We start from the raw sequence: 57671 nt of genomic DNA, 5'->3' as shown, positions 1-57671 counted from the left end.
GCTGGCGGCGGCGACACCCTGGCGGCTATCGATAAGTATGGCGTTGCCGACCAAATCTCCTACATTTCTACCGGTGGCGGCGCGTTCCTCGAATTCGTCGAAGGCAAAGTGCTGCCAGCCGTTGAAGTCCTGGAAAGCCGGGCCAAGGCCTGAGGGTCGCCCGTTTGACCCGGCAAGGGAGTGTTCACATGGTCAAGACGCTAGCGCTGTTGATCGTCGCGGGCTCACTGGCGGCTTGCGGGAGTAACCCGAAAGCCACGCCGGATCCTGCGCCGGTTGCACCCCAGAACGGCTGCTACCAGGCCGAGTGGCAGGCGGAGACCAATCCGGTGATCAACAAGCGTTCCGGGCCTGATGGCCTGGACAAGTACGAGACACAGACGCCCGCCAAGGAACGTGGTTGCCCTTGACGGGTCTGACTGATTACTCAGGGCTGGCGGCGTGTGCTGTCAGTCGAGGAGCACGGATGAAAGGTTTTATCGCCGTTGCGGCGTTGGCGTTGTTGGCTGGTTGCGCTCAGTTGAACCTGTTCCAGTCCTCCGCTCCTGTGGATAACTGGACCACCTGGACCTGCGACAGCCAGGCCAAAGTGCTTTGGCGCTACACCGACGACAGCCGCAAGGAAGTCGACGTGCGCCTGGGCGGTGCCGATCAGGTTTACCGCTTGAAGCAGGAGCCGGGCGCGTCGGGTTCGCTGTATAGCGACAACATGCTGGCGTTTCACATAAAAGGTGAGGAAGGCCTGGTTTACTGGGTCGCCACCAATGATTTGATTGGCCGTGGCTGTAAGGCGCAATAAACGGACTACGCCGTACCTGTAGGAGCGAGCCTGCTCGCGATGGTCGTTAACGATGACGCTGGGCGCCTGAATGCCCGCGTTGTCTGGGCCACCATCGCGAGCAAGCTCGCTCCCACAGAGGGCCGATGTTCTGGGATTGATGCAACACCGAATTCGCAGCCCGGGATTAACCCCCGATCTGCAATAACTTGAATAGCCGCCGCCGCTACGGCAGGCTGGCACGATTAACGACCCAATCCGGGAGAGACACACACAATGGCACTTATCAGCATGCGCCAGATGCTGGACCACGCAGCCGAGTTCGGCTACGGCGTTCCAGCCTTCAACGTCAACAACCTTGAGCAGATGCGCGCCATCATGGAAGCCGCTGACAAGACTGACTCCCCGGTGATCGTCCAGGCCTCGGCCGGTGCTCGCAAATACGCCGGCGCGCCGTTCCTGCGTCACCTGATCCTGGCGGCAATCGAAGAATTCCCGCACATCCCGGTGTGCATGCACCAGGACCACGGCACCAGCCCTGACGTCTGCCAGCGTTCCATCCAGCTGGGCTTCAGCTCGGTGATGATGGACGGTTCCCTGGGCGAAGACGGCAAGACCCCGACCGACTACGACTACAACGTCCGTGTGACCCAACAAACCGTAGCCATGGCTCACGCCTGCGGCGTTTCGGTAGAAGGCGAGCTGGGCTGCCTGGGTTCGCTGGAAACCGGCATGGCCGGTGAAGAAGACGGCATCGGCGCCGAAGGCGTTCTGGATCACAGCCAGATGCTGACCGACCCGGAAGAAGCCGCTGACTTCGTCAAGCGCACCCAGGTCGATGCCCTGGCCATCGCCATCGGCACCAGCCACGGCGCCTACAAGTTCACCAAGCCACCTACCGGCGACGTGCTGGCGATCGACCGTATCAAGGAAATCCACAAGCGCATCCCGAACACTCACCTGGTGATGCACGGTTCGTCTTCGGTACCGCAAGAGTGGCTGGCGATCATCAACCAGTACGGCGGCGACATTAAAGAAACCTACGGCGTACCGGTTGAAGAAATCGTCGAAGGCATCAAGCACGGCGTGCGCAAGGTCAACATCGACACCGACCTGCGTCTGGCATCCACTGGCGCAATGCGTCGCCTGATGGCCACCAACCCGAGCGAATTCGACCCGCGTAAATTCTTCGGCGCCACCGTGACGGCCATGCGCGACGTGTGCATCGCTCGCTACGAAGCCTTCGGCACCGCGGGCAACGCTTCGAAGATCAAGCCGATCTCTCTGGAAGCGATGTTCCAGCGTTACCTGAAAGGTGAGTTGAACGCCAAGGTCAACTAAGCCTTCAGCGTTTGAGTTGCATGAAAAACCCGCCTAAAGGCGGGTTTTTTTATGGGCAGGTTAAAAGTCAAAACTTGAATCTATTTATTTTATTAGTTGTAGGAAGAGTTACTCGATGAACAGGCATTTTTCCATTTGTTTTGGTTGCCTTTGACAGGGTGCAAGGGGTGAGCTAAATGAGTTTATCGATGGCTGGATCGCCATCGATTTTTTCATTCATGGAAGAGGAACTTGAGCATGTTTTCTGGAAAAAATATCAAGCAACCAGGTCTTTATGTTTTATCGATGTTGTTCCTGGGGGCCAGCTCGGCCAGCGCCCATGCAGCCGACCACTATTTTACGGCCTCTATTGATAGCAAGGGTACAGTGATAAGGCAGTCGCCCGAATGGATCAGTAGCGTGAAACATTATCCGCGGCCGGGGTATTTTTCTGAATATGAAATATCCCTCAAGGCTGGAGTATTTGAGCGAGCATCAGGGTTCTGCTCTGTATCTGTAACGGATGTTGAGTCATACGACGATTTGTTATTCGCTCAAGCCAAACTGGCCGGAACGCCGACGACACGTAAGTTGAAAGTGATCACCCAAGTATCAGGCAGTTCAGAAAAGGATGTGGGGACGTCCAAGAGTTTCATGCTGATGTGCGTTCGTTAGGATTCAGGACGAGCAAGTGATCCGGTGAGACTTCGGTCGCGCCGGATCACTCTTTGACAGCCCGTCAGGTGCTTCGGGACTTGAAAGAAAAATAGTTATTTATCGTGATCGATATCCAGCTTGCTGAACGTCACCATCCCGCCCTCGCTGGTGTATCCGGTGTTGTCCTGCACATACACCCCGGCCTTGAAGTACAACGGTTTGTTGCGCCACGTCGCGCTGATATTGCTATCCCACTGGTAACCCGCCGCGCTGATGCCCAGTGCGCCGCCGGGACTGAGGTGGATGAGGTAGGAGAACTGCTGATTGAGTTTCACCCCGGTGGCGATGGTGATCACCCGGCCTTCGTCGTCGTCAGGGTGCATGCGCACTTTGGCGACGATGTTGCCGCTCAAGGTCTTGGTCTTGTACTGGTACTCGACCTTCACCAAGGGTTTCTGGCTTTCATAGGCATGGATCTGGCCAATCACGATCTTGCCCGAACTGGGTACCTGGTTCACCGCCAGGGTGGCGCGCAGGGAGTTGTCAGCGTCCGGGTAGTACCAGTTTTTCAGCGTGCCATTGCTGTAGGTTTCCCGCAGCTCGGTGCGCGGGTAGATGGCGTTTTCAGTACGCGAGCCGGTCACCGGGGACCAGAAGAACAGTGTGCCGGTGTTGGAATGGAAGTATTGATCCTTGAAGCCGTTCACCAGTTTGGAGGTTTCTACGGTGTACGGCGGGCTGCCGACGGGAACGCTGAGGTTCCAGGTTGCGAGGTCGATCATAGTCAAAAGCTTCCACGAATTTTTACTGCACGCACGTACTAATCGCTCTAGCACGCCCATTCTGGGCGGCCTTTATAAGCGCAGAGGGCTTTTTTGTTAATGCCCGTCCGGCGCTTTGCTGGCGTCAACAACCTGTCGAAATGCCATCTATGCCGGTTTTAGCGGGCTGCAGCGCCGACCGTTAGTCGGTAAATGGACGCTTCAGTTAAATGATGGCGCTCTGATACCTTCTGGTTTCCCGGATCCGGGTCTAGAGTGAAGCTTCAGTATTTGTCCGGTTTTCACAAGAACCCGGCCTGACGTCCCGAATATAGAGAAGCAGCATGGAATGCGCCCACCTCAAGCCAGCCGAAGGCAGCTCAACCTTATTAATCGTCGACGATTACCCTGAAAACCTGATCAGCATGCGCGCGTTGTTGCAGCGCCAGGACTGGCAAGTCATCACAGCTGCATCGGGTTTCGAGGCCCTCGGCCTGTTGCTTGAACACGAAGTCGACCTGGTACTGCTGGATGTGCAGATGCCGGGCATGGATGGATTTGAAGTCGCGCGCCTGATGCGTGGCAGCCAACGAACCCGACTGACACCGATTATTTTTCTCACCGCCAACGAGCAGTCCCAGGATGCCGTGATCAAGGGCTATGCCAGTGGCGCGGTGGATTACCTGTTCAAGCCATTCGATCCGCAGATTCTCAAGCCCAAGGTTCAGGCGTTGCTGGAGCACCAGCGCAATCGCCGGGAGTTGCAGCGCCTGAGCCATGACCTGGAGGTCGCTCGCGCCTTCAATGCCTCGATACTGGATAACGCCGCCGAGGGCATTCTGGTGGTCGGCGACGACGGCCGGATCGGCTTTGCCAACCCGGCGATCTCGCGGCTGCTCAATGCACCGGTGCGAGAGCTGCAAGGCAGGGAGTTCCTGGATTTCCTGCAAAAACCGCATGTCCCGGTCTGGGCCGATTCGGATCTGTTGGCCGGGTACAAGCGCGGCGACACGGTACGCCTGCACGATGCGCTGTTGCGTACCGCGCCGGGACAGCAGGTGTCAGTGGCGCTGTCCTGTGCGCCGTTGCCCGCCGAACAGCGGGCGATGGTGGTGACGATTCAGGATATGTCGGTGGTGCGTCACCTGCATCAGCAACTGGAATCCCAGGCGGTCACCGACCCGTTGACCGGGCTGCTCAATCGGCGCGGTTTTTACCAGACCGTGGAAACCCTGCTGTTGCGCGGCGAACGCTCCGACAGTGCCTGGGTGCTGTTGTACCTGGACCTCGATGGCTTCAAGCGGGTCAACGATTTCCTCGGTCACGATGCCGGCGATCGGGTGCTGCGCTGGGTGTCCGAGCAACTGAAGGCCTGTCTGCGGCCCTTCGATATCCTGGCGCGCATGGGCGGCGACGAATTCACCGCCTTTCTGGACCTGGAGTTCCCGGAGCAAGCGGCCAAGATTGCGGAAAAACTGATTGAGCGGGTTTCGATTTGCCAGCAAATCGATGGCCTGGATATCGCCCTGGGCGCGAGCATCGGTATCGCGACGTTCCCGGATTGCGGCGCCAATCTCGACGGTTTGTTGCGGGCTTCCGACATCGCCATGTACGAAGCCAAGCGCGCCGGGCGTCAGCAGTATCGTTTTTACGATCATGAAATGAACGGCCGGGCACGCTCGCGGTTGATGCTCGAAGAAAGTGTGCGCACGGCCATCGAGAATCGCGATTTCAACCTGGTGTATCAACCCCAGGTGTCCATCGCCGACGGGCAGATTCGTGGCTTCGAGGCGTTGCTGCGCTGGCAGCACCCCAGCGTGGGCGATGTGCCGCCTGGACTGTTTTTGCCGTTGCTGGAAGAGGCGCGGTTGATCAGCCGCCTGGGCAGCTGGATTTACCATCGCGGTGCCGGGCAGCGTAAAGCCTGGGAAGCGCTGTTTGCCGAGGATCTGGTGCTGGGCGTCAGTTTGAGCAGCACGCAATTCGCCATGCCTAACCTGGTCACCGAGCTGCGCCAGGTGCTGGATCGTCATGGCTTGCAGGCGCGTCATCTGGAAGTCGAGGTGACGGAAGCGGCCTTGATGCATCATCCCGATGAGACCCGCAAACAGCTGCGGTTGCTGCGCAATCTTGGCGTCCGGGTCGCGCTGGATGATTTCGGTTCCGGCCCTTGTTCGCTGGCTCATTTGCGCGATCTGGAACTGGATACGCTCAAACTTGACCGCCATTTGATCGCGCGTCTACCGGACTCTTCGCGGGATGCGGCGCTGGTGCGCAGTGTCATCGAGCTGTGCAAGCAGTACGGGATGCTGGTGATTGCCGAAGGGGTGGAAACCATTGCGCAGTACAACTGGCTACAAGCCAATGGTTGCGAGTATGTGCAAGGTTTTCTGGTGTCGCGTCCGATGATGGCCGAAGACACCGGCCACTTTGTGCAGCCGTTTGACTGGAGCGCGCTGACTCATTGAATTCGCTACACTGGCGACCTTTTCGTCACTTGTGTTGCCGCACCGATGACCGCGTTGAAATACCTCCAGGCTTACCCCGCCACGCTGCAGGACCAGGTACGCCAGCTGATCGCTGACGGTCGACTGGGCGACTACCTGAGCCAGCGTTACCCGCAAAAGCATGACGTGCAGAGCGATAAGGCGCTGTACACCTACGCGCTCGACCTCAAGCAGGAATACCTGCGAAACGCCCCGGCCATCGACAAGGTGTTGTTCGACAACCGTCTGGACCTGACGCACCGCGCGCTCGGTCTGCACACCACGATTTCCCGGGTGCAGGGTGGCAAGCTCAAGGCCAAGAAAGAAATTCGCATCGCCTCGCTGTTCAAGGAAGCGCCTTCCGAATTTCTGAAAATGATCGTGGTGCATGAGTTGGCGCACTTCAAAGAGTCCGATCACAACAAGGCGTTCTACAAACTGTGCGAACACATGCTGCCGGGCTATCACCAGGTGGAGTTCGATGTGCGGGTCTACCTGACCTGGCGGGATATGCAATAAAAGAAAAGGATCGTCAGATGGATGTCAGCAAGACCAAAAGCAGCTTCTACCGTCGCCTGTTCGTGGCGTACTTGATCGACAGCGGGTTGGCCAGCAGCGTTCCTGCGTTGACCGAGGTGACCGGCATGCCTCGGCGTACGGCCCAGGACACCATCGCCGCATTGGCGGATCTGGATATCGTTTGCGAGTTCGAGCAGGAAGAAGGTGCACGCAACCACGCCGGGCGCTATCGGATTCGCGAGTGGGGAGCGATTGATCGGGGATGGATCGAGCGCAATTTGCGGCAGATCAAGGCAGTGCTGGAGTATCCCTGAGATATGTGACGCCGGTGATGACGCCATCGCGGGCAAGCCACGCTCCCACAAGGTTTGTGTCGTTTGCTAAAAACCTGTGGGAGCTGGCTTGCCAGCGATGGGGCCCTTACTGACGACGCATGCCGATATGTGGAATGCCATCCTCGACGTATTCCTCACCGGCCACCACAAACCCGTACCGCCCGTAATACCCCTGCAAATGCGCCTGGGCCGAGAGGTAGATCGGGACGTCGGGCCAGTACTTTTCGGCCTGTTTCAGCGCCTGGGCCATCAGCTCATGACCCAGCCCGGTGCCTCGTGCGGCGGGGGCAATGACCACTCGCCCGATCACCACGTCGCCGCCCTGTTGCTCGGGGTCCAGCAGTCGCAGATAGGCCACCAGGCGATCGCCGTCCCACGCCATCAAATGGCAGGTGTCACCTTCCAGGTCCTGGCCATCGATATCCTGATAGACGCATTTCTGTTCGACGACAAATACCTCGTCACGCAGTTGCAGAATGGCGTACAGCTGTTCCTTGCCCAGATCGCTGTGGTGTTTGCAGACCCAATCGATTGTCATGTCCTGATTCCCTGAAAACGTCCTCGGGATACTAAGCGTCCTGACGCTGGATGTCTTTATGGCGGAGAAAACTGTGATAAAGACCAAAATGCCATCATTCATTTTTCGCGCCACTGTCATCTTTGTGTAATCTGGGTTCAAGCGATGTGCAGTGGCTTCAATGAGCTAATGTTTAGTGCCTGGGTGTGCCGGTACGGGGCTTGGAGTTTGGCTGAAAAACACGTCGGGCGGCCCGCCCGCTAAGGATTTTCTAGCATGCCGCGATTGCATCGAGCCTTTGCCTTGATTGGATTGTTGTTGCTGATTCAAAGTGCAGCAGCCGAAAAGCTGCGCTTGGTGGCAGATGTCTGGCCACCGTTTACCGACGCCACGCTGGTTAATGGTGGGTTGGCTACCGATATTGTCAGCACCGCCCTGGCGCGTGCCGGGTATGCCAGTGATTTCGAGCAGGTGCCTTGGGCACGCGCACTGCTGGGCGTGGGCGAGGGCCGCTACGACGTGCTGGTCAACGCCTGGTACAACGACGAACGCACACGGGTCGGCCAGTTCTCCGCTGGGTACCTGATCAATCGCATACGCTTTCTCAAGCGCAAGGACGCGCCAATCGAATTCAACGATCTGCAGCAACTGCACAGTTATCCGATCGCGGTCGTGCGTGGCTACGCCTATTCGGCGGCGTTCGATGAAGACGAATCACTGCAGAAGATCCCGGTACACGGCTTTGCCATGGCCGTGCGCATGGTCGCCGCCGACAGGGTCAAGCTGACCCTGGAGGACGAGTACGTCGCCCGGTATTACCTGGCCCGTGAGTCGCCCAAGGTGCGCAACGCCGTGGAGTTTCTGCCCAAGTCCCTGAGCGAGAACAGCCTGCATATTCTGGTCAGCCTGAAGAACCCGCAACATGAACAGATCGTTGCCGGTTTCGACCGCGAGATCGCGGCGATGAAGGCGGATGGGAGTTATGAGCGGTTGATGAAGCAGCATGGGATGTAGATGGGGCTGATGGCCTCATCGCTGGCAAGCCAGCTCCCACAGTGTCCGGTGGGTTACACAGCATTTGTGTCCAACCCAATTCCCTGTGGGAGCAAGCCAGCGCCCACAGTGTCCGGTGGGCTACATAGCATTTGTGTCCAACCCGATTCCCAGTGGGAGCTGGCTTGCCAGCGATGACGCCCGTCAGGACACCGCAGCCCTCAATTCTCGCTCGTATCCTTGAGCAAATGGGCCGCCAGCGTCCGTAGTGGTCCCAGTTGCCGGCAGATCAATGCCAGTTGAGTCTGCACCAGCCGCTGACCTTCATCGATTTCATCGGGCATTTGCTCAAGCTCATTGGCCAGCGCTTCTTCCTCATCGCTCTGAATGGCAATCGCCGATTTACTGGCAAGGCCCTGGGCGATTTCGTCGATGCTGGAGGCCAGTTTCACGCCGGCCCCTTCGATCAAGTGCTCGCGCACATCTGCTGGCAACTGCGTTTCCCGGTGCGCCCCCAGGCCGGACAGGTAGCTGAGCAAGGTGTGCGACAGCACCAGAAAACGGAAACCCACATCCGCTTCCTTACGGAAATACCCCGGTTCCATCAGCATGTTCGCCAGCGTGGTCGACAGCGCAGCGTCGGCGTTGTGCGCGTTTCGCCGGGCCAGGCGATACGCCAGGTCGTCGCTTTTGCCGGCGGCGTATTGCTGCATGATCTGGCGCAGGTAAATGCTGTTACAGGACAGGGTGTTGGCCAGCACTTTGTTCAGGCGCCGACCCTGCCAGTCCGGGAGGAACAGGAACACCGCGAGGCCGGCGATCAGGCCGCCGAGCAAGGTGTCGAACAGCCGTGGCAAAAACAATCCATAGCCATCGCCCACCTGGTTGAAGCAGAACAGCACCATCAAGGTAATTGCCGCTGTCGCCAGGGTGTAGCGGGTGGTGCGGTTGATAAAGAACACCACTCCGGCGGCAATCGCGAAGCAGGACTGGATCAACGGATTGGGGAACAGGTCGAACAACGCCCAGGCCAAGGTCAGGCCGATGGCGGTGCCGATGATCCGTTGACCGAGTTTGCGCCGGGTTGCGCCGTAGCTCGGTTGGCAGACAAAGAGCGTCGTCAGGATGATCCAGTAGCCCTGGGACGGGTGAATCAAATGCACCATCGCGTAGCCGATGCTCAAGGCCAGAGGCAAGCGCAGGGCGTGGCGGAACAGCAGGGACGTTGGGGTCAACTGCGTGCGCAGGCGTACCCAGACATCCTTGAGGTTACGTGGCGAGCGGTCGAGCAGGCTGCTGTCGGTGGCGTCGGCCAGGGCGTCGGGGTTGCTCGCATCGCTGAGCAAGCGGTCGAGGGTGCCGAGGTTGGCTGCCAGTGCCCGCAACGAGCGCAACAAACCGCGCCAGGCCGGATTGCTCTGGATGCGCAGATGTTCGAGGGAGGCATGCAGGTCGCTCAGGGCTTCGGCGAAGCTCGCGTCATAGATGAACGGCTGGCGCATCTGGATCGACTCGGCCAGCGCCCGGCAGGCCTTGCCTTGCTGGCGCAGCAGGCGTTGGCAGCGGAACAGCACGTCGCTGTGGAAGAACGCCTCGGCCAGCGCGTTATACGGGTAGTGCGAGGAGCTGGCGCGTTCGTGGATGTCCTGGGCGAGAAAGTACAGCTTCAGGTAACGGCTGACTTTCGAGCCCGGCCGGCCGTTGCCGACCCGGTGCAGGATGATTTCCTTGGCGGTATTCAGCGCGGCGACTACGCGACCGTTCTGCTGGGCCAGTTCCAGTCGTCGTGCTTCCACATCCAACTGGCGGATCGGCTCGAACAACGACGATTTCAACTTCAGGTAAAAACCCAATTCCCGGAACAGCCGCGCCAGGCTTTGCTGCACCGGCTGGTTGGAAAACATCGCCTGCCACAACACCGACAGAAAACCGTACCAGGCCGCACCGGCCACCAGCAGCACGGGCTCGTGCCAGAAATCGGTCACCGCACCGCCGCGCTGGTCGACGCCGATCATGGTGTAGACCGACAGAATCAACGTCGCCGAAGCAATGGCGCCATAGCGTTCGCCGAGGGCGCCGAGCATGGTCAGGCAGAAGGCCGCCAGGGCGAAGGCGATGCTGAACAGGATGGGGTAGGGGAAGAGCAGTTCGACCGACAGCGCGGCGACCATGAAACACACCAGCGTCACCGCCAGCGCATTGAGACGGCCTTGCCAACTGTCGTCGGTCTCGGCCAGGGCGCTGGCGATAATCCCCAGGAACATCGGGATCAGCAGCCCCATTTCATCCTGATACCAACACAGCGCCATGGTGCCGGTCAGGGCGATGAACACCCGCACGCTGTAACTGAATTTATCCAGCGCCCAAAGGCGACGCAAAGACTGACGAAACGAGGTCGATGACATGAAGTGCGAGGGCCTTCCGAGGCGATGACGCTAAATTGAGCCAGTAATGACGCCGATGCAATGGCGGCGATCACATCTGATAGCAAAATCTGTTCCTTTGAGATCCTGTGCCGACCGCGATCTTTGAGATTGATATAGAACCCTGTGGGAGCTGGCTTGCCAGCGATAGCGACCTGACAGTCAACAACGATGTTGGATGTACCGGCCTAATCGCTGGCAAGCCAGCTCCCACAGGGATTGTATTGACATTGGTCAGACGTACTGCGCAGCCGCATAGCCCGACGCCCAGGCCCATTGGAAGTTGAAACCGCCCAGGTGCCCGGTCACATCGAGCACTTCGCCGATGAAGTACAGGCCAGGGCTTTTCAGCGATTCCATGGTCTTGGAGGACACCTCGTTGGTATCGACGCCACCCAGTGTCACTTCAGCGGTGCGATAGCCTTCGGTGCCGGCCGGCACGACTTTCCAGCTCGCCAGTTTCTCGGCGATGGCGGCAATTTCCCCGTGGGTGTACTGCTTCATCGGTTTGGAGACGAACCAATTGTCCGCCAACAGGTTGGCCATCTTCTTGGTGAAGATTTCACCTAGCAGCGTTTTCAGCTCGCTGTTGGGGCGTTCGGCTTGTTGCTGTTGCAGCCAGGACGGCACGTCATGGTCGGGCATCAGGTTGATCTCGACCGTGTCGCCGGATTCCCAGAACGAGGAAATCTGCAGAATCGCCGGGCCACTCAGGCCGCGGTGAGTGAACAGGATGTTCTCGCGGAAGCTCTGGTCATTGCAGCTCACCAGGCAATCGACCGAGGTGCCAGACAGCTCGGTGCACAATTCCTTGAGCTGATCGGTAATGGTGAACGGCACCAGCCCGGCGCGGGTCGGCAGCAGTTCGTGGCCGAACTGCCTGGCCACCTGATAGCCGAAACCGGTGGCACCCAGGGTCGGAATCGACAGGCCGCCGGTGGCGATTACCAGGGATTCGCACGTCACCTGGCCCAGCGTAGTGTCCAGCAGGTAGCCCTTTTCGAGCTTCTCGATGGTCTGGATCGAGGTGTCCAGGTGCGGGCTGACGCCGACCTGGTCGCACTCGTTGAGCAGCATTTCGAGGATGTCGCTGGATTTGTTATCGCAGAACAACTGGCCGAGCTTTTTCTCGTGGTACGGCACACCGTGCTTGGCGACCATGCCGATGAAATCCCACTGGGTGTAGCGGGCCAGGGCGGATTTACAGAAATGCGCGTTCTGCGAAAGGAAATTGCCGGGTTCTGTGTACATGTTGGTGAAATTACAGCGGCCACCGCCCGACATCAGGATTTTCTTGCCGGCCTTGTTCGCGTGGTCGAGCAACAACACCTTGCGCCCGCGCCCGGCGGCCGTCAGCGCGCACATCAACCCTGCGGCGCCAGCGCCAATGATCACGACTTCGGTAGAGCGCAAAACGGTGTCCTCACACAAATTTCAGAGCGGTTTCGGTCCCTGTAGGAGCGAGCCAGCTCGCGATGGACGTCAACGATAACGCTGGCAACCTGGCTCACCACGGTGAGCCCGGATTTTTCGCGAGCAGGCTCGCTCCTACAGTGGAAAGCGGTGTTCTTACAGGATGCGCACGCGCAGCGAACGGCCCTTGATCTTGCCGTCGTTCAGGCGCTGCAGGGCTTGCTTGGCGATGCCGCGTTCAACCGCTACATAGGCCTGGAAATCGAAGATTGCGATCTTGCCCACCTGAGCGCCGGGAATACCGGCATCGCCGGTCAGTGCACCGAGAATGTCGCCCGGACGGACCTTGTCCTTGCGGCCGGCGCCGATGCACAGCGTGCTCATCTGCGGCAGCAGCGGACCACCGCCCTGCGAAGTCAGGTTGTCCACCTGGTCCCAGGTCAACGGCGATTTCTGCAACTGCTCGATGGCTTGGGCGCGTTGCGCTTCGGACGGTGCAACCAGGCTGATCGCCAGACCTTTCTCACCAGCGCGACCGGTACGGCCAACGCGGTGGATGTGGATTTCCGAGTCACGGGCCAGCTCGACGTTGATCACCATGTCCAGCGAGTCGATGTCCAGGCCGCGCGCGGCGACATCGGTGGCGACCAGTACCGAAGTACTGCGGTTGGCGAACATCGCCAGAACCTGGTCGCGATCACGCTGTTCCAGATCGCCGTGCAGGCCGACGGCGGAAATGCCTTTGGCGGTCAGGTGATCGACGGTTTCCTGAACCTGCTGCTTGGTGAAGCAGAAGGCCACGCAGGATGCCGGCCGGAAGTGGCCCAGCACCTTGGTCACCGCGCTCATGCGCTCTTCCGGGGAGATTTCGTAGAAGCGCTGCTCGATCTGCGTGTCGTCGTGGAACGCCTCGGCCTTCACTTGCTGCGGGTTACGCATGAACTTGGAGGCCAACTGCTTGATGCCCACCGGATAGGTGGCGGAGAACAGCAGGGTCTGGCGACGTTCCGGGGCCTGCATGATGATTTCTTCGATGGAGTCGTAGAAACCCATGTCGAGCATGCGGTCGGCTTCGTCGAGGATCAGGGTGTTCAGGCCGTGGAGCACCAGCGAACCTTTGCGCAGGTGCTGCTGAATGCGCCCCGGGGTGCCGACGATGATGTGCGCGCCGTGTTCCAGCGAAGCGATCTGCGGGCCGAGGGACACGCCGCCGCACAGGGTCAGGACCTTGATGTTGTCTTCGGCACGGGCCAGGCGACGGATTTCCTTGGCGACCTGGTCAGCCAGCTCGCGAGTCGGGCACAGGATCAGTGCCTGGCAACCGAAGTAGCGCGGATTGATCGGGTTCAACAAGCCGATACCGAAGGCTGCGGTCTTGCCGCTGCCGGTCTTGGCCTGGGCGATCAGGTCCATCCCCTTGAGGATCACCGGCAAGCTTTGCGCCTGGATCGGCGTCATCTGGGCATAACCGAGGGAGTCGAGGTTAGCCAGCATGGCGGCGGACAGCGGCAAAGTATTAAAAGCGGTGGCGATGGTGGTCACGGGACTGGCCTGCAAAACAAAATGTCGCGCAGTGTACCAGCCCTGTGGCCATTCGCCCTAAGGCTCTATGTGTTGTTCCGGACGTTTGACGCGCCGTCCGTCTTCCTTTGAGAGCTGCGAGAAGATCGTCGCAGCCAGCATCGCCATGATGCCGACGGTCACAAACGTCAGTTGGAACGCGCCGAGCACGGTTTCCACGCCATCATTTCCGACCTTCGCCGTGAACCCGCCAAGCAACGCACCGGCGCAGGCCACGCCCAGGCTCAGGGACAATTGCGCGACCACCGACAGCAGGCTGTTGCCGCTGCTGGCGCTGGCGTCATCGAGGTCGATCAGGGTCACGGTGTTCATGGCGGTGAACTGCAAGGAGTTGATCGCCCCCAGGATCGCCAGCAGGCACAGCAGCAGCCAGTATGGCGTCTGTTCGCTGACCAGGCCCATGCTCGCCAGCATGATGCCCAGGGCCAAGGTGTTGCCGGTCAGCACGATGCGGTAGCCCAGGCGCTCGATCAGCGGTCGCGCCACCCACTTGGCGATCATCGCGGCAGCCGCCAGCGGCAGCATGCTCATCCCGGCCAGGGACGGTGAATAGCCCAGCGCCACCTGCAGCAGCAACGGCACCAGAAACGGCAGGGCGCCGCTGCCCAAGCGGGCGAACAGGTTGCCGAGAATGCCGACCGCGAAGGTGCGGGTCTTGAACAGCGAAGGCGCAAACAGCGGGTTTTCGGTGTGTCCGGCGCGTAGCCAGTAGGCCGCCAGACAAGCCATGCCGCCGAACAGCAGCAACATCACCCGCAGGTGCGGCAGGTGCAGTTCTCCCAGGCCTTCCATGGCGATGGTGATCAAAATCATCGCCGCGCCGAACAGCAGGAAACCCAGGCTATCGAAACGGGTGCGCTCGGTGCCGCGCAGGTCCGGGATGAATTTCCACACGGCATAACAACCGATCAGCCCCACCGGCAGGTTGATCAGGAAGATCCAGTGCCACGTCAGGTATTCCACCATCCAGCCGCCCATGGTCGGGCCGATCAACGGGCCGAGCAGTCCGGGAATGGTGATGAAACCCATGATCCGCACCAGCTCCGAACGCGGGTAGGCGCGCAGCACCACCAGCCGCCCGACCGGCAGCATCAGGGCACCGCCCAGGCCCTGGATGACCCGGGCGCCGATCAACAGGGTCAGGCTGGTCGACAGCGCGCACAGCAATGAACCGATGCTGAACAGCAGGATCGCGCCGAAGAAGATTTTCCGGGTGCCGAAGCGATCGGCGATCCAGCCCGAAGCCGGGATCAGCAAGGCGACCGTGAGCATGTAGGCGATGATCACACCCTGCATGCGCAATGGGTCTTCCGCAAGGTCTGCGGCCATGGCCGGCAGGGCGGTGTTGAGGATCGTCCCGTCGAGGGACTGCATGAAGAAGGCAATGGCGACGACCCACGGCACCCAGCGGGCGGTGACAGCGTCGAGAGGAGGGCGGTTAGGCATGGGACCTCTTGTCAATGTGAGCTTTACACCGTTCCTGTAGGCGCGAGCCTGCTCCGGGCGGCGTTCCGACGATGAACTCAAGGACGCCGCGGGGTATCAGGTTCCCCGCGCTATCGTTCACCACCATCGCGAGCAGTCTCGCTCCTACAGGGGTTTGGGTATTTACAGGGTCAGTGTCAGTCGGCTGACCAACGCCCCCGGCAACAACGCCGACGCCGTGGCCCGCTGGCTGTAGGTACTGGCCGATAACAGCATCTCGCGTTCCTGAGTCAACGCCTCCAACTGCGAGCCGAGCAGGCTGAAGGCGCTGTCGTCGAAACGCATGGTGCTGACCGGCGCCTGAATCTCGCCGTTCTCGACCCAGAACGTCGCAAACCGGGTCATGCCGGTCAGGCGCGCCGCCGGTTGGTCCGAGTAGTTCAGGTACCACAGGTTGCTGATGTACAAGCCAGTGCCCAGTTGCTTGAGGATTTCAGCTTCGGGCAACGAACCGCCCTTCATGTTCAAGGCATTGGGCGATTCACCGCCGCTTGCGCCGTTGGCGGTCAAGCCGTATTCGGCGGCACTGCGCGATCCCACCAATTGCGCGCCCGCCTTGCCCTCGACAATCAGTTTGAGGTCACTGCGCGGATAGCCTTCGTCGGAGAACGCCGGACTCAATGAGCCGCTGACTTTTTCGTCCAGCGAGACCAGCGGACTGAACGCGTGGTCGCCCCCGTAGAGTTTCTGCAACGGGCTGCTTTTGCTGGCAATCGACTGCGCCGAAAAACCGCCCCAGGACAGCATGCTCATGATCTCTTCCAATGCCGCTGGCGCGAGGTAGGCGCGGTACTGACCGGGCGCCAAGGTGCGTAACGGTCGGCCCAGAAACTCAAGCTGCTCGCGGGCCTGCCGGAAGCGCCTGGCGAAGCCTTCGCTGCTCCAGTCGTGCCCGGCGTAGCTGGCTTTCACCGCCTGGCCGTTTTCATGGAACAGGCTGAAATCGAAGTTGAAACTGTTGGCCTGATGCCAGCCGAAGGCGCCGGCAGAGCTGGCAAAACCACGGCTGATAGGACCGGCGGCATAGAAACCGACCAGATCCAGGCCTTCGGCCGCTTGCGCGATTTCAGCGACCACTTGCTCGGTATCCGGCAGCGGATGCTCCTGCAGGTTCTTGCTCTGCCAGCCGTTGTAGTTCAGCAACAGATACGGATCCTGTGGCAGCAGCGGCAAGGTTTCGCGCAGCTGTTGCAGGCCTTCGGACAGACGCTGCAAGTCGACTTCCGGGTCGCCAGCCAGGGTGATGTGCAAATCCGCGTGGCGACCCTCGTTGATCAATTTCAAACCGATGCTCGCCTGCTGCACCTGACCGGACTGGCGCACCCGGGCGTGGTTGAAGCGCACGAAGGCCGACGACTCGGCGGCATAGCTGAGGGTGAACTGTTCCGGTTCGCGCAGGGCTTCACGCAAACCGGCGACCAATGCCTTGAACGACTCGGCCTGGGTTTTCGATGGACTCATCAGGCGTCTCCTCCGAACACATCCACATGGCTGAACACACAGGCCGGCGAAGCATGGCCGACGCGGATCACCTGATTCGGTTCGCCCTTGCCACAGTTAGGCGTGCCGAGCACTTTGAAGGTGCTGGCATCGCCGACAGCGCTGAGGCTCTTCCAGAACTGCGCGGAAATCGCCCGGTAATTCGGGTTTTTCACCACGCCCTTGAGTTCGCCGTTTTCAATCAACTGGCCCCATTCGCAGCCGAACTGGAACTTGTTGCGCGCGTCGTCGATGGACCACGAGCGGTTGGTGCTCATCAAGATGCCGTGCTCGATGTTGCCGATCAGTTGCGCAAGCGGCTGATCGCCAGGCTCGATGTTGAGGTTGGCCATGCGGTCGATCGGCGGGCGGTTCCAGCCGCAGGCGCGGCTGTTGGCGACGCCTTCCAGCCCGGCACGGAATTGCGACAACGCACCACCCAATGGCCGCAGCAGCAGGCCTTCGCGGATCAGGAACTGTTTGCTGGCGGCGCTGCCGTCGTCGTCATGGCCGTAACTGGCGAGCTGTTCGGGGATGTCCGGGTCGAAGGTCACGTTGAGCAGCTTCGAGCCGTATTGCAGGCGGCCGAAGTCTTCGGCTTTGACGAAGCTGGTGCCCGCGTAATTGCGTTCGTCACCGAGGATGCGATCCAGCTCCAGCGGGTGGCCGATGGATTCGTGGATCTGCAGCATCATTTGGTCAGGCATCAGCAACAGGTCGCGCGGGCCTTGGGGAGTGTTCGGCGCCAGCAGCAACTGCAGCGCCTGGTCGGCGACGGTCGGTCCGGCACCGATCAGGCCGCAACGGCTGATGACGTCGGCGCCGCCCTGTTGGCCGAAGTTCTCGCGACCGAGGCTGCGGGTCTGACTGTCGTTGCCGTCGTAGGCCGTGACGTCGAGACCGGGGTAAACGAAACGTTGGGCCTGACGCAGTTCGGCACCGGCGCTGTTGAGGTAGATCTGCTCGACATGGGTGATGCCGATGCTCACCTGCCAGTTCACCAGGCGCTCGTCCTTGGGCACGGCGGCGGATTCGGCGCCGAGCAACTGGTAACAGTCACTCAGGGACGGAAAGGGCTGGTCGAGGTTCGGCGAAAAGTAATCGGCACGAGCAGTCGACACCGCCTGTTCGCTCAAGTCCAGCAAGGCGTGGGGCTTGAGTCGGCGAGCTTGCTGTTCGGCGCGTTCGAGGGCGGCTTGCAGGCCCTGTTGCGACAGGTCGTTGGTGGCGGCATAGGCTTCAACACCGTTGACCCGCACCGTCAGCATCGCCCCTTCGTCACGGCTCAGGCTCGGCGGTTCGGCGACGTTCTTGCGCACCGACAGGTACTGGCCGGACTCACGCACATAACGCAGGGAAAAGAATTCAGCGCCCGTGCGCAAGGCAGCAAAACGCTGCTTGAGCTGGGGATGGAAATCGAACATTCGGGAACCTCCTTGGTGTGGAGCATCGATGTTGCGAGGGGAGGGTGAAACGTTTGCGTGGCGCTAGAGTAGGCCTGTGCGGGGGGTAGGATCAAGGTTGGAGCGGTGTGGGAGGGGATTGCTGTATCTGGCAGGAAAATTTGTACTGGTTTGCCCGGTCTCATCGCGGGCAAGCCCGCTCCCACAGGATTCGCGTGATTTCACGATCCACGCATGACCTTGTGGGAGCGGGCTTGCCCGCGATGGGAGCGACGCGGTTTTACGCCTTATGCAGTCTGGCTCACCTCACGAAGCGGCTTGCCCTTCACCGGCGCATCACCGGCCACGTAGTAGGCAGCCTTGCTGCGTGGCAGTGGCTTGCGACCACGGATCTTGTCGGCGATTTTCTCGGCGATCATGATCGTGGGCGCGTTGAGGTTGCCGGTGGTGATGATCGGCATGATCGAGGCGTCGACCACGCGCAGACCCTGCATGCCATGCACGCGACCTTCGCCATCGACCACGGCCATCTCGTCGGTGCCCATCTTGCACGAGCAGGACGGGTGGAACGCGGTTTCGGCGTGCTCGCGGATGAACTTGTCCAGTTGCTCGTCGGTTTGCACGTCGACGCCGGGGCTGATTTCGCGGCCGCGGAAGGCGTCCAGTGCCGGCTGTTGCATGATTTCGCGGGTCAGGCGGATGCCGTCGCGGAATTCCTGCCAGTCCTGCTCGGTGGCCATGTAGTTGAACAGGATGCTCGGGTGCTGGCGCGGGTCCTTGGACTTGGCCTGGATGCGACCACGGCTCGGCGAACGCATGGAGCCCATGTGCGCCTGGAAGCCGTGCTCTTTCACACCGTTGCTGCCGTTGTAGTTAATCGCTACCGGCAGGAAGTGGTACTGGATGTTCGGCCACTCGAATTCCGGACGGGTGCGGATGAAACCGCCGGCTTCGAACTGGTTGCTGGCGCCGATGCCGGTGCCGTTGAACAGCCATTCGGCACCGATGGCCGGCTGGTTCCACCACAACAGCGATGGGTACAGCGAGACCGGTTGGGTGCACGCGTATTGCAGGTACAGCTCAAGGTGGTCCTGCAGGTTTTCACCGACGCCCGGCAGGTCGTGGACCACCGGAATATCGAGTTTTTTCAGCAGTTCGGCTGGGCCGACACCGGAGCGTTGCAGGATCTGCGGCGAAGCGATGGCGCCGGAGCACAGCAGCACTTCCTTGCGTGCCTTGACCTCGACACGCTCTTCGGCGGCGCCGACCAGGTAACGCACGCCGACCGCACGCTTGCCTTCGAACAGGATCTTGTCGGTCAGGGCGTGGGTAACGATGGTCAGGGTCGAACGCTTCTTGGCGATGTCCAGGTAGCCGCGCGCGGTACTGGCGCGACGGCCCTTGGGCGTCACGGTGCGGTCCATCGGGCCGAAGCCTTCCTGCTGGTAGCCGTTCAAGTCTTCGGTACGCGGGTAACCGGCCTGCACGCCGGCCTCGACCATGGCGTGGAACAGCGGGTTGTTGCCGGCCTTGGGCGTGGTCACGCTGACCGGGCCTTCGCCACCGTGGTAGTCGTTGGGGCCGATGTCGCGGGTTTCCGCTTTGCGGAAATACGGCAGGCAGTCCAGATACGACCAGTCTTCCAGGCCTGGCAGTTTGGCCCAGCCGTCGTAGTCCATGGCGTTGCCGCGGATGTAGCACATGCCGTTGATCAGCGAAGAACCGCCCAGGCCCTTGCCGCGCCCGCACTCCATGCGACGACCGTCCATGTGGGGTTCCGGATCGGTTTCGTAGGCCCAGTTGTAGCGACGCCCTTGCAGCGGGAACGCCAGGGCGGCCGGCATCTGCGTGCGGAAGTCGGAACGGTAGTCCGGGCCGCCCGCTTCGAGCAGCAGGACGGTGACGCCTTCGTCTTCAGTCAGACGGGTCGCCAGGGTGTTACCGGCCGAGCCGGCACCGATGATGATGTAATCGAATTCTTGGGACATAGGCCCTCCGGGAGTTTCAAGCTGCAAGCTTCAAGCTGCAAGAGAGAGCAGCGAGCGGTGTTGAGATGGAGCGGCAAACCAAACTGCTTTTACTTGCAGCTTGAAGCTTGCCGCTTGTAGCTGGATCAGCTAATCAAAACACCGAGACGTAATCGCCCAGCTCGACCTGTACCGATTTGATGCGCGTGAAGTTGTTCAGCGAGCTGATGCCGTTTTCACGACCCACACCCGACTGCTTGTAACCGCCAACCGGCATCTTGGCGTCGGATTCGCCCCAGGCGTTGATCCAGCAGATACCGGCTTCCAGTTGATGAATCACGCGGTGAGCGCGGTTCAGGTCGCGGGTGACGATACCGGCGGCCAGGCCGAAGTCGGTGTCGTTGGCGCGGCGGATCACTTCTTCTTCGGTTTCGTAGGTGAGGATCGCCATCACCGGGCCGAAGATTTCTTCACGGACGATGGTCATGTCGTCGGTGCAGTCTGTGAACACGGTCGGCGCGACGAAGGCGCCCTTGGCGAATTCACCTTCGGTCAGACGTTCGCCGCCGCACAGCAGGCGGGCACCTTCTTCCTTGCCCTTGGCGATGTAGCCCAGCACGCTTTCCATGTGGGCGAAGCTGACCAGAGGGCCGAAGTTGGTGTTTTCGTCTTGCGGATTGCCGATGCGAATGCGCGCAACGCGTTCAACGATCTTGGCTTCGAAAGCAGCTTTGAGGTGCTTCGGCACGAATACGCGGGTGCCGTTGGTGCAGACCTGACCGGAGCTGTAGAAGTTGGCCATCATTGCGGTGTCGGCAGCGCGATCGAGGTCGGCGTCGTCGCAGATGATCAGCGGGGATTTGCCGCCCAGTTCCATGGTCACGTCCTTGAGCGAAGAGCTCGAAGCGCTGGCCATGACTTTCTTGCCGGTGTCGGTGCCGCCGGTGAACGAAACTTTTTCGATGCGCGGGTGCTCGGTCAGCCAGGTGCCGACTTCGCGGCCGCTGCCGGTCAGAACGTTGAACACGCCAGCTGGCAGGCCAGCCTCGGTGTAGATCTCGGCCAGTTTCAGGGTCGTCAGGGAAGTGACTTCGCTTGGCTTGAAGATCATCGCGTTACCGGCCGCCAGGGCTGGCGCGGATTTCCACAGGGCGATCTGAATCGGGTAGTTCCACGCGCCGATACCGGCCACGACGCCCAGCGGCTCGCGACGGGTGTAGACGAACGAGGTGGTCCGCAGCGGGATCTGTTCGCCTTCGATGGCGGGCACCAGGCCTGCGTAATACTCCAGCACATCAGCACCGGTGACGATGTCGACGTAGCGGGTTTCGGAATATGCCTTGCCGGTGTCCAGGGTTTCCAGGGCGGCCAGTTCGTCATTGCGCTCACGCAGGATGTCCACGGCGCGACGCAGGATGCGCGAACGCTCCATCGCGGTCATTGCCGCCCAGATTTTCTGACCCTTTTCAGCGCTGACCACCGCGCGCTCGACGTCGTCCTTGGTTGCACGCTGTACCTTTGCGAGGACTTCACCGTTAGCCGGGTTGATGGCTTCGAAAGTGGCGTCGCTGCTGGCGTCGGAGTACGCGCCATCGATGTAGAGTTTTTGCAGTTCGAAACGGGCCATATAGTCCTCGCAAGAGCATAAGTGGTTGGCGTTAACCACCGGGCGTGCCGTGCAGCCTTGGCGTCGCGGGTCGGTGGCGGTTCAGGGGTCGAGCGGTTATGTGTGCTCTAACTCACCTGCTTGGCCAATTGGATATCCATGTATTCGTAAGCGATCTGCTGCGCCTGCCCGGTGTCGAAAGCGTCTCCCGACAGCGCGCCGCGCAACCACAACCCGTCAATGAGGGCTGCCAGTCCACGGGCGGCGCTGCGCGCTTGATCGAGCGGCAACACGCGGCGGAACTGGCAGCACAGGTTGGAATACAGACGGTGATCGTTGATCCGCTGCAACCTGTGCAAAGACGGCTGGTGCATGCTGGTGGCCCAGAAGGCCAGCCAGGTTTTCATTGCCGGGCCATTGACCTGGCTGGCGTCGAAGTTGCCTTCGATGATCACCCGCAGATGCGCCCGGGGGCTGTCATCCGCCAGCGCCTGTCGGCGCAGGGTGACGCTCTCGCTCAGGACGCTCATCAGATACCGCATCGTGGCGGCGATCAGGCCGTTCTTGTCCTGAAAATAGTGACTGATGATGCCATTCGAGACACCGGCCAAACGGGCGATCAGCGCAATGCTGGCGTCCCCCATTCCGACCTGATCGACGGCCTGCAAAGTGGCTTCGATCAATTGCTGGCGACGGATGGGTTGCATACCGACCTTGGGCATCTTGCACATCTCCTTAGGCCTTCCGGCGGACGAAGAACGACCACCGGACTGAGGCCAGTCTATTTTGTTTTGATTGAACGTTCAATCAACAAAGAATAAGATCTGCGACAAATCGTCGCTGCTTACAGATTTTTCCTACATGTAAATGGCGAAAAACCGGCATCCGAAAACGCTCGAACCCTGTACGCGCTAGCGTCTGCGGGGCTTCGGGCTTTTTTCGGCGTGTCTTTATATCACCCACCGGTCGGCTGCCCACTAACCGATTGGTCGGGTACCACACTGCCTTGCGTTCTTCTCTCGCACTGCCTGGAGCATCTGTGCCATGAGTTCTGCCTCGCTAATAAAGACCCCACCAGAAAAGGTGACGGTCAACGGTTGGGTGTTTTACACCTCTACCGCGTTGATTCTGTTGTTGACCGCCATTCTGATCATCGCCCCGCAAGAGGCCGGCAGAATGCTCGGCACCGCTCAGGCCTGGTTGTCCCGCAGCTTCGGCTGGTACTACATGGTGGTGATCGCCGCCTATCTGATTTTCGTCGTCGGCCTGGCGTTTTCGTCCTACGGCAAGCTCAAGCTCGGCAGCAAGGACGACACGCCGGACTTCAGCTACGGCGCCTGGGCGGGGATGCTGTTCTCGTCGGGTATCGGCATCTCGCTGTTGTACTTCGGTGCGTCCGAGCCGCTGGACCACTACTTCAACCCGCCGGAAGGCGTGGCGGGCAGCAACCTGGCCGCCCGTCAGGCCGTTCAGCTGACATTCCTGCACTGGGGCCTGCACGGCTGGGCGATCTATGCGCTGGTCGGCCTGGCCGTGGCGTACTTTGCCTATCGGCATAACCAGCCGCTGGCGTTGCGTTCGGCGTTGTACCCGCTGGTGGGCGAACGGTGGGTCAAGGGCGCGGCGGGTCATGCGGTGGACGGCTTTGGCATGTTCGTGACCCTGTTGGGTCTGGTGACCAACCTGGGGATTGGTTCGCTGCAAGTGTCGTCGGGCCTTGAAAACCTGTTCGGCATGCAGCACAGCAACACCAACCTGCTGATCGTCATCATCGTGATGAGCACCGTGGCGACCATCGCTGCGGTGTCGGGTGTGGAAAACGGCATCCGTCGTCTGTCCAACCTGAACATCGTGCTGTTCAGCGGCCTGCTGATTTTCGTGCTGCTGTTCGGCCCGACCCTGCACCTGCTCAACGGCTTTGTGCAGAACGTCGGTGATTACCTGAACGGCGTGGTGCTGAAAACCTTCGACCTCTATGTGTATGAAGGGGACAGTGAGAAGTCCGACCGCTGGTTGGGCCTGTGGACCCTGTTCTACTGGGCCTGGTGGATTTCCTGGGCGCCATTCGTGGGCATGTTCGTCGCGCGTATCTCCCGTGGTCGCACGGTGCGTGAGATGGTGGCCGGCGTGCTACTGATTCCGCTGGGTTTCACCCTGGCGTGGCTGTCGATCTTCGGTAACTCGGCGCTGGACCTGGTGATGAACCACGGTGCGGTGGAGCTCGGCAAGACGGCGCTGGAGCAGCCGTCCATGGCGATCTACCAATTGCTGGAGCATTACCCGGCGTCGAAGGTTGTGATCGGCGTGTCGATCTTTGTCGGTTTCGTGCTGTTCCTGACCCCGGCGGATTCCGGCGCGGTGATGATGGCCAACCTTTCGTGCAAGGGTGGCAACGTCGATGAAGACGCCCCGCACTGGCTGCGGATCTTCTGGTCGGTGGTGATCACCCTGGTGACTATTGGCCTGCTGTTCGCCGGTAACTTCGAAGCGATGCAAACCATGGTGGTGCTGGCTGGTTTGCCGTTCTCGGTGGTGCTGGTGTTCTTCATGTTCGGCTTGCACAAGGCCATGCGCCAGGACGTGCAGATCGAACAGGAACAAGCCGAGTTGGCGGCGCGCGGTCGTCGTGGTTTCAGTGAGCGTTTGACGCAACTGGACCTGCAACCGAGCCAGTCGATCGTTCAGCGTTTCATGGACAAGCATGTGAGTCCGGCGTTGCAGGATGCGACGGCGCAAATGCGTGCTCAAGGCCTGGAAGTTCAGACGCTGCTGGGCAAGTCCAAGCGTTGCATGGGCGTGCGGGTCGAGATGGAAGAGGGCAACCCGTTTGTCTACGAAGTGAGCCTGGACGGCTACCTGGCCACGCCAACCGAATCGGCTCAGTCGGATGAAACGCGCCAGCGTTACTACCGCGCCGAGGTGTACCTGCACAACGGCAGCCAGGACTACGACTTGATGGGCTTCACCCAGGATCAGATCACCCGTGACGTGCTCGATCAGTTTGAAAGCCATCGGCAGCTCCTTGGCCGGGTGTACAGCTAAACAGCAAGTGCGCGGTGTTTGGGTCTGAAGCACCGCGTCAGCTTCATCGCCAGCAGGCTGGCTCCCACATTGGAATACATGCTCCTGTGGGAGCCAGCCTGCCGGTGATGGGGGCATCAGATTCAACTCTGGATTGCCCTATATCCCGATAAACAAAAACGCCGCGATACTCTCGCGGCGTTTTTGTGTGTGTTGCCTTACCCCAGGTTCTTGCCGAGCAGCGCGTGGTACAGCTCGCTGTCGCCGAGAATCCCGACCACGTGGTTGTTGTCGTGCAGCACCAGTTTGTTGCCGGTCTGATAACGAATCTGCAGCGCATCGCGCATGCCGATGTTCGAATCCACCAGCGTTGGCCGACGACCCAAACCTTCCACCGCCTGACCCGGTACCCAGTTCTGCAGGTCCAGGGCCGAGCCGTTCTGGCGCGCGCCCTTGATAGTGTTGCCTTCCGCCAGGTCCAGCCAGGAATCGCCGCCCGGATCGAGGCATACCGAACCGTTGATGCGCTTGCAGTTGTCCAGGGTGCGCATCAGGCTGCGACCGCACAGGACGTTCAGCGGGTTGGTGTGGGCCACGAAGGTTCGCACGTAGTCGTCCGCCGGGTTCAGCACGATCTCTTCCGGCACGCTGTACTGGATGATCCGGCCGTCTTTCATGATCGCGATACGGCTGCCGAGCTTCAGGGCTTCATCGAGGTCGTGGCTCACGAACACAATGGTTTTGCTCAACTTGCGTTGCAGTTCCAGCAGTTCGTCCTGCAGGCCCTGGCGGATCAGCGGGTCGAGGGCCGAGAATGGTTCGTCCATCAGCAGAATGTCGGCGTCCATCGCCAGGGCGCGGGCCAGGCCCACGCGTTGTTGCATACCACCGGACAGCTCGTTGGGTTTCTTGTTGCGCCACTGGGTCAGGCCCACCAGCTCAAGCTTGTCGTCCACCAGTTTGCGCCGTTCTTTCTCGGGACGGCCCTGCATTTCGAGGCCGAAGCTGATGTTCTCGCGCACCGTCAGCCAAGGCATCAAGGCGAACTTCTGGAACACCATCGCAATGCGCTTGGTGCGCATCATTTTCAGTTCTGCGGGGGTACAGGACGCAATGTCGATCTGCTTGCCTTCGTGCTCGACGAACAGCTTGCCGCGGCTGACGGTGTTGAGGCCGTTGATGCAGCGCAACAGGCTGGACTTGCCGGAACCGGACAGGCCCATCAGTACGCAGATTTCACCTTTTTCGATATCCAGGCTGGCCTTTTCGACCCCCACGATCTGCCCGGTCTTTTTCAGGATCTCGTTACGGGTCATGCCTTGATCCAGCAGCTTGAGTGCCTCGCGTGGATCCTTGGAGAAGATAACGTCGACGTTATCGAAGCGAATAATGCTCATGCGTCACCCCCTATTTTGGCGTCGGGTTGTTTGCAGATACGGTCGAGCATGATCGCCAGCAGTACGATCGCCAGGCCGGCTTCGAAGCCCAGGGCGATATCAGCGGTATTCAGTGCGTTGACCACCGGTTTGCCCAGGCCATCGGCGCCCACCAGTGCCGCGATCACCACCATCGACAACGACAGCATGATGCACTGGGTGATGCCGGCCGCGATGCTTGGCATGGCGTGGGGCAGTTCGATTCGCGAGAGCAACTGACGGCGCGAGCAGCCAAAGGCCTTGCCGGCGTCCATCAATTCTTCCGGAACATCGCGGATACCCAGGTAGGTCAGGCGGATGGGCGCGGCAATCGCGAACACCACCGTCGAAATCAGACCCGGGACCACACCCAGACCGAAAAGGGTCAGGGTAGGAATGAGGTACACGAACGTCGGTACGGTCTGCATCAGATCGAGTACCGGACGCATCAGCGTGTAGAACATCGGTTTGTGCGCGGCGACGATGCCCAGGGGGACACCGATGACTACGCAGACCAGGGTGGCGAACATCACCTGGGCGAGGGTTTCCATGGTTTCCTGCCAGTAACCCAGATTGAGGATCAGCAGAAAGGAGGCAATGACGAATACGGTCAGGCCCCATTTGCGTTGGATGAAGTGTGCCAGTAGCGCGATGAGGCCGATCAATGCCAGCGGGTTGAACCAGGTCAGCGCAAAAGTCACGCCGTGGATCATCGTTTCCAGTGTCACGGCGATTGCGTCGAAGGTGCTGGCGCCGTGTTGCGTCAACCATTCAACGAAGCCCGCGATGTACTGGCCTAGGGGGATTTTCTGATCAATCAGCATGGTAGTGAACGTCCGCATGCAAGGAAATAAACAGCCCGGGCGGGCTAGCCCGCCCGGCGTAAGCGATTACTGCGCGAGCTTGGCTTTCACGGCCTCCAGGCCTGGTTTACCGTCAATGGTGGTCACGCCAGCGAGCCAGGTATCGAGCACCTGTGGATTCTTTTTCAGCCAGGCCTTGGCGGCCGCTTCAGGCTTCATCTTGTCGTCCAGGATGTTGCCCATGAGGGTGCTTTCCATGTCGACAGTGAACTCCAGATTCTTCAGCAACTGACCCACGTTGCTGCATTCCTGGGCGTACCCCTTGCGGGTATTGGTCAGGACGGTTGCTGCACCGAAATCCGGGCCGAAATAATCGTCGCCGCCGGTGAGGTATTGGATTTTGAAACGCTTGTTCATCGGGTGGGGGGCCCAGCCGAGGAACACCACGGCGGTGTCGCGCTTCTGCGCGCGGTCGACCTGGGAGAGCATGCCGGCTTCACTGGATTCAACCACTTTGAAACCGGCGTCTTTGAGGCCGAAGGCGTTCTTGTCGATCATACTCTGGATCAGGCGGTTACCGTCATTGCCCGGTTCGATCCCGTAGATCTTGCCGTCGAGCTCTTTCTTGAACTTGGCGATGTCGGCGAAATCGTGCAGGCCTTTGTCATACAGGGCCTGTGGGACCGCCAGGGTGTATTTGGCGCCTTTGAGGTTGGTGCGCACGGTGTCCACGGTGCCGGCATCGCGGTAGGCCTTGATGTCGTTTTCCATGGTCGGCATCCAGTTCCCCAGGAAGACATCCATGTTCTTGCCATCGGCCAGCGACTTGTAGGTCACCGGCACGGAAATCATTGTGGTCTTGGTCTTGTAGCCGAGGGCATCGAGTACGACGCTGGTGGTTGCGGTTGTCGCGGTGATGTCGGTCCAGCCGACATCGGAGAAGTTTACGGTACTGCATTGTGCCGGCTCGGCGGCTTGCGCCAGGAGCGGCAGACTAAGCATGGCGGCCAACAACAACGACGGGGAACCTTTCATGGATGGACTCCTTGGTGTTTTTTTTGGCAGTGTTCCGACTGGGACCACCGCACTTATGGGTTGCGGTTGGATGGCGTTTTGGAGACAGCTCTACCACGGCGCCTTGCAATCGAGTCGATACGATCATGTACCAGTGAAAATCTGACGCCTACAGGGTGCGTCGTAACCAGTACAGGGATGGTCGCATCCAGTGTCAGTGACGTCGTTTACAGCTTTTTTCAGCCCGATTTCCCTCTGCGCCTCGCGAAAAAACGGCGAAAACGCGACGTAAAAGACACGCGGCGTTAGTGGGCATGAGTGCGTCGGTGTGAGACGCCGAGCGACACATTAAAAGCCTGATGATGCGGCCATCCTGACGGATTGCAGCTTGAGCGTAGCAGCTCCGTCACCGGGCGCTTTTGCGCCTGGAATTGGCACATCCAGGAGTCCGGCAGTAATGGCTATCAGTGTTTTCGACCTGTTCAAAATCGGCATCGGCCCTTCCAGTTCGCACACCGTGGGGCCTATGCGGGCGGCGGCGCTGTTCGTGCAAGGCTTGCGTGAACGCGGGTTGCTGGAGCAAGTACGGCGCGTCGAAGTTCGTCTTTACGGTTCGTTGTCGGCCACGGGCATCGGCCACGGCAGCGACAATGCGGTGATCATGGGCCTGATGGGCGAATGGCCCGATGCGATCGATCCGTCGCAAATCGGCATTCGCATCGCCACCCTGCGCGAAACCCATACGCTGTTGCTCGACGGTCGTTTGTCGGTGCCGTTCATCTGGGGCCGCGACATGCGCCTGATCGACGAGAACCTGCCGTTCCATCCCAACGCCATGACCCTGATTGTCGAAGACGATCAGGGTGAGTTGCATCGCGACACCTACTATTCAGTCGGTGGTGGTTTTGTCGTCGATGAAGCCCAGGCGTCCAGCGGTGTCGTCGACCTCGACAGCACCGTATTACCTTACGATTTCTCCAGCGCCGCCGAGCTGTTGGAACTGTGCAAAAAGCACGACTTGCGCGTGGCTGAATTAATGATGGCCAACGAGAAGGTCTGGCGCAGCGAAGACGAAATACGCAGCGGCCTGATGACGCTCTGGCGCGCCATGCAGGATTGCGTGGATCACGGCCTCAAGCACGAAGGCATTCTGCCCGGCGGCCTGAATGTGCGCCGGCGCGCGGCCAAGCTGCATCGCAGTGTGCAGGAGTTGAACAAGCCCAACGTGATCGGCTCGACGCTCAGCGCCATGGAGTGGGTCAACCTGTTCGCCCTGGCGGTCAACGAAGAAAACGCGGCCGGCGGGCGCATGGTCACGGCACCGACCAATGGCGCGGCGGGGATCATTCCGGCGGTGTTGCACTACTTTATGAAGTTCAGCGAAGACGTGACCGACGCCAACGTCGTCGACTACTTCCTCAGCGCGGCGGCCGTCGGGATTCTGTGCAAGAAGAACGCTTCGATCTCCGGTGCCGAAGTCGGTTGCCAGGGGGAGGTCGGTTCGGCCTGCGCCATGGCCGCGGCCGGGCTGGCGCAAATCCTCGGCGCCACGCCGGAGCAACTGTGCAACGCAGCGGAAATCGGCCTCGAACATAACCTCGGCCTGACCTGCGACCCGGTGGGCGGGCTGGTGCAGGTGCCGTGCATCGAGCGCAACGCGATTGCCGCCGTCAAAGCGATCAACGCGGCACAGATGGCCTTGCGCGGCGATGGTCAGCATTTCATCTCCCTGGATCGGGTGATCCGCACCATGCGCGATACGGGTGCCGACATGCATGACAAATATAAGGAGACGTCGCGGGGTGGGTTGGCGGTCAGCGCTGTAGAGTGCTGAGGCCGAGGTGGCCCCAATCGCTGGCAAGCCCGCTCCCACAGGTTCTTCGGTGTGTCTGATATCTGGATCACACCACAAATCACTGTGGGAGCTGGCTGGCCAGCGATAGCGTCAGACCAGTCAAAACTGCGCGCTAAGTGAACATCCGATCTCAAACGCGCCACCTTTTGGCGCGTCGCAAACAGGTAAATCATGACCCCGAGGTCAGGGATCGCCAGGGACCCTGACCGCCTGTCACCTGTGCCTGCGGTGACACTCTTTTCCGCATCGTTTCAGCCCTATTCCCACAAGTGCTACCGATTTGCTCACACGCAACGGGGCAGCGCACCAGTCCCGCCTGATGGCCGCCTTAACCCTACTCGCCGCGCGTCATATGCAGACTCATTCCGACGTCGTTTTTAGGAGTTATTGAACGCGCATTCAAATTTAGGCATGGCATTTGCTCTGTCATTACAAAGCCCGTCTCCCACGCGAGAACGATGGCAATAACAAGAGCCTCCGCCTGAGGCCATCACCCGCTTTGTGTGAGGAGATACCGCGATGACGTCGTTCAACTCAGGGGCCCAACCCCAGAACCGTGCGCCTCAATCCATCGGCTTTTTGCTGCTGGACAATTTCACGCTGATTTCCCTGGCTTCCGCTGTGGAGCCTCTGCGAATGGCCAACCAATTGTCCGGTCGCGAGCTGTATCGCTGGACCACCCTCACAGTCGACGGCGGTCAGGTCTGGGCCAGTGACGGTCTGCAGATCACCCCCGACGCCTCCATGCACAAAGCACCACCCCTGGACACCGTGATCGTCTGCGGCGGTATCGGTATTCAACGCACTGTTACCCGCGAACACGTGTCATGGCTGCAGAGCCAGGCGCGTCAGTCCCGTCGCCTCGGCGCGGTCTGCACCGGCAGTTGGGCCCTGGCGTGCGCCGGCCTGCTGGACGGTTTCGACTGCAGCGTGCACTGGGAATGCCTGGCCGCGATGCAGGAAGCCTTCCCGCGTGTAGCCATGAGTACGCGTCTGTTCACCCTCGACCGTAACCGCTTCACCAGTTCCGGTGGCACCGCGCCGCTGGACATGATGCTGCACCTGATCAGCCGCGATCACGGTCGTGAACTGTCGGCCGCGATTTCGGAGATGTTCGTCTACGAGCGTATCCGCAACGAACAGGATCACCAGCGCGTGCCGCTCAAGCACATGCTCGGCACCAACCAGCCGAAACTTCAGGAAATCGTCGCGCTGATGGAGGCCAACCTCGAAGAGCCGATCGACCTCGACGAACTGGCGGTGTATGTCGCTGTGTCCCGTCGTCAGCTGGAGCGGCTGTTCCAGAAGTACCTGCACTGCTCGCCGTCGCGTTACTACCTGAAACTGCGCCTGATCCGCGCACGGCAATTGCTCAAGCAAACGCCGATGTCGATCATCGAAGTGGCGTCGGTCTGTGGCTTCGTGTCCACGCCGCACTTCTCCAAGTGCTACCGCGAATACTTCGGCATTCCGCCGCGTGACGAGCGCGTAGGCTCCAATACCACCCAGCAGGTGGCGATGATGCCGCTGCCGCAAGCGCTGGTGCTGTCGCCGTTGTCCGGACCGTTGTCAGCGTTGAGTCAGGCGCGCAACGAGTCGACATTTGCCAGTGTAAGGCTCTAAACCGAGGGGACTTCATCGCGAGCCAGCTCGCTTCCACAGGTTTTTGGGTTGTTCACAGAGAGTGTGTTCAACGCCAATCCCATGTGGGAGCGAGCTGGCTCGCGATGGGATCTATCAGGCGCGGTGGCTCTGCTGATACTCCGCCAACGCCGGCAGCAATTGCCTGTCGATGGCCTGGCGCACGGCGGGCAAAATGGTCGCGCTGCTGGTGTACATCTGCTTGACCATGGTGCGCAGTACTATCGCCCGTTCATCGTTCAATCCTCGCACCGCGCACTCGCAAGCCTGCTCGGCCGTGGAGCCGTTCGGTACTTGAAAACCCAATGCCTTGAGCTGGCCCAACAGGTCTTCCTGGTCAATCAAATCGGCGTGCATCATGACGCAAATCCTTCTTCTGGGAACGGTGTCGTGGCTCGATTCTGGTAGGGGTGCGAAGTGGGGGCAAGGGCGAATTGTCGCAATGGCCGCATTGGCTATGAACAGGTCGTTTTCGGCTAACTTCGCGGTCAAGGGAGTGGGCACACTGGATTCAGCTGGCTTCACGAAGGTTTGGTCACCCTCGCGCGCAGCTCCTCAACAGTACCTTCTGCCTCGATCTTGTCACGGCTTGATCGGGGCTTTTTTTAGCCTGTCTGTAGGAGCCGGCTTGCTGGCGAATGGGGCGACGCGGTGTGACAGGTGCACCGCCATCGCTGGCAAGCCAGCTCCCACAGGGGAGGTGTGACGCGGTCTAGCGTTGCAATACCAGGATGCGCGACAACAACTCATCGCGGTCCACATAGCAACCCTGGAAATGTCGGGCACCGGTGGCAGGGTCGAAGGCGTTGCGGGCGTGCAGCGTACGGCGGTTGTCGAAGCACCAGAGTTCGCCGGGATTGAGCCTTTGCATCAAGCGGAAGCGGGGTTCGCGCGTCATCGCGATAAAGCGCCGATAGGCACGATACAGCCGGGGCATCTGCTCCACCGACGCATCGAACGGGCCGCGCAGAAAGTTGGCCATGCGGATTTCCGACACCTGTCCTGAAGCGTTCAGGGCGATGATCGGCGCGAGGCAGCGGTAGTCGCTGTGACGGTCCTTGTTGCGGAACTCCACCGGGATTTCGCAGAGGCTTTGAAAGGCTTGCGGATCTTCCTGGCGCAACGCCTCGGCGATGGCAAAGCCGTCGACAAAAATACTCTCGCCGCCCTCGGCGTCGTTGACCAGGCAATGCAGGAACTGCAGCCCCGGTTGCAGCTCACGGGTCGGCAAATCGCTGTGCAACGGCAGGTTGAAAGCGGTGTAGGCGTTGCTGTCGGCATCGGCCTTTGATTGCACGTTGAACAGCACGCCGAAATTGCTTTCGCGAATGAACGAAATCCGCTGCGCGATCAACTTCAATGAGCCGGGCTCGGTGGGCACGCCACGGACCTGGGTCAGGCCGACATCGCGAACCGCCAGCAGCCATTGCAACAAAGCGTCGTTGTCCTGCATCAGCGCCGCGTAGTCGAAAACCGGCAGTTGCAGATCGCTGTGCCAGAGCCTGGCCTTCGGTTTGCCAGCCTGGCGCTCGGCACGGGATTCGTCGTCATACGCGTGGGCGCGCAGCCAGCCTGGATCGAATCGACTGCCGTGGCCGTCTTGCCACTGTACGCTCAGGCAGCCTTCAGCATTAACGCTGGCCTCTGCAGGCACCAGGTCTTGCGGGACGTCGACGATCTCCAGCACCTGCTCGCGGGTGACGGTGTAGACGCATTGCGGGCATGGGCAGTTGTCCCGTAGCCATTGATGATGAAACGGGCTGACGCGGTTGTCGGCCCACTCCACCAGAACATGATCGTCCATGACCTGCACGCCCTTCAGCGCGCTGATCAACGGGTAAGTACGGAAGTCGGCAAAAGCGGCGGCGGTGTTCATGGCGATCTCCTTGTTATTTTTTTGGGGGTAACGCGATCACTCGGCCAATGTACTCGGGGGTTGGCAGATCGGTTTGTTCGGCGACCATGGCTTGCAGTCGGCCCAGGGTGTCTTCGCTGAAGGGCGCGGAACGTGGCCCGGCGAGGTCGACATGCAGCAGCATTTGCTCGTTGCCCGCCAGCGCCTTGTCATCGCCCACAAGATGCAGGCTGTGATAGAGGTGCAGGCGTTTGCTGTCGTGACCGATGATCTGCGTGTGCACTTCAACGTCGGCGTCGAGTTTCACTTCATGCAGGTAGTTGAGGTGCAACTCAAGGGTAAACAACGAGTGGCCGCTGGCTTCGCGGTTGTTGCTGTCCATGCCTAGCCGGTCCATCAGCGCATCGGTGGCATAGCTGAAAATCAGCAGATAAAACGCGTCGCGCAGGTGGCCGTTGTAGTCGACCCAGTCGGGGATGATTTTGGTTTGGTAGGTGGTCAGTGCGGGCATGGTGGCTGATCCAGAACAAATTGTGATTGGAATGCCGTCATCGCCAGCAGGCTGGCTCCCACATTGAAATGCATTCTCTTGTGGGAGCCAGCCTGCTGGCGATGGGGCCCTTCCTGATAGTCGATTACTCGCTGAAAGCCATGCCATGCTTGGCTTTGGTGGTCTTCACCGCCTCCAGCACCGCCAGCAGGCAGTCATCACGATAGCGCTCCAGCGCCGAAATGCTGTGTTTGCCCAATTGCTCGCGGGTGCCATCGACCACGTCATCGATCAGTTTGTCGGTCAGCTCCGGCGCCGGCAGGTAGGTCCACGGCAACTGCAGCGCCGGGCCGAACTGTGCCATGAAGTGGCGCATGCCGGCATCGCCGCCGGCCAGGGTGTAGGTCAGGAAGGTGCCCATGAACGACCAGCGCAGGCCCGCGCCGAAACGAATCGCGTCGTCGATTTCACCGGTGGTCGCCACGCCGTCGTTGACCAGGTGCAGCGCCTCGCGCCACAACGCTTCGAGCAAGCGGTCAGCGATGAAGCCCGGCACTTCCTTGCGTACGTGCAACGGGCGCATGCCGAGGGATTCATAGACGTTCATCGCCGCTTGCACCGCTTCAGGCGCGGTGTTTTTGCCACCGACCACTTCGACCAATGGCAGCAGGTAAACCGGGTTGAACGGATGGCCAACCACGCAGCGTTCCGGGTGTGTGGCGCTCTCGTAGAATTCGCTCGGCAACAGGCCGGAAGTGCTGGAGCCGATCAACGCGTCGGGCTTGGCGGCGGCGCTGATTTTGCTGTGCAGTTCCAGTTTCAGTTCCAGGCGTTCCGGGGCACTTTCCTGGATGAAATCGGCGTCGCGAACGCATTCTTCGATGGTCGCGACAAAGCGCAGGCGATCCTGTGAGGCGCCAGGGGCCAGGCCTTGTTTTTCCAGGGCTCCCCAGGCGTTGGCAACGCGTTTGCGCAAGGCTGCCTCGGCACCGGGCGCCGGGTCCCAGGCGACGACATCGAGACCGTGGGCGAGGGCACGGGATACCCAGCCGCTGCCGATGACACCGCTGCCCAGGGCGGCGAAGGTTTTGATTTCGGTGATAAAGCTCATGGCAACTTCCTGAATAGTTCGGTGATCCTTGTAGGAGCGAGCCTGCTCGCGATGGTATTCCAGGCGCTGAGTGGCGTCGGCTGTACCTTTTTCGCGAGCAAGCTCGCTCCTACAGGGGAAAAGGAGGGGTTAACCGCGCTGGGTCAGGCCCATTTTCTTGCGGCCTTCAGCCGGGGTGAGCACGCGGGCACCGAGGCGGCTGAGGATTTCCGAGGCCCGTTCGACCAGTTGGCCGTTGGTCGCCAGTACGCCTTTGTCCAGCCACAGGTTGTCTTCCAGGCCGACTCGCACGTTGCCGCCGAGCAGCACCGCTTGCGCAGCCATCGGCATTTGCATGCGACCGATGCCGAAACCGGCCCAGACCGCGTCGGCCGGCAGGTTGTCGACCATGGCTTTCATGGTGGTGGTGTCAGCCGGCGCGCCCCATGGGATGCCCAGGCAGAGCTGGAACAGCGGGTTGTCGAGCAGGCCTTCCTTGATCATCTGTTTGGCGAACCACAGGTGGCCGGTGTCGAAAATTTCCAGCTCGGCCTTCACGCCCAGCTCTTGAATGCGTTTGGCGCCCGCGCGCAGTTGCGCCGGGGTGGAGACGTAAATGGTGTCGCCGTCGCCGAAGTTCAGGGTGCCGCAATCGAGGGTGCAGATTTCCGGCAGCAGTTCTTCTACGTGAGCCAGGCGGGTCAGCGGGCCGACCAGGTCAGTGTTCAGGCCGAACTCCATCGGGTTCTCGCCAGCGCCGATTTCCAGGTCGCCGCCCATGCCGGCGGTCAGGTTGACGATGATGTCGACGTCGGCTTCGCGAATGCGCTCCATCACCTCACGGTACAGCGCCACATCACGGCTGAACTTGCCGGTTTCAGGGTCGCGAACGTGGCAGTGAACCACAGTGGCGCCGGCCTTCGCGGCTTCCACGGCGGCAGCGGCGATTTGTTTCGGGGTGACCGGCACATGTGGGCTCTTGGCGGTCGTGTCGCCAGCACCGGTGAGTGCGCAGGTGATGATGACGTCGTGGTTCATGAGGTGGTTCCTTGCAGGCGTGAGTAGTCTGTTCGCAGCCCTTTCGGGCTGCGAATCGGTGGTTCGATCCGGGTCGTGTTACGGGTGCGTCATTTGCTGGTCAGTTGCAGGTTTTGAGCAGCCGGTTTGCCATCGAAGGTGGTGACGCCTTCGAGCCAGCGTTGTTTGTCCTGCGGGTGATCCTTGAGCCATTGCCTGGCGGATTCGAAGGCGTCCTTGTGATCGAGCAGCGGCTGCATCATCCGGCTCTCGTCTTCGGCGGTGAACGTCAGGTTGCTCAGCAGGCGGCCGATGTTCGGGCATTGCTCGGCGTATTTAGGCGCGGTCACGGTCCACACGGTGGCGCTGCCTTCGTTCGGGCCGAGGGCGTCGTCGCTGCCGGTGAGGTAGGTCATCTTGACGTTGACGTTCATCGGGTGCGGCGCCCAGCCGAAGAACACCACGGCTTCGTTGCGGCGCACGGCGCGATCCACCGCGGCGAGCATGCCGGCCTCGCTGGACTCGACCAACTGGAACTTGCCGAGGCCAAACTGGTTCTTGGCGATCATCGCCTTGATCTGGGTGTTGGCACCCGAGCCCGGTTCGATGCCGTAGATTTTGCCGCCCAGTTCTTTTTCAAACTTGGCGATGTCGGCGAAGGTTTTCAGGCCCTTGTCCGCCAGGTAAGTCGGCACGGCGAGGGTGGCGCGTGCATCCTTGAGGCTCGGCGCTTGCAGCACCTTGACCTGGTTGGCGTCGACGAACGGGGTGATGGTCTGGGTCATCAGCGGGTTCCAGTAACCCAGGAACAGGTCGAGGCGCTGATCACGGATCCCGGCGAAAATGATCTGCTGGGAGGCGCTGGTTTGTTTGGTGTTGTAGCCGAGGCCATCGAGCAATACCTGGGTCATGGCGCTGGTGGCGATCACGTCGGTCCAGTTCACTACACCCATGCGCACGTTCTGGCACGCGGCGGGTTCGGCGGCCATGACACTGGCGCTCAGGAAAGCGGTACCGCTGAGTGCAAGAACACAGCTGCTGATCAGTCGTTTCATCTCAGGTTTCCTCGGCAGTTCGTTATTGTGAGTTCCGGCGTCTGGCGCGCCGGTGATGCCAAGTTACGCAGCTAAGGCGCCATGAAAGCGCACTGCGGCGACCAGCTCTTGCACTGCGGCGACCTGTGCTCTTGAATGCCTGTTGCAAGTGGCGTATCAACGTCAACACGCTACCCGCCCTCTCGTTCCCGCCAACCGAGTGCGCTCCATGTCCCAGGATTTCTATTTCTTGTTGATGCCGGGTTTCTCGGCCATTGGATTTATCTCGGCCATCGAGCCCTTGCGGGTCGCCAATCGCTTTCGCGGCGAGCTATATCGCTGGCATGTATTGAGCGCCGATGGCGGGGCAGTGCTGGCCAGCAACGGCATGTCGGTCAACGCCGACGCGGCGCTGGAGCCGCTGAAAAAAGGCGCGACTTTGTTAGTGGTCGCCGGTTTCGAACCGCTGAAGTTCGCCACCCCGACGCTGGAGCACTGGCTACGACGGCTGGACAATGAAGGCGTGACCCTCGGCGCCATCGACACCGGCAGTTTCATCCTCGCGGAAGCGGGCCTGCTCGACGGTCATCGCCTGACCCTGCACTGGGAAGCCATCGACGCCTTCAAGGAGTCCTACCCGCAGCTCAGCGTCACCCAGGAGTTGTTCGAAATCGATCGTCGGCGCATCACGTCGGCGGGCGGCACGGCCTCCATCGACCTGATGCTCGATCTGATCGCTCAAGCCCACGGCCCGGAGCTGGCGATTCAGGTCAGCGAACAGTTTGTACTCGGCCGCATCCGCCCGCGCAAAGACCACCAGCGCATGGAAGTCGCCACGCGTTATGGCATCAGCAACAAGAAACTGGTGCACGTGATCGGTGAAATGGAGCAGCACAGCGAGCCACCGCTGAGCACGCTGGAACTGGCGGAATCGATCAAGGTCACCCGGCGTCAGCTGGAGCGACTGTTCCGCCTGCACCTGAACGACACGCCGAGCAATTTCTATCTGCGACTGAGGCTGGAGAAGGCCCGGCAATTGCTGCGTCAGACCGACATGAGCGTGCTGGAAGTCAGCATTGCCTGCGGGTTTGAGTCGCCGTCGTATTTCACTCGCAGTTATCGGGCGAGGTTTGAGCGGTGTCCGCGGGAGGACCGGCGTACTGCCAAAGCGTGATCCTGAAAACACCGAAAAAACTGTGGGAGCCAGCCTGCTGGCGATAGTGGTCTGTCAGACACTCAAATAGCGACTGATGCACCGCCATCGCCAGCAGGCTGGCTCCCACCGTTAATTTGTTCTGTCAGGAATACCGGTTACTTCTTCATCAGCGCCGAACACGCCGCCTTGTAAGCTTCATGCTGATACTTGTTCAGCGTCCCCGGCAGTTCAAAGTCGTGTTTCTTGCTCTGCGCATTGATGGTCTGCGGCGACAGCAGCGTCACCTCGCAACTTTCCAGCAACTGGAACACACCCTCGATCTTGAACGTGGTCGGTCCACCGGCGAACTCGCCTTTCTTGCTGCGCTTCTTGATCGCGATGCGATCAATGGCATTTTCGCGAACAAAGGACGCCACCTGAGCGGCAAACACCTTGACGTTGGCGGCTTCGTCGTCATCGTCGAGGGCGATTTTCTTGGTGGCGAGGGCAACATGGCCCAGCGCCTGACCCTCTAGCATGGCCACGGCGATAATCGCTTCGCTGCCCTTGATTTCGATGCCGCAGACTTTCATGTTGAATCCCTTTACTGGCTGAAGGCGTGCAGCTTACAGCTCTAGTTGACTGGCGTTGATGCCAAAAGCCGCAGCGATTTTTTCGCGGGTGGCCTTGCGCGGCTTGGCGACTGTTTCTTGCTGGGCGAAAGCCGGTTGGGAAATCCCCATCCGTTTGGCCACTTCATCCTGGGTAAGGTTCAAGTGTTCGCGCCAGGCGCGGATAGGTAGAGCTCCGTCGACAATGCGGCTGACAACTTCATGAGGGATCATGTTGGTTTCCATCCTTAGTGCTTACTCCTGCCCAATCGACTCCAAAAACTCCGACCGCTCGTCACTCATCCGCGCCACGCAATCATTTTGCGCAATGGTGAAGGCCTTGCTGCCGGCGGTGGCCGGGAAGGCTTCGACGGCGCAGTCGGCGTCGCGGGTCTTCGTCCACTGCTGCTGGGCGGCCTTGATCCTGGCGGTGATGTCGGTCAGTTGCGACGGGTTCTTGCCGTAGAGCGACTGCATGCGCTCGTTCAGGCTTTTGAGGTTTTCGCTCAATAGCTCTTCGGCGGTGGATTTGCTGTAAGCCGAGCATTCCAGGGTCTGGACGTCGTTTTCGACTTTGTCGCAAGGGTTGTCGTCGGATTCCTCCGCCGCGTGTACGCCGGTCGCAATCAGCGCCAAAGCCAGGATGATGGATTTCATTACGTTGCCGCCCCTTATTCCAGTAAAGCTTCCAGTAAAGCCTCAAGAGATGCGGCGAATTCTGGCCCAAGCGGAAGGCCTTGAACAGGTAGCAGATTGCGCCCGGCGACGACCCTTTGTCGCGGATTGACGCTTTCGGCAATTCCCCTGTCGTTTTTGCACCCGGCTGCCAAGGCACCGAGGCATATGCTGGCCCCAAAGCGCCGGCAGACGATTCGGCGCATGAATCGCCAACAAGGGGACAGCCTGATGAGCCCAGCCGAATTGCACGCCGACAGTATCGTTATCGACGGGCTGATTATTGCCAAGTGGAACCGTGAGCTGTTCGAAGACATGCGCAAGGGCGGCCTGACCGCGGCCAACTGCACCGTTTCGGTGTGGGAGGGCTTCCAGGCCACCGTCAACAACATTGCCGCCAGCCAGAAACTGATCCGCGAGAACAGCGACCTGGTGATTCCGGTGCGTACCACCGCCGATATCCGCAAGGCCAAGGAGCAGGGCAAGACCGGCATCCTCTTCGGTTTCCAGAACGCCCACGCCTTTGAAGACCAGATCGGCTATGTCGAGGTGTTCAAGCAGCTCGGCGTCGGTATCGTGCAGATGTGCTACAACACCCAGAATCTGGTGGGCACCGGTTGCTACGAGCGTGACGGCGGCCTGTCGGGCTTCGGTCGTGAAATCGTCGCCGAGATGAACCGCGTCGGCGTTATGTGCGACCTGTCCCACGTCGGCTCCAAGACTTCCGAAGAAGTCATCCTCGAATCGAAGAAACCGGTCTGCTATTCCCACTGCCTGCCGTCGGGCCTGAAGATTCACCCGCGCAACAAGTCCGATGAAGAACTGAAGTTCATCGCCGATCACGGTGGTTTCGTCGGCGTGACCATGTTCGCGCCGTTCCTGGCCAAGGGCATCGATTCGACCATCGACGACTACGCCGAAGCCATCGAATACACCATGAACATCGTCGGCGAAGACGCCATCGGCATCGGCACCGACTTTACCCAGGGCCATGGCCAGGACTTCTTCGAGTACCTGACCCACGACAAGGGCTACGCCCGCCGCCTGACCAGCTTCGGCAAGATCATCAACCCGCTGGGCATCCGTACCGTGGGCGAGTTCCCGAACCTGACCGAGACCCTGCTCAAGCGCGGCCACTCCGAGCGCGTGGTGCGCAAGATCATGGGCGAGAACTGGGTGAACGTCTTGAAAGATGTTTGGGGCGAATAAGCCGCCGCACTTCTGAATCCTTACCTGCGGCCATCCGCGCCGCAGGCAACACCAAAATTTTTCTGGAGTTAAGTTTCCATGGCCAAGATCGCCCCGCAATTGCCAATCGAAGTCGACAGCGAGACCGGTGTCTGGACGTCCGACGCCCTGCCGATGCTGTACGTGCCGCGCCATTTCTTCGTCAACAACCACATGGGCATCGAGGAAGTGCTGGGCGCCGAAGCCTACGCCGAGATCCTCTACAAGGCCGGCTACAAGTCCGCCTGGCACTGGTGCGAGAAAGAAGCTGAATGCCACGGCCTGGAGGGCGTCGCGGTGTTCGAGCACTACATGAAGCGTCTGTCGCAGCGCGGCTGGGGCCTGTTCAAGATCCAGGACATCGACCTCGACAAAGGCACCGCCAGCGTCAAGCTCGAACACTCGGCGTTCGTCTACGTCTACGGCAAGGTCGGGCGCAAGGTCGACTACATGTTCACCGGCTGGTTTGCCGGTGCGATGGATCAGATCCTCGCCGCTCGCGGCAGCCAGATCCGCACCGTGGCCGAGCAAGTCTACGGTGGCTCCGAAGAGGGCCACGAAGACGGCTTGTTCATCGTCAAGCCGTTGTAAGTCGAGGAACCCGCCATGGCTTTCGAAGCAATGTTCCAGCCGATCCAGATCGGCAAACTGACCATCCGCAACCGCGTGCTCAGCACCGCGCACGCCGAGGTCTATGCCACCGACGGCGGCATGACCACCGACCGGTACGTCAAGTATTACGAAGAGAAGGCCAAGGGCGGGATCGGCCTGGCGATCTGCGGCGGTTCGTCCGTGGTGGCCATCGACAGCCCGCAGGAATGGTGGAGCTCGGTGAACCTGTCCACCGACCGCATCATTCCGCACTTCCAGAATCTGGCCGACGCCATGCACAAGCACGGCGCCAAGATCATGATCCAGATTACCCACATGGGCCGTCGTTCCCGTTGGGACGGCTTCAACTGGCCGACGCTGATGTCGCCGTCGGGCATACGCGAGCCGGTACACCGTGCCACCTGCAAAACCATCGAGCCGGAAGAGATCTGGCGGGTAATCGGTAACTACGCTCAAGCCGCGCGCCGCGCCAAGGCCGGTGGCCTGGACGGTGTCGAGCTGTCGGCGGTGCACCAGCACATGATCGACCAGTTCTGGAGCCCACGGGTCAACAAGCGTACCGACGAATGGGGCGGCACCTTCGAAGGCCGCATGAAGTTCGGCCTGGAAGTGTTGAAAGCGGTGCGTGCCGAGGTCGGCGACGATTTCTGCGTGGGCATGCGTATCTGCGGTGACGAGTTCCACCCGGACGGCCTGTCCCACGAGGACATGAAGCAGATCGCCAAATACTACGACGACACCGGCATGCTGGATTTCATCGGTGTCGTGGGTTCGGGTTGTGACACTCACAACACCTTGGCCAACGTGATTCCGAACATGAGTTATCCACCGGAGCCGTTCCTGCACCTGGCCGCCGGCATCAAGGAAGTGGTCAAGGTTCCGGTGCTGCACGCGCAGAACATCAAGGACCCGAACCAGGCCACCCGCATTCTGGAAGGCGGTTACGTCGACATGGTCGGCATGACCCGCGCCCACATCGCTGACCCGCACCTGATCGCCAAGATCAAGATGGGCCAGATCGACCAGATCAAACAATGCGTCGGCGCCAACTACTGCATCGACCGTCAGTACCAAGGCCTGGATGTGCTGTGCATCCAGAACGCGGCCACCTCCCGTGAATACATGGGCGTGCCGCACATCATCGAGAAAACCACCGGCGTGAAACGCAAAGTGGTGGTGGTCGGTGCCGGTCCTGCGGGGATGGAAGCGGCACGTGTGGCCGCTGAACGTGGCCACGACGTGACCTTGTTCGAGAAGAAAGAATTCATCGGCGGGCAAATCACCACGGCCTCGAAAGCGCCGCAACGGGACCAGATCGCCGGTATCACCCGCTGGTATCAACTGGAACTGGCACGCCTGAAAGTCGACCTGCGCCTGGGGACTGCGGCGGATGCGCCGACCATCATGGACTTGCGTCCGGACGTGGTGGTGCTGGCGGTCGGCGGTCATCCGTTCCTGGAGCAAAACGAGCATTGGGGCGCGGCTGAAGGCCTGGTGGTCAGCAGCTGGGACGTCCTCGATGGCAAGGTGGCACCGGGCAAGAACGTGCTGGTCTACGACACCATCTGCGAATTCACCGGCATGTCCACGGCGGACTTCCTCGCCGACAAGGGCAGCCAGGTCGAGATCGTCACCGACGACATCAAGCCGGGCGTGGCAATTGGCGGTACGTCGTTCCCGACTTACTACCGCAGCATGTACCCGAAAGAAGTGATCATGACCGGCGACATGATGCTGGAAAAGGTCTACCGCGAAGGCGACAAGCTGGTGGCGGTGCTGGAAAACGAATACACCGGCGCCAAAGAGGAGCGGGTGGTGGACCAGGTGGTCGTGGAAAACGGCGTGCGCCCGGACGAAGAAATCTACTACGCGTTGAAGGAAGGCTCGCGCAACAAAGGCCAGATCGACGTCGAAGCCTTGTTCGCGATCAAGCCTCAACCTTGCCTGGAGCAGAGTGGCGACGGCTATTTGCTGTTCCGCATCGGCGACTGCGTGGCCCAGCGTAACGTGCACGCGGCGATCTATGACGCGTTGCGGTTGTGCAAGGATTTCTAAGAGCTTGTGGATAACCTTGTAGGAGCGAGCCTGCTCGCGATGAATTTGAAGGCGCCGCGTTCTTTCAGACCGCGCGCGTCATCGTTAACGACCATCGCGAGCAAGCTCGCTCCTACAGGGGGTCGAGCAAAGCATCCAGGTAGTTAAGCCCGAGGTCTTTGGGAGCTTCACCATGTTGAACACCCTTCTTCCAATCCTGTTGTTCGCTGCCCTGGGCCTTGCGGTTCTGGGCGCGTTGCGGCGGGTGTCCATGTGGCGCCGGGGCCGGGCCTCTAAGGTCGACCTGATCGGCGGCCTGTTCGCCATGCCCAAGCGTTATATGGTCGACCTGCACCACGTGGTGGCGCGGGACAAATACATTGCCAACACCCACGTGGCCACGGCCGGTGGTGCGGTGGCGTCCATCGTGCTGGCGATTCTGGTGCACGGTTTCGGCCTGCATAACCGCATCCTCGGGTACGCACTGCTGCTGATGTCGGCGGTGATGTTCGTCGGTGCGATCTTCGTTTACCTGCGTCGACGCAACCCGCCGAGCCGTTTGTCCAAAGGCCCGTGGATGCGCCTGCCGAAAAGCCTGCTGGCGTTCTCGGCGTCGTTTTTCCTGGTGACCCTGCCCGTGGCGGGCATTCTTCCGGAGCACTTCGGCGGCTGGCTGTTGGCGACGATTCTCGGCATCGGCGTGCTTTGGGGCGTATCGGAGCTGTTCTTCGGCATGACCTGGGGCGGGCCGATGAAGCACGCTTTCGCCGGTGCCCTGCACCTGGCCTGGCACCGTCGCGCCGAGCGCTTTGGTGGCGGTCGCTCCACGGGCTTGAAACCGCTGGACCTGACCGACCTGTCGGCACCGCTGGGCGTGGAAAAACCCAAGGATTTCACCTGGAACCAATTGCTCGGTTTCGACGCTTGCGTGCAGTGTGGTAAATGCGAAGCAGCATGCCCGGCGTTCGCCGCCGGTCAGCCGTTGAACCCGAAAAAACTGATTCAGGACATGGTCGTCGGCCTGGCAGGCGGCACCGATGCCAACTTCGCCGGCAGCCCCTATCCGGGCAAAGCCATCGGCGAACACGCCGGCAATCCCCATCAGCCGATCGTCAATGGTCTGGTGGATGCCGAGACCCTTTGGTCATGCACCACTTGCCGCGCCTGCGTCGAGGAGTGCCCGATGATGATCGAGCACGTCGATGCCATCGTCGACATGCGCCGTCACCTGACCCTGGAAAAAGGCGCGACCCCGAACAAGGGCGCCGAGGTCCTGGAAAACCTGATCGCCACCGACAACCCCGGCGGCTTTGCACCGGGCGGACGGATGAACTGGGCGGCGGACTTGAACCTCACTCTGCTCAGCGAGAAGACATCCACCGACGTGCTGTTCTGGGTCGGCGACGGTGCCTTCGACATGCGCAACCAGCGCACCTTGCGCGCCTTCGTCAAAGTGCTGAAAGCGGCCAAGGTCGACTTCGCCGTGCTGGGCCTCGAAGAACGTGATAGCGGCGACGTGGCCCGACGCCTGGGCGATGAAGCGACCTTCCAGTTGCTGGCCAAACGCAACATCCAGACCCTGGCCAAATACCGCTTCAACCGCATCGTCACCTGCGACCCGCACAGCTTCCATGTGTTGAAAAACGAGTACGGCGCCTTCGACGGCAACTACCTGGTGCAGCACCACAGCACCTACATGGCGGAAATCATCCAGGCCGGTGCGCTGAACCTCGGTCAGCACAAGGGCGACAGCGTGACCTATCACGACCCGTGCTACCTCGGCCGCTACAACGGCGAGTACGAGGCGCCGCGCGAGGTACTGCGTGCGCTCGGGATCGAAGTCAAGGAAATGCAACGTTCCGGTTTCCGCTCGCGCTGCTGCGGCGGTGGCGGCGGGGCACCGATCACCGACATTCCGGGCAAGCAACGAATTCCCGACATGCGCATGGAAGACATCCGCGAGACCGGCGCCGAACTGGTGGCCGTGGGTTGTCCACAGTGCACGGCGATGCTCGAAGGCGTGGTCGAACCCCGGCCGTTGATCAAGGACATTGCCGAACTGGTGGCCGATGCGCTGCTCGAAGACCAGGCACCGAGCAAGCCGTCCACGCCAGCCAAACGTGAACCTGCGGAGGCCCACTGATGAGCGACATTATCCGCCGCGACCCCCGGGCCGAATGGATCGCCCGAAACCGGCTGCATCCGCTGCACGCCGCCATGCAGCCGGCGCAACACAGCTGGATGGGGCCCAATGGTGTCATCCGCAAGAACCCCCATGGCATCGGTTTTATCGGCCCGAACGGCATCAAGCGCATCGACCGCAGTGGCGCGCAACAGGGCGGCGCGACCAAGCGCTCGGCCGCCGTTGAAGTGCAATTGCCGCTGCATCAAGTGCCTGCCCCGGCGTTCTACATCAGCGTCGTACCGGACATGGTCGGTGGCCGCTTGAGCAGTCACGACCGCGATCTCCTGGGACTGGCCCATCAACTGGCGGGCAAGGATGGCGCGGTGTTGGCCGTGGTCTTTGGCGAACATAAAGAGAGCGCCTTTGCCAATGCCGGCGTCGATCGCCTGCTGGTGCTCGAGGGCGAGGAATTCAGCGGTTATGCACCGGAACAACGGGTACAGGGCCTGCGGGCTGTGGATAACCAGTTCAGTCCGCGTCACTGGTTGTTGCCGGACAGTCGTACCGGTGGCGGCGAACTCGGTCGCCGTTTTGCCGCGGCATTGGGCGAACGCCCGGCCACGCGGGTCTGGCAGGTCAAGGATCAGGCGTGCATCGGCCGCGCCGGTGCGGGTTTGCAAGACCTTGCGCGTCCGCTCGCACGGCTGATCCTGGCGGCTGCCGAATGCGCCGAACCGGTCAGCGAAACCCGCCACGAAGCCCTGCCGGTGGAGTTATCCACAGCGGTTGCGCGCAGCCTGTCGCGGATCGAGGATCTGGGTGCGGTGGCGGTGGATCCGGCGGCGATTCCGATGGCCGAAGCGGAGTTCATTTTCTCCGGCGGCAACGGCGTCAAGGATTGGGGCCTTTTCCACAGGACCGCCGAAGCATTGGGTGCCACCGAAGGCGCGTCCCGGGTTGCCGTGGACGACGGTTTCATGGCCCGCGACCGTCAGGTCGGCGCGTCGGGTACCTGGGTCACTGCACGCGTCTATGTGGCGGTGGGGATTTCCGGGGCGATCCAGCACCTGCAGGGTATTGGTGCCTGCGACAAGGTGGTGGCGATCAACCTCGATCCTGGCTGCGACATGATCAAACGGGCCGACCTGTCGGTGATCGGCGAAAGTGCCGAGATTCTTCAAGCCTTGATCGCGGCGGTAGAGGCCTACCGCAACGACGCCAAGCGCGATGCGGCTTAAGGGAAGGAAAGGGTTATGAGCACGAAAATCATCAGCCTGGTGTCCATCGGCGCCCACCCGACGTCCGGCCGCCCGCGTCGCGCCGAACAGGATGCGCGTGCCGTGGAACTGGGCCTGCAGTTGGCTGGGGATAACTTGCAGGTGCTGCATGCCGGCGATGTCGCCGAGCCTGCGTTGCGCGCTTATCTGGGCATGGGGCTGGAGCAATTGCATGTCCTGGAACAACCCGAGGGCGCGGACGCGCTACCGGCGCTGACCGCGTATTTGCGCGATGCCGGCGCTCAGGTGGTGCTGACTGGCAGTCAGGCTGAAACCGGCGAAGGCTCGGGCATGTTGCCGTTCCTGCTGGCTGAAAGCCTGGGCTGGCCGCTGGTGGTGGGGCTGGCGCAGGTCGAGTCCATCGATGGCAGCTCGGCGCTGGTGCTGCAGGCATTGCCCCGTGGCCAGCGCCGTCGCCTGAAGGTTCGCCTGCCGTTCCTGGCCACTGTGGATAACGCTGCGCCCAAGCCACGGCAAAGCGCCTATGGCCCGGCCCGGCGTGGGGTGTTGCAGGCCGATGAAGTGGAAGTCGTCGACGATGAACTGTTGGCGGTGGCGACCCTGCAACCGGCCAAGCCACGACCCAAGCGCCTGAAAGTCATCAAGGCCAAAAGCGGTGCCGACCGCATGAAAGCCGCAACGGCCAAGGCCAGCGGCGGCGGTGGGCAAGTGCTCAAGGGCGTCACGGCGCAGGCGGGGGCCGAAGCGATTCTCAAGCTGCTGATCGAAGAGGGCGTGGTGCGCTGACACCACCCAGCCTCTAGCCGCAATACCCGGAAAAACACCCATCCCTGAGGCGCATTGCTGCGCCGTGAGCGCCCACTTACAACGGGCGCTCGATGATCTGTGGAGTTTTAATCAATGTCGGTTGAGTTTCGTTCGGCGGTACGCGCGGATGCGCGCGAGATTGCGCGTCTGTTCCAGATTTCCTCGGAAGGCGCTTCGGATTACATCTGGAGCCAGATAGCAGAGCCCGGGCAGGATCTGCTGGACGTTGGAGCCATCCGTTATGCCCGTGAAGATGTGGATTTTTCCTACCAGAATTGCCTGATCGCCGAGGCCGGCGGGAAGGTCATCGGCATGCTGCACAGCTACGTGATGCGTTACGACCCGTTCGCGGCGCCAGTGACCGATCCGGTGCTGGCGCCGTATGCCACGATGGAAATCCCCGACACCCTTTACATTTCCAGCCTGGCGCTGCACGAGGGCTGGCGAAACCAGGGCCTGGGCAAGCAATTTCTCGCTTACGCCTACGACCGTGCCAATCGTCTCGGGCTTAACGGCCTGAGCCTGATCGACTACGCCGCCAACACCGGCGCCCGGCGCTTCTACGAGCGCCACGGCTTCCGTATCGTCGATACCTGCCAGATCACGCCGCATCCGATGATCCGGGTCACGGGCGAAGCCTATTTGATGTACCGGCCTTAGCGGGCCATCGCGACTTCGCACCGCCCCTGGGAGAGCTGCCAGGGGCGGCACGAAGTGGTCATTACCTGAAAAGAATACCCCGCCCGGAAGACACCACCGAACATGATCAGGGCACTTGTGTGGATAAAGCCTGCCTGGTTCTCCACAAACTCTGTTAGCGCTTCTGTGGATAACATGTTCGCCCCTCGCTGCAGCCCCTGAAAATAAAGCCGTTCAGCCCGTAGATCAAAAAACAATCAGCCTAAGCCATGGTTTTCTCAAGAGTTTTCTGAGGATAAGTGTGAGCGCGAAGCAATACTTGTCCCCGATCTCTGTTGGCGCTTCTGTGGATAAGATGTTCGCTTAGCGCTACAGGCCTTATAAAACGTGACGTTCAGCTATGTGGTCAAAAATTGATCAGAATGCCGATTTTATCCATTCCTCCGCTCGCAAATGCAGAAAATACGCGGCTTTCAGCGGTTTTCCACAGAGGCTCGGAAGTTGCCCCCAAAGTCTGTTGGCGCTTCTGTGGATAAGGTGTTTGCCATCCGCTACAGGCCATGTAGTACGTCGCTTTCAAAGGTTTGGTTAAAAAGTGATCAGACTCATCGGGAAACCGTGATTCCGGATAAGTCACGGATTTTCTTTGGTTTCTGTGGAGAAAGTTATGCGCCTGTCCACAGTTGTCCCCATTTGCTGTGGGTGGAGATGTGGATAACTTGTTCGCGAAAGGCTGAGAGGCGCGCACCGTATAGCGCCGAACGAAATAGATCATATTTCGTACAGTTCTATATGGAAGAGGGTAATGGCCGGCGTAAAACGTCGCGAACAGGCCCCTGTAGGAGCGAGCCTGCTCGCGATGGTCGTGAACGATAACGCGGGGTATCAGTTATCCCGCGATGCTCATGCGTCCATCGCGAGCAGGCTCGCTCCTACAGTGGGCGATGGCGTTAGCCTTGGACAGGGACGCCTTTGAGGTACGGCGCAGGCTCGGCCCCCAGATTGTTCAGCATCCGCTCGCTGTACCAATCCACGAAGTTCACCACGCCAAACTCATAAGTCTTGGAGTACGGCCCAGGCTGATAAGCGGTGGAGTTGATGCCGCGCTGGTTCTCTTCGGCCAGGCGACGGTCCTGGTCGTTGGTGGCGTCCCAGACCTTGCGCATGCGCTCCACGTCGTAGTCCACGCCTTCGACGGCATCCTTGTGCACGATCCACTTGGTGGTGACCATGGTTTCCTGGGCGCTGATCGGCCACACGGTGAACACGATGATGTGGTCGCCCATGCAGTGGTTCCACGAGTGCGGCAGGTGCAGGATGCGCATCGAGCCCAGGTCCGGGTTCTTGATGCGGCCCATGAGCTTGGCGCAGCCTTGCTTGCCGTCCATGGTCATCGACACGGTGCCCTTGAGCAGCGGCATGCGTACGATGCGGTTACGCAGGCCGAAGCTGGCATGGGCGTAAGGGATCTTCTCGGCTTCCCAAGCGGCGGCGGAGGCGGCGACGTGGTCCTTGAACGCCTGGTCGGCGCGCGGGTCGGTGACGTCGTCCCATTCCAGCAGGGTTTTCAGCAGTTCCGGGTGCGACGCATTGCAGTGGTAGCACTCGCGGTTGTTTTCCAGCACCAGTTTCCAGTTGGCTTTTTCCATCAAGGTGGTTTGCACCGCCACCTTGGTGTTTTCCATGTCGTACGGTTCCATGTAATGGCTGAGCGTCGACAGGAAGTCATCGATGGCCGGCGGGTTATCCGACAGGCTGATGAAGATGTAGCCGCCCGCGGTTTTCACGTTCACCGGCTTGAGGCCGTACTGATTCATGTCGAAATCGGCGCCCATCTCGGTGCCGGCGAACAGCAGGCGACCGTCGAGTTCGTAGGTCCACTGGTGGTAATGGCAAACCAGTTTGGCGACCTTGCCCTTGTCGCTGGTGCACAGGCGCGAGCCACGGTGACGGCAGACGTTATGGAACGCGTGCACGACGCCTTCTGCGCCACGGATCACGATGATCGGATTCTTGCCGACTTGCAGCGTCAGGTAGTTGCCCTTGGTGGGGATCTCGCAGGTCATGCCGGCGATCAGCCACTCTTTCTGAAAGATTTCCTGCATGTCGATATCAAACAGGCGATCGTCAGAGTAAAACGGCTGCGGCAGCGAGAACGTGCGCTCACGCTCTTGCAGCATCTGGGCAGTGGCCTTGCGTGCGGGTTCCAGCGGATCGCCCAGGCTCAGGGTAGTAGTGACGTCCATCGTTTAATCCTCAAGGCCATCTGCGTGGCCGGCGAAAGTGGCTAATCAGGTGTGCTGCTCAGGGTTGCTACGCAAGGTGTAAAGGTTGTGTCTTGGTATGGGGCGAGTGTGGGGCCGGCGCTGGCCAGAACCTTATCCATGGGCGACATGGTGCAATCTGTTCCCGACGCGCAAGCCCCGGTAGTTGGGGGCTGGTCGCGATAAGCATGTGAATGTCGCAGATAGGTAAATGGGTGGTTCGCGCTATACGCAGAATCGCCAACATGAAGGCCGACAGTCGGCCGTGGAGATCAGCATGTCCAACAACTTCCTGAACCCGGTAACCACCCAGACCTGGGCCAATGGTCGGCACATCGTCCGTTGCGTCAAAGTCATCCAGGAAACCTGGGATGTGCGCACCTTTTGCTTCATGGCCGACCAGCCGATCCTGTTCTTCTTCAAACCGGGGCAATTTGTCACCCTGGAGCTGGAAATCGAAGGCCAGCCGATCATGCGTTCGTACACCATTTCCAGCTCGCCTTCGGTGCCTTACAGCTTTTCGGTGACCATCAAGCGCGTGCCGGGCGGCAAGGTCTCGAACTGGCTGCACGACACCCTGCACGAAGGCCAGGAACTGGCGGTGCACGGCCCGGTCGGGCTGTTCAACGCCATGGACTTCACCGCGCCGAAGGTACTCTACCTTAGCGGCGGCGTGGGTATCACGCCGGTCATGTCCATGGCGCGCTGGTTCTATGACACTAACGGCAATGTCGACATGGTGTTTATCCACAGCGCCCGTTCGCCTAAAGACATCATTTACCACCGTGAGCTGGAACACATGGCGTCGCGGATCGACAACTTCAGCCTGCACCTGATCTGCGAGAAGCACGGTATGGGTGAGCCCTGGGCCGGTTATCGCGGTTACCTGAACCACCGAATGCTTGAATTGATGGCGCCTGACTTCCTCGAGCGCGAAGTGTTCTGCTGCGGCCCGACACCGTACATGAACGCGGTCAAACGCTTGCTGGAAGCCGCTGGCTTCGACATGTCGCGTTATCACGAAGAGTCCTTCGGAGCGACACCGCCAGAGGCGCGCGCTGACGCCGTGGAACACGCCGAACAAGCGGCCGAGGCACCAGAAGTCGATGCGGCAGACCTGCATCAGGTCGAGTTCACGGCTTCCGGCAAAAGCATTCGCGTGGTACCAGGCGAGACCGTTCACGCTGCTGCCGCGAAAGTCGGCCTGATGATCCCGAAAGCCTGCGGCATGGGCATCTGCGGGACATGCAAAGTGCTGAAGCTGGGCGGTGAAGTGGAGATGGAGCACAACGGCGGGATCACCGAGGAAGACGAAGCCGAGGGGTTCATTTTGTCGTGCTGCAGCGTGCCGAAGGGGGATGTGCGGATCGAGTTCTAAGCCGTTATCCCTGTAGGAGCGAGCCTGCTCGCGATGGACGTCAACGATAACGCTGGCGACCTGACACCCCGCGGCATTCTCAGGTTCATCGCGAGCAGGCTCGCTCCTACAGGTTTTCAGTCGATAAAGAGGTCCGGCATCAGCTTGTCGTTGCTGTCGGGTGCGAACCGATAGTGTTCGAACTCGGTCACGCCGTTCTCCCGCAGTATCTCCTCATCAATCAGCAACCGCCCGGTCAGGCTGCGATTCGCGCTGCTCAGAATCACGTGGGCGGCATCGGCCATGATCGCCGGCGTCCTGGCGTGCTTGAACGACTCCCGTGAGCCCAGCTGAAACTCGATGGCGGCGGTGGCGATCATCGTCTGCGGCCACAGCGAGTTGACGCTGATGCCGTAGTTCTTGAATTCCTCGCTCATGCCCAGCGTCAGCATGCTCATGCCGTACTTGGTCACGGTATACGGGCTGTATTGGGCGAACCATTGGGTCGCCAGGTTCAGGGGTGGCGACAGGTTGAGGATGTGCCCGGCGGATTTCTTCAGGTAGGGCAGGGCGGCCTGGCTGCACAGCATCACGGCGCGGGTGTTGATCTGATGCATGAGGTCGAAGCGCTTGAGTTCGATGTGCTGCACCCCGGTCAACTTGATCGCCCCGGCGTTGTTGACCAATGCATCGATGCCGCCAAAATGTTGGTTGGCCTGGGCCAGGGCTTGATGCACGGCGACTTCATCGCGCACATCCACTTGCAAGGCCAGCGCCTTGCCACCCGCGGCTTCGACTTCCTCGGCCACGCTGTAGATGGTGCCGGGCAGCTTGGGGTGCGGTTCGGCGCTTTTGGCGGCAATCACAATGTTTGCGCCATCGCGTGCGGCCCGAAGTGCGATCTCCCGACCAATCCCGCGACTGGCACCGGTAATGAACAGGGTTTTGCCTTGAAGGGACATGCGTACGCTCCTGATTATTGTTATGAGAGCGGATGGGCTCGACAAACAATGTAGACGAAGTCTTCAGGTGCGAATGAGGGGGGCGATCAGGTGCGGTTTTTGTGGGCGCGAGTTTGCTCAAGATGGCGGTGGGTCAGCTGACATCCTTGTTGGATGGGCTGGCCTCATCGCGAGCGAGCTCGCTCCCACAGGGGGCAGTGCAAACCAAGGTTTTTAGTGCGACATCACTTCACGGATGTCCCTGGCCAATTCCCGCACGCGTTCTTCTTCGGTGTCCCACGAGCACATGAAGCGTGCGCCGCCGTTGCCGATGAAGGTGTAGAAGCGCCAGCCCTTGGCGGTCAACGCGGCGATGGCCGGTTCCGAGAGTTGCAGGAACACGCCGTTGGCCTGCACCGGGAACATCAGTTCCACGCCTGGAATGTCGCTGACCAGCTCGGCCAGCAATTGCGCGCAGCGGTTGGCGTGGTTGGCGTATTTGAGCCAGGCGTCGTTTTCCAGGATGCCGACCCAGGGTGCGGAAAGGAAACGCATCTTCGACGCCAGTTGCCCGGCCTGTTTGCAGCGGTAGTCGAAGTCTTCGGCCAGCTTGTGATTGAAGAACAGAATCGCTTCGCCCACGGCCATGCCGTTTTTCGTGCCGCCGAAGCACAGCACGTCGACGCCGGCCTTCCAGGTCAGGTCCGCTGGCGAGCAGCCGAGGAATGCGCAGGCATTGGAGAACCGCGCGCCGTCCATGTGCAGGTTCAGGCCCAGCTCCTTGCAGGTGGCGCTGATGGCGCGGATTTCGTCCGGGGTGTAGACGCTGCCGACTTCGGTGGCCTGGGTGAGGGTCACGACGCGGGGTTTCGGGTAGTGGATGTCCTGGCGCTTGAGGGCGACTTCGCGGATCGATTCCGGGGTCAGCTTGCCGTTTTCGGTGCGGGCGATCAGCAGTTTGGAGCCGTTGGAAAAGAATTCCGGCGCGCCGCATTCGTCGGTTTCGACGTGGGCGGTTTCCGAGCAGATCACGCTGTGGTAACTCTGGCACAGCGACGACAAGGCCAGGGAGTTGGCCGCAGTGCCGTTGAAGGCGAAGAACACTTCGCAGTCGGTTTCGAACAATTTACGGAAATCGTCGGACGCGCGGGCGGTCCATTCGTCGTCGCCGTATGCGCGCTGGTGGCCATGGTTGGCCTGCTCCATGGCAGCCCAGGCTTCAGGGCAAATGCCGGAGTAGTTGTCGCTGGCGAATTGTTGGCTCTTGTCGGTCATGGCCTGCTTCCGTGGTCGAGACGCCTATGGTGAAGTGTCTCGTGGTCAATGAGGGTGCGCACTTTACCGAAGATCGTCCGGGGAGCACACGGGATGTCACTGTCAGAAAAATACAAGGATGCCGGCCAATTATGCACGCGGCGATGCACTTGACACAGCAGCACTTAAAGCCGCGCGACGGTGCACTGGATCTGCTCAAGTGGCTGGCGCTTTTGAGCATGGTGCTCGATCACCTGCGCTATGTCGGTTATTCGGTCGATCTGCTGTATGTACCGGGGCGTCTGGCGTTTCCGTGGTTTTGTCTGGCGATGGCGGCCAACCTGGCGCGCGCGCCCGCCGTGAAGTCAGAGGGGCAATGGCGCTATCTGGGCTGGTTGTTGCTGTTCAGTGCGGTGAGCGAAGTGCCTTACCGGATGTACATTCCGGATCCCGACACCTTGAACGTCTTGCCGACCCTGGCCTTGGGCCTGCTGGTGGCACGGGGCTGGCAAGCGCAGGGGCGTCAGGCGCGACTGTTGGCGCTCGTCGCCCTGGTGCTGGCGGCGGTTTTCTGGTCGCGACTGATGTTCGGTTTCTTTGGCGTGCTGTTGCCGCTGGCGCTGTTGCTGGTGATCCGTCGTCCCTGGTATTTCGCGTTGTTACCGGGGTTAGTTTGTCTGGCGGCCAATCAATGGCAAGTGCTGTACCACGCCGCGCGGCTGGGCAACCCGGCGGCCATTCCGGCCATCGCCACATGCCTGATTGCGCCCTGGCTGGGACTGTTCTTGTTGCGACATGCCAAGGGCGTAAAACCACCCCCCATGCGGCGTTGGGCTTATGCGCTGTATCCGGTGCATTTCCTTGTGCTGCTACTCGTCCGCCAGATCGCCGTATAACCCTGTGGGAGCTGGCTTGCCAGCGATAGCGGTGAACCAGTCGCCATCAATGCTGGATGTGACGCCATCATCGCTGGCAAGCCAGCTCCCACAGGGTTTCTCACGGATTTGAGAAGAGTGCCCGACCAGTCATTTCCCGCGATGTCGTAAACGCACCTTTACGTGGCGTCCGTAGGCATTTGGCCTGTCTGCGCCGGTCATACCATCGCTATCAAAGGGCACTGCCGAAACACCGGTGCCTTACCGAGACGAATGGCGCATAGATGCCGCTGGGAGAGACGCGATGTTCAGCAAGCAAGACCAGATCCAGGGTTACGACGATGCACTGCTGGCGGCGATGAATGCCGAGGAGCAACGCCAGGAAGATCACATCGAGCTGATCGCGTCAGAGAACTACACCAGCAAACGCGTCATGCAAGCCCAGGGCAGCGGCCTGACCAACAAATACGCCGAGGGTTATCCGGGCAAGCGCTACTACGGTGGCTGCGAGCACGTGGACAAGGTTGAAGCCCTGGCCATCGAGCGCGCCAAGCAACTGTTCGGCGCGGACTATGCCAACGTCCAGCCGCATTCCGGCTCTTCGGCCAACAGCGCCGTTTACCTGGCCCTGATTCAGCCAGGCGATACCATTCTCGGCATGAGCCTGGCCCACGGTGGTCACCTGACCCACGGCGCCAAAGTGTCGTCCTCGGGCAAGCTGTACAACGCCGTGCAGTACGGCATCGACACCAAGACCGGGCTGATCGATTACGACGAAGTGGAGCGTCTGGCCGTCGAGTGCAAGCCGAAGATGATCGTCGCCGGCTTCTCTGCCTACTCCAAGACCCTGGACTTCCCGCGTTTCCGTCAGATCGCCGACAAGGTCGGTGCGCTCCTGTTCGTCGACATGGCGCACGTGGCCGGTCTGGTCGCCGCCGGTCTGTACCCGAACCCGCTGCCGTACGCTGATGTGGTCACCACCACCACCCACAAGACCCTGCGCGGTCCACGTGGCGGCCTGATCCTGGCCAAGGCCAACGAAGAGATCGAGAAGAAGCTCAACTCCGCCGTATTCCCCGGCGCCCAGGGCGGCCCGCTGATGCACGTGATCGCCGGTAAGGCGGTGTGCTTCAAGGAAGCACTGGAGCCAGGCTTCAAGGCTTACCAGCAACAAGTCATCGACAACGCCCAGGCCATGGCCGGCGTATTTATCAAACGCGGCTACGATGTAGTGTCCGGCGGCACCGATAACCACCTGTTCCTGGTCAGCCTGATCCGTCAGGGCCTCACCGGCAAGGACGCGGATGCAGCACTCGGTCGCGCCCACATCACCGTGAACAAGAACGCTGTCCCGAACGACCCGCAGTCGCCGTTCGTGACCTCCGGCCTGCGCATCGGCACCCCGGCGGTAACGACCCGTGGCTTCAAGGTCGCTCAATGCACCGAACTGGCCGGCTGGATCTGCGACATCCTCGACAACCTCGGCGATGCCGATGTCGAGGCCAACGTCGCCAAGCATGTGGCAGCCCTGTGCGCGGACTTCCCGGTTTATCGCTGAGTGCGGTTTTGGAGTAAATGACTATGCAACGCTACTCGGGCTTCGGCCTCTTCAAACACTCTCTCAGCCACCACGAAAACTGGCAGCGGATGTGGCGTACGCCGACCCCTAAAAAGGTCTACGACGTGGTCATCGTCGGCGGTGGCGGGCACGGTCTGGCGACCGCCTACTACCTGGCCAAGGAGCACGGCATCACCAACGTGGCCGTGGTCGAAAAAGGCTGGCTGGGCGGCGGTAACACCGCGCGCAACACCACCATCGTTCGCTCCAACTACCTGTGGGACGAGTCGGCGCACCTGTACGAACACGCGATGAAACTGTGGGAAGGCCTGTCCCAGGACCTGAACTACAACGTGATGTTCTCCCAGCGCGGCGTCTACAACCTGTGCCACACCCTGCAGGACATCCGTGATTCCGAGCGTCGGGTCAGCGCCAACCGCCTCAACGGCGTTGACGGCGAACTGCTCGATGCCAAGCAAGTGGCCGACGAGATTCCGTACCTCGACTGCTCGAAGAACACCCGCTACCCGGTGATGGGCGCTACCGTCCAGCGTCGCGGCGGCGTGGCCCGTCATGATGCCGTGGCCTGGGGCTTTGCCCGTGCCGCCGACGCACTGGGCGTGGACCTGATCCAGCAGACCGAAGTGATCGGTTTCCGCAAGGAAAACGGCGTGTGCATCGGTGTCGAAACCAACAAGGGCTTCATCGGCGCCAAACGCGTCGGCGTGGTCACCGCCGGTAACTCCGGGCACATGGCCAAGCTCGCCGGTTTCCGCCTGCCGATCGAATCCCACCCGTTGCAAGCGCTGGTGTCCGAGCCGATCAAGCCGATTATCGACAGCGTGATCATGTCCAACGCCGTACACGGTTACATCAGTCAGTCCGACAAGGGCGACCTGGTGATCGGCGCCGGTATCGACGGCTACAACGGCTACGGCCAGCGTGGTTCGTACCCGGTGATCGAGCACACCATCCAGGCCATCGTCGAAATGTTCCCGGTGCTGTCGCGCGTACGCATGAACCGTCAGTGGGGCGGCATCGTCGACACCACGCCGGATGCCTGCCCGATCATCTCGAAAACCCCGGTCCCGAACATGTTCTTCAACTGCGGTTGGGGCACCGGTGGCTTCAAGGCAACACCTGGCTCGGGCAACGTGTTTGCCGCGAGTCTGGCCAAGGGTGAAATGCACCCGTTGGCCGCACCTTTCTCCATCGACCGTTTCCACAACGGTGCGTTGATCGATGAACACGGCGCTGCTGCGGTTGCCCACTAACAGGAGAAATCCCCATGTTGCATATCTTCTGTCCTCACTGCGGCGAACTGCGCTCCGAAGAGGAATTCCACGCATCCGGCCAGGCGC

51 protein-coding genes and 1 pseudogene (2 of these 52 cut by a window edge) are annotated in these 57671 nt (G+C 60.7%); 25 read left to right on the top strand and 27 right to left on the bottom strand.

Annotated features, from left to right (window positions below; translation table 11 throughout):
• The 5 genes from GQ39_RS22960 to GQ39_RS22940 form a co-directional block, all read left to right on the top strand.
• Positions 1–153, top strand: partial view of a phosphoglycerate kinase gene (locus GQ39_RS22960; RefSeq protein ID WP_047534404.1) — the 3' portion only. Its footprint begins 1011 nt before the window's first position; only the last 153 of its 1164 coding nucleotides appear in the window; the start codon falls outside the window, past its left edge; the stop codon is at positions 151–153.
• A 35-nt stretch (positions 154–188) separates the two neighbouring features.
• On the top strand, positions 189–410 hold the full coding sequence (locus GQ39_RS22955) for a hypothetical protein (RefSeq protein ID WP_047534401.1): 222 nt from the start codon (positions 189–191) through the stop codon (positions 408–410).
• A 56-nt stretch (positions 411–466) separates the two neighbouring features.
• Positions 467–799 carry an MliC family protein gene (locus tag GQ39_RS22950; protein ID WP_047534398.1) on the top strand — a complete coding sequence of 111 codons (333 nt, stop codon included), beginning with the start codon at positions 467–469 and terminating at the stop codon, positions 797–799.
• A gap of 255 nt (positions 800–1054) precedes the next feature.
• Complete coding sequence (gene fba / locus GQ39_RS22945; RefSeq protein ID WP_019694035.1) at positions 1055–2119, top strand: class II fructose-bisphosphate aldolase; 1065 nt, start codon at positions 1055–1057, stop codon at positions 2117–2119.
• Between the two features lie 237 nt (positions 2120–2356).
• The gene (locus GQ39_RS22940; RefSeq protein ID WP_047534391.1) at positions 2357–2773 is read left to right on the top strand and encodes a hypothetical protein; all 417 of its coding nucleotides are present in this window, start codon (positions 2357–2359) and stop codon (positions 2771–2773) included.
• A gap of 95 nt (positions 2774–2868) precedes the next feature.
• Here GQ39_RS22940 and GQ39_RS22935 read toward each other — a convergent pair whose 3' ends face one another.
• Entirely contained in the window at positions 2869–3537 is a 669-nt protein-coding gene (locus GQ39_RS22935; protein ID WP_047534388.1) for a polysaccharide lyase family 7 protein, read from the bottom strand.
• 323 nt (positions 3538–3860) lie between these two features.
• On the opposite strand from GQ39_RS22935, the gene GQ39_RS22930 reads away from it, so the two are divergent.
• The 3 genes from GQ39_RS22930 to GQ39_RS22920 are packed head-to-tail and all read left to right on the top strand — an operon-like array spanning position 3861 to position 6835.
• Positions 3861–5984 (top strand): putative bifunctional diguanylate cyclase/phosphodiesterase, encoded by a 2124-nt coding sequence (locus GQ39_RS22930; protein ID WP_047534385.1) that lies wholly within the window; start codon positions 3861–3863, stop codon positions 5982–5984.
• Positions 5985–6029: 45 nt separating this feature from the next.
• Entirely contained in the window at positions 6030–6521 is a 492-nt protein-coding gene (locus GQ39_RS22925; RefSeq protein WP_047534383.1) for a M48 metallopeptidase family protein, read from the top strand.
• 17 nt (positions 6522–6538) lie between these two features.
• Positions 6539–6835, top strand: coding sequence for a winged helix-turn-helix domain-containing protein (locus GQ39_RS22920; protein ID WP_047534380.1), 297 nt, complete (start codon positions 6539–6541; stop codon positions 6833–6835).
• 106 nt (positions 6836–6941) lie between these two features.
• On the opposite strand, the gene GQ39_RS22915 is transcribed toward GQ39_RS22920, so the two are convergent.
• Positions 6942–7394, bottom strand: a complete 453-nt coding sequence (locus GQ39_RS22915) for a GNAT family N-acetyltransferase (protein ID WP_047534377.1) — start codon at positions 7392–7394, stop codon at positions 6942–6944.
• 255 nt (positions 7395–7649) lie between these two features.
• On the opposite strand from GQ39_RS22915, the gene GQ39_RS22910 reads away from it, so the two are divergent.
• The gene (locus GQ39_RS22910; protein WP_047534374.1) at positions 7650–8387 is read left to right on the top strand and encodes a substrate-binding periplasmic protein; all 738 of its coding nucleotides are present in this window, start codon (positions 7650–7652) and stop codon (positions 8385–8387) included.
• A gap of 200 nt (positions 8388–8587) precedes the next feature.
• Here GQ39_RS22910 and yccS read toward each other — a convergent pair whose 3' ends face one another.
• From yccS to betI, 9 genes are all read right to left on the bottom strand, one after another.
• Positions 8588–10771 carry a YccS family putative transporter gene (yccS, locus tag GQ39_RS22905; RefSeq protein WP_047534371.1) on the bottom strand — a complete coding sequence of 728 codons (2184 nt, stop codon included), beginning with the start codon at positions 10769–10771 and terminating at the stop codon, positions 8588–8590.
• A 252-nt stretch (positions 10772–11023) separates the two neighbouring features.
• Entirely contained in the window at positions 11024–12202 is a 1179-nt protein-coding gene (locus tag GQ39_RS22900) for an NAD(P)/FAD-dependent oxidoreductase (RefSeq protein ID WP_047534368.1), read from the bottom strand.
• A 156-nt stretch (positions 12203–12358) separates the two neighbouring features.
• A complete protein-coding gene (dbpA, locus tag GQ39_RS22895; protein WP_231977978.1) occupies positions 12359–13696 on the bottom strand; it encodes an ATP-dependent RNA helicase DbpA in 1338 nt (445 codons plus the stop codon).
• A gap of 105 nt (positions 13697–13801) precedes the next feature.
• Positions 13802–15229: a multidrug transporter subunit MdtD gene (gene mdtD / locus GQ39_RS22890; RefSeq protein ID WP_047534364.1), complete on the bottom strand. Its 1428-nt coding sequence runs from the start codon at positions 15227–15229 to the stop codon at positions 13802–13804.
• A 162-nt stretch (positions 15230–15391) separates the two neighbouring features.
• A complete protein-coding gene (locus GQ39_RS22885) occupies positions 15392–16729 on the bottom strand; it encodes a TldD/PmbA family protein (protein WP_047534362.1) in 1338 nt (445 codons plus the stop codon).
• Positions 16729–18171: a TldD/PmbA family protein gene (locus tag GQ39_RS22880; protein WP_047534359.1), complete on the bottom strand. Its 1443-nt coding sequence runs from the start codon at positions 18169–18171 to the stop codon at positions 16729–16731. The genes GQ39_RS22885 and GQ39_RS22880 overlap by 1 nt, the downstream gene beginning before the upstream one ends.
• Positions 18172–18437: 266 nt before the next feature.
• The gene (gene betA / locus GQ39_RS22875; protein WP_047534348.1) at positions 18438–20138 is read right to left on the bottom strand and encodes a choline dehydrogenase; all 1701 of its coding nucleotides are present in this window, start codon (positions 20136–20138) and stop codon (positions 18438–18440) included.
• 133 nt (positions 20139–20271) lie between these two features.
• Positions 20272–21744 (bottom strand): betaine-aldehyde dehydrogenase, encoded by a 1473-nt coding sequence (gene betB / locus GQ39_RS22870; RefSeq protein ID WP_047534345.1) that lies wholly within the window; start codon positions 21742–21744, stop codon positions 20272–20274.
• Positions 21745–21851: 107 nt separating this feature from the next.
• A complete protein-coding gene (betI, locus tag GQ39_RS22865) occupies positions 21852–22445 on the bottom strand; it encodes a transcriptional regulator BetI (RefSeq protein WP_047534344.1) in 594 nt (197 codons plus the stop codon).
• A gap of 379 nt (positions 22446–22824) precedes the next feature.
• On the opposite strand from betI, the gene GQ39_RS22860 reads away from it, so the two are divergent.
• Complete coding sequence (locus GQ39_RS22860) at positions 22825–24765, top strand: BCCT family transporter (RefSeq protein WP_236693156.1); 1941 nt, start codon at positions 22825–22827, stop codon at positions 24763–24765.
• Positions 24766–24962: 197 nt separating this feature from the next.
• Here GQ39_RS22860 and choV read toward each other — a convergent pair whose 3' ends face one another.
• The 3 genes from choV to GQ39_RS22845 form a co-directional block, all read right to left on the bottom strand.
• Positions 24963–26141, bottom strand: coding sequence for a choline ABC transporter ATP-binding protein (gene choV, locus GQ39_RS22855; RefSeq protein ID WP_047534342.1), 1179 nt, complete (start codon positions 26139–26141; stop codon positions 24963–24965).
• Positions 26138–26983 (bottom strand): choline ABC transporter permease subunit, encoded by an 846-nt coding sequence (gene choW / locus GQ39_RS22850; protein WP_047534341.1) that lies wholly within the window; start codon positions 26981–26983, stop codon positions 26138–26140. Before choW ends, choV begins: the two co-directional genes overlap by 4 nt.
• A 66-nt stretch (positions 26984–27049) precedes the next feature.
• Entirely contained in the window at positions 27050–27997 is a 948-nt protein-coding gene (locus GQ39_RS22845) for a choline ABC transporter substrate-binding protein (protein ID WP_047534340.1), read from the bottom strand.
• Between the two features lie 436 nt (positions 27998–28433).
• On the opposite strand from GQ39_RS22845, the gene GQ39_RS22840 reads away from it, so the two are divergent.
• On the top strand, positions 28434–29810 hold the full coding sequence (locus GQ39_RS22840) for an L-serine ammonia-lyase (protein WP_047534339.1): 1377 nt from the start codon (positions 28434–28436) through the stop codon (positions 29808–29810).
• 540 nt (positions 29811–30350) lie between these two features.
• Positions 30351–31454, top strand: a complete 1104-nt coding sequence (locus GQ39_RS22835; protein ID WP_047534337.1) for a GlxA family transcriptional regulator — start codon at positions 30351–30353, stop codon at positions 31452–31454.
• A 114-nt stretch (positions 31455–31568) separates the two neighbouring features.
• Here the strand turns inward: GQ39_RS22835 and GQ39_RS22830 are convergent, their stop codons facing one another.
• The 6 genes from GQ39_RS22830 to GQ39_RS22805 form a co-directional block, all read right to left on the bottom strand.
• Positions 31569–31832: a hypothetical protein gene (locus GQ39_RS22830; protein WP_047534336.1), complete on the bottom strand. Its 264-nt coding sequence runs from the start codon at positions 31830–31832 to the stop codon at positions 31569–31571.
• A 352-nt stretch (positions 31833–32184) separates the two neighbouring features.
• Positions 32185–33348, bottom strand: coding sequence for a gamma-butyrobetaine dioxygenase (locus tag GQ39_RS22825; protein WP_047534335.1), 1164 nt, complete (start codon positions 33346–33348; stop codon positions 32185–32187).
• 13 nt (positions 33349–33361) lie between these two features.
• Positions 33362–33838: a thioesterase family protein gene (locus tag GQ39_RS22820; RefSeq protein WP_047534334.1), complete on the bottom strand. Its 477-nt coding sequence runs from the start codon at positions 33836–33838 to the stop codon at positions 33362–33364.
• Between the two features lie 124 nt (positions 33839–33962).
• Positions 33963–34928 carry an L-carnitine dehydrogenase gene (locus GQ39_RS22815; protein ID WP_047534333.1) on the bottom strand — a complete coding sequence of 322 codons (966 nt, stop codon included), beginning with the start codon at positions 34926–34928 and terminating at the stop codon, positions 33963–33965.
• A 129-nt stretch (positions 34929–35057) separates the two neighbouring features.
• Positions 35058–35945, bottom strand: coding sequence for a 3-keto-5-aminohexanoate cleavage protein (locus GQ39_RS22810; protein ID WP_047534332.1), 888 nt, complete (start codon positions 35943–35945; stop codon positions 35058–35060).
• 89 nt (positions 35946–36034) lie between these two features.
• The gene (locus GQ39_RS22805) at positions 36035–36979 is read right to left on the bottom strand and encodes a choline ABC transporter substrate-binding protein (protein ID WP_047534331.1); all 945 of its coding nucleotides are present in this window, start codon (positions 36977–36979) and stop codon (positions 36035–36037) included.
• A gap of 208 nt (positions 36980–37187) precedes the next feature.
• Here GQ39_RS22805 and GQ39_RS22800 point away from each other — a divergent pair, with 208 nt between their 5' ends.
• Complete coding sequence (locus GQ39_RS22800) at positions 37188–38132, top strand: GlxA family transcriptional regulator (protein WP_047534328.1); 945 nt, start codon at positions 37188–37190, stop codon at positions 38130–38132.
• 137 nt (positions 38133–38269) lie between these two features.
• Here the strand turns inward: GQ39_RS22800 and GQ39_RS22795 are convergent, their stop codons facing one another.
• The 3 genes and pseudogenes from GQ39_RS22795 to GQ39_RS22785 form a co-directional block, all read right to left on the bottom strand.
• A complete protein-coding gene (locus GQ39_RS22795) occupies positions 38270–38686 on the bottom strand; it encodes a DUF3010 family protein (RefSeq protein WP_047534327.1) in 417 nt (138 codons plus the stop codon).
• Positions 38687–38719: 33 nt separating this feature from the next.
• Positions 38720–38941: pseudogene (locus GQ39_RS22790) on the bottom strand (helix-turn-helix domain-containing protein); the annotation flags it as partial.
• 18 nt (positions 38942–38959) lie between these two features.
• Positions 38960–39361, bottom strand: coding sequence for a lysozyme inhibitor LprI family protein (locus GQ39_RS22785; RefSeq protein ID WP_047534326.1), 402 nt, complete (start codon positions 39359–39361; stop codon positions 38960–38962).
• A 249-nt stretch (positions 39362–39610) separates the two neighbouring features.
• Here GQ39_RS22785 and GQ39_RS22780 point away from each other — a divergent pair, with 249 nt between their 5' ends.
• From GQ39_RS22780 to GQ39_RS22750, 7 genes are all read left to right on the top strand, one after another.
• Positions 39611–40588, top strand: coding sequence for a dipeptidase (locus tag GQ39_RS22780; protein WP_008033250.1), 978 nt, complete (start codon positions 39611–39613; stop codon positions 40586–40588).
• 78 nt (positions 40589–40666) lie between these two features.
• A complete protein-coding gene (locus tag GQ39_RS22775; protein ID WP_047534325.1) occupies positions 40667–41197 on the top strand; it encodes a DUF5943 domain-containing protein in 531 nt (176 codons plus the stop codon).
• 15 nt (positions 41198–41212) lie between these two features.
• Entirely contained in the window at positions 41213–43273 is a 2061-nt protein-coding gene (dgcA, locus tag GQ39_RS22770) for a dimethylglycine demethylation protein DgcA (RefSeq protein ID WP_047534324.1), read from the top strand.
• A 172-nt stretch (positions 43274–43445) separates the two neighbouring features.
• The gene (dgcB, locus tag GQ39_RS22765; RefSeq protein ID WP_047534323.1) at positions 43446–45395 is read left to right on the top strand and encodes a dimethylglycine demethylation protein DgcB; all 1950 of its coding nucleotides are present in this window, start codon (positions 43446–43448) and stop codon (positions 45393–45395) included.
• Positions 45395–46615 (top strand): electron transfer flavoprotein subunit alpha, encoded by a 1221-nt coding sequence (etfA, locus tag GQ39_RS22760; protein ID WP_047534322.1) that lies wholly within the window; start codon positions 45395–45397, stop codon positions 46613–46615. The genes dgcB and etfA overlap by 1 nt, the downstream gene beginning before the upstream one ends.
• Before the next feature lie 15 nt (positions 46616–46630).
• Positions 46631–47401, top strand: a complete 771-nt coding sequence (gene etfB / locus GQ39_RS22755; RefSeq protein ID WP_047534320.1) for an electron transfer flavoprotein subunit beta — start codon at positions 46631–46633, stop codon at positions 47399–47401.
• Positions 47402–47515: 114 nt separating this feature from the next.
• Entirely contained in the window at positions 47516–48082 is a 567-nt protein-coding gene (locus GQ39_RS22750; protein WP_047534319.1) for a GNAT family N-acetyltransferase, read from the top strand.
• 385 nt (positions 48083–48467) lie between these two features.
• Here the strand turns inward: GQ39_RS22750 and GQ39_RS32625 are convergent, their stop codons facing one another.
• A complete protein-coding gene (locus tag GQ39_RS32625) occupies positions 48468–48698 on the bottom strand; it encodes a hypothetical protein (RefSeq protein WP_152614018.1) in 231 nt (76 codons plus the stop codon).
• A 313-nt stretch (positions 48699–49011) separates the two neighbouring features.
• Entirely contained in the window at positions 49012–50307 is a 1296-nt protein-coding gene (gene gbcA / locus GQ39_RS22740; RefSeq protein ID WP_047534317.1) for a glycine-betaine demethylase subunit GbcA, read from the bottom strand.
• 295 nt (positions 50308–50602) lie between these two features.
• On the opposite strand from gbcA, the gene gbcB reads away from it, so the two are divergent.
• Positions 50603–51703: a glycine-betaine demethylase subunit GbcB gene (gene gbcB, locus GQ39_RS22735; RefSeq protein ID WP_047539115.1), complete on the top strand. Its 1101-nt coding sequence runs from the start codon at positions 50603–50605 to the stop codon at positions 51701–51703.
• 116 nt (positions 51704–51819) lie between these two features.
• Here the strand turns inward: gbcB and GQ39_RS22730 are convergent, their stop codons facing one another.
• Both GQ39_RS22730 and GQ39_RS22720 read right to left on the bottom strand, forming a co-directional pair.
• A complete protein-coding gene (locus tag GQ39_RS22730; RefSeq protein ID WP_047534316.1) occupies positions 51820–52644 on the bottom strand; it encodes an SDR family oxidoreductase in 825 nt (274 codons plus the stop codon).
• Positions 52645–52857: 213 nt separating this feature from the next.
• Complete coding sequence (locus tag GQ39_RS22720) at positions 52858–53898, bottom strand: threonine aldolase family protein (protein WP_047534314.1); 1041 nt, start codon at positions 53896–53898, stop codon at positions 52858–52860.
• 131 nt (positions 53899–54029) lie between these two features.
• Here GQ39_RS22720 and GQ39_RS22715 point away from each other — a divergent pair, with 131 nt between their 5' ends.
• The 4 genes from GQ39_RS22715 to GQ39_RS22700 form a co-directional block, all read left to right on the top strand.
• A complete protein-coding gene (locus GQ39_RS22715) occupies positions 54030–54773 on the top strand; it encodes a TraX family protein (RefSeq protein WP_047534313.1) in 744 nt (247 codons plus the stop codon).
• Between the two features lie 283 nt (positions 54774–55056).
• Positions 55057–56310 carry a serine hydroxymethyltransferase gene (gene glyA, locus GQ39_RS22710; protein ID WP_047534312.1) on the top strand — a complete coding sequence of 418 codons (1254 nt, stop codon included), beginning with the start codon at positions 55057–55059 and terminating at the stop codon, positions 56308–56310.
• Positions 56311–56333: 23 nt separating this feature from the next.
• On the top strand, positions 56334–57584 hold the full coding sequence (locus tag GQ39_RS22705) for a sarcosine oxidase subunit beta (RefSeq protein WP_007980419.1): 1251 nt from the start codon (positions 56334–56336) through the stop codon (positions 57582–57584).
• A gap of 14 nt (positions 57585–57598) precedes the next feature.
• Positions 57599–57671 carry the 5' end (the start) of a sarcosine oxidase subunit delta gene (locus GQ39_RS22700; RefSeq protein WP_047534309.1) on the top strand. 257 nt of this gene lie beyond the right edge of the window, so 73 of the gene's 330 nt are visible here — the first part of the coding sequence; the start codon lies at positions 57599–57601; its stop codon lies off the right edge, out of view.

This window comes from Pseudomonas sp. 11/12A (genome assembly GCF_000800055.1).
Taxonomy (GTDB): Bacteria; Pseudomonadota; Gammaproteobacteria; order Pseudomonadales; family Pseudomonadaceae; genus Aquipseudomonas; species Aquipseudomonas mohnii.
Note: the sequence above shows the minus strand (reverse complement) of the source record. Positions and strands in the feature narration are given on the sequence as shown.

Excerpts from the sequence above, each read along its gene's own strand:
- GQ39_RS22955 (WP_047534401.1), top strand. The coding sequence starts at position 189 with ATGGTCAAGACGCTAGCGCTGTTGATCGTCGCGGGCTCACTGGCGGCT.
- GQ39_RS22950 (WP_047534398.1), top strand. The coding sequence starts at position 467 with ATGAAAGGTTTTATCGCCGTTGCGGCGTTGGCGTTGTTGGCTGGTTGC.
- fba (WP_019694035.1), top strand. The coding sequence starts at position 1,055 with ATGGCACTTATCAGCATGCGCCAGATGCTGGACCACGCAGCCGAGTTC.
- GQ39_RS22940 (WP_047534391.1), top strand. The coding sequence starts at position 2,357 with ATGTTTTCTGGAAAAAATATCAAGCAACCAGGTCTTTATGTTTTATCG.
- GQ39_RS22935 (WP_047534388.1), bottom strand. The coding sequence starts at position 3,537 with ATGATCGACCTCGCAACCTGGAACCTCAGCGTTCCCGTCGGCAGCCCG.
- GQ39_RS22930 (WP_047534385.1), top strand. The coding sequence starts at position 3,861 with ATGGAATGCGCCCACCTCAAGCCAGCCGAAGGCAGCTCAACCTTATTA.
- GQ39_RS22925 (WP_047534383.1), top strand. The coding sequence starts at position 6,030 with ATGACCGCGTTGAAATACCTCCAGGCTTACCCCGCCACGCTGCAGGAC.
- GQ39_RS22920 (WP_047534380.1), top strand. The coding sequence starts at position 6,539 with ATGGATGTCAGCAAGACCAAAAGCAGCTTCTACCGTCGCCTGTTCGTG.
- GQ39_RS22915 (WP_047534377.1), bottom strand. The coding sequence starts at position 7,394 with ATGACAATCGATTGGGTCTGCAAACACCACAGCGATCTGGGCAAGGAA.
- GQ39_RS22910 (WP_047534374.1), top strand. The coding sequence starts at position 7,650 with ATGCCGCGATTGCATCGAGCCTTTGCCTTGATTGGATTGTTGTTGCTG.
- yccS (WP_047534371.1), bottom strand. The coding sequence starts at position 10,771 with ATGTCATCGACCTCGTTTCGTCAGTCTTTGCGTCGCCTTTGGGCGCTG.
- dbpA (WP_231977978.1), bottom strand. The coding sequence starts at position 13,696 with ATGCTGGCTAACCTCGACTCCCTCGGTTATGCCCAGATGACGCCGATC.
- mdtD (WP_047534364.1), bottom strand. The coding sequence starts at position 15,229 with ATGCCTAACCGCCCTCCTCTCGACGCTGTCACCGCCCGCTGGGTGCCG.
- GQ39_RS22885 (WP_047534362.1), bottom strand. The coding sequence starts at position 16,729 with ATGAGTCCATCGAAAACCCAGGCCGAGTCGTTCAAGGCATTGGTCGCC.
- GQ39_RS22880 (WP_047534359.1), bottom strand. The coding sequence starts at position 18,171 with ATGTTCGATTTCCATCCCCAGCTCAAGCAGCGTTTTGCTGCCTTGCGC.
- betA (WP_047534348.1), bottom strand. The coding sequence starts at position 20,138 with ATGTCCCAAGAATTCGATTACATCATCATCGGTGCCGGCTCGGCCGGT.
- betB (WP_047534345.1), bottom strand. The coding sequence starts at position 21,744 with ATGGCCCGTTTCGAACTGCAAAAACTCTACATCGATGGCGCGTACTCC.
- betI (WP_047534344.1), bottom strand. The coding sequence starts at position 22,445 with ATGCCCAAGGTCGGTATGCAACCCATCCGTCGCCAGCAATTGATCGAA.
- choV (WP_047534342.1), bottom strand. The coding sequence starts at position 26,141 with ATGAGCATTATTCGCTTCGATAACGTCGACGTTATCTTCTCCAAGGAT.
- choW (WP_047534341.1), bottom strand. The coding sequence starts at position 26,983 with ATGCTGATTGATCAGAAAATCCCCCTAGGCCAGTACATCGCGGGCTTC.
- GQ39_RS22845 (WP_047534340.1), bottom strand. The coding sequence starts at position 27,997 with ATGAAAGGTTCCCCGTCGTTGTTGTTGGCCGCCATGCTTAGTCTGCCG.
- GQ39_RS22840 (WP_047534339.1), top strand. The coding sequence starts at position 28,434 with ATGGCTATCAGTGTTTTCGACCTGTTCAAAATCGGCATCGGCCCTTCC.
- GQ39_RS22835 (WP_047534337.1), top strand. The coding sequence starts at position 30,351 with ATGACGTCGTTCAACTCAGGGGCCCAACCCCAGAACCGTGCGCCTCAA.
- GQ39_RS22830 (WP_047534336.1), bottom strand. The coding sequence starts at position 31,832 with ATGATGCACGCCGATTTGATTGACCAGGAAGACCTGTTGGGCCAGCTC.
- GQ39_RS22825 (WP_047534335.1), bottom strand. The coding sequence starts at position 33,348 with ATGAACACCGCCGCCGCTTTTGCCGACTTCCGTACTTACCCGTTGATC.
- GQ39_RS22820 (WP_047534334.1), bottom strand. The coding sequence starts at position 33,838 with ATGCCCGCACTGACCACCTACCAAACCAAAATCATCCCCGACTGGGTC.
- GQ39_RS22815 (WP_047534333.1), bottom strand. The coding sequence starts at position 34,928 with ATGAGCTTTATCACCGAAATCAAAACCTTCGCCGCCCTGGGCAGCGGT.
- GQ39_RS22810 (WP_047534332.1), bottom strand. The coding sequence starts at position 35,945 with ATGAACCACGACGTCATCATCACCTGCGCACTCACCGGTGCTGGCGAC.
- GQ39_RS22805 (WP_047534331.1), bottom strand. The coding sequence starts at position 36,979 with ATGAAACGACTGATCAGCAGCTGTGTTCTTGCACTCAGCGGTACCGCT.
- GQ39_RS22800 (WP_047534328.1), top strand. The coding sequence starts at position 37,188 with ATGTCCCAGGATTTCTATTTCTTGTTGATGCCGGGTTTCTCGGCCATT.
- GQ39_RS22795 (WP_047534327.1), bottom strand. The coding sequence starts at position 38,686 with ATGAAAGTCTGCGGCATCGAAATCAAGGGCAGCGAAGCGATTATCGCC.
- GQ39_RS22785 (WP_047534326.1), bottom strand. The coding sequence starts at position 39,361 with ATGAAATCCATCATCCTGGCTTTGGCGCTGATTGCGACCGGCGTACAC.
- GQ39_RS22780 (WP_008033250.1), top strand. The coding sequence starts at position 39,611 with ATGAGCCCAGCCGAATTGCACGCCGACAGTATCGTTATCGACGGGCTG.
- GQ39_RS22775 (WP_047534325.1), top strand. The coding sequence starts at position 40,667 with ATGGCCAAGATCGCCCCGCAATTGCCAATCGAAGTCGACAGCGAGACC.
- dgcA (WP_047534324.1), top strand. The coding sequence starts at position 41,213 with ATGGCTTTCGAAGCAATGTTCCAGCCGATCCAGATCGGCAAACTGACC.
- dgcB (WP_047534323.1), top strand. The coding sequence starts at position 43,446 with ATGTTGAACACCCTTCTTCCAATCCTGTTGTTCGCTGCCCTGGGCCTT.
- etfA (WP_047534322.1), top strand. The coding sequence starts at position 45,395 with ATGAGCGACATTATCCGCCGCGACCCCCGGGCCGAATGGATCGCCCGA.
- etfB (WP_047534320.1), top strand. The coding sequence starts at position 46,631 with ATGAGCACGAAAATCATCAGCCTGGTGTCCATCGGCGCCCACCCGACG.
- GQ39_RS22750 (WP_047534319.1), top strand. The coding sequence starts at position 47,516 with ATGTCGGTTGAGTTTCGTTCGGCGGTACGCGCGGATGCGCGCGAGATT.
- gbcA (WP_047534317.1), bottom strand. The coding sequence starts at position 50,307 with ATGGACGTCACTACTACCCTGAGCCTGGGCGATCCGCTGGAACCCGCA.
- gbcB (WP_047539115.1), top strand. The coding sequence starts at position 50,603 with ATGTCCAACAACTTCCTGAACCCGGTAACCACCCAGACCTGGGCCAAT.
- GQ39_RS22730 (WP_047534316.1), bottom strand. The coding sequence starts at position 52,644 with ATGTCCCTTCAAGGCAAAACCCTGTTCATTACCGGTGCCAGTCGCGGG.
- GQ39_RS22720 (WP_047534314.1), bottom strand. The coding sequence starts at position 53,898 with ATGACCGACAAGAGCCAACAATTCGCCAGCGACAACTACTCCGGCATT.
- GQ39_RS22715 (WP_047534313.1), top strand. The coding sequence starts at position 54,030 with ATGCACGCGGCGATGCACTTGACACAGCAGCACTTAAAGCCGCGCGAC.
- glyA (WP_047534312.1), top strand. The coding sequence starts at position 55,057 with ATGTTCAGCAAGCAAGACCAGATCCAGGGTTACGACGATGCACTGCTG.
- GQ39_RS22705 (WP_007980419.1), top strand. The coding sequence starts at position 56,334 with ATGCAACGCTACTCGGGCTTCGGCCTCTTCAAACACTCTCTCAGCCAC.